Here is a 57,671-nt window from a genome sequence, read left to right as displayed (position 1 = left end):
TCAGAAAAGCGCCCTTGCCGCTGCGGATCAGCGCATAGATGGCCGCCACAAAAACCGGGTGGCCAAGCAAGATTTCTTTCGTGCGCGGCCTTACGCCGAACAGGTGATCCAGCAGCTGCCGAAACCGGGCTTCATACGGCAGCATCGTCCCCTCGTTGCCTGAGCGCGTTATGAAATAAACGGCTCCCACCAGAACGAGCAGAAGGATGACAGCGAGTCCTATGAAGCGCCTTGCTTGCCAGGGCCGGACGAACGTATCCCTGATGGAATACCAGGGAGCTTGCAGATCCCCTTTTAGCCAGAGAAAGAGAAGCACGACAGCGACCGGTCCGGCAAAGAGCAGCTTCACGCCCCGGAACTGCTCGACATAGGCGAGATACGCGATGTCGTTAAACAGCGCGGCCACAAAGATGACGCCGCCAAGGGTGATCGCCGCACCCATGGCATAGGCGAGGCAAGTATGGAGCAGCGGGCGGCGGACTGCGCGCCCGCTGCTATGCAGCCGTCCGGCGACAGAACGGGCGGCGATGACCGCCAGCGACGGAGCGGCGATGCCGCCGATCAAGCCGTAACCGCTCTGGATGAGCGGGAACAGGGACGGCTTGATGTAGCCGGCGGCAATGCCGGCCGCTCCGAGCAGCAGCAGCGCGGCGGAAAGCGCGCGCGAGGCGGTGAACTGCCGCAGCAGCAGCGCGGCCAGCAGGGTAATGCCGATCAGCGGGAAAAGCTTGTACGGCTTGCCGCTAAATACGCTGCCGCCGGTAACGCTGCTGATCGGGGCGGCTTCGCCGATGCTGTAGGCCGGAGCCAGACGCGAAGCGAGCTCTTCTGTCACCTGACCCGCTTTCTTGAGATAAACGGCGGGTTCGGCTGAGCCATTTTTTGGCATCGGGAAATAGATCATGGATATTCCGCGTTCCCGTACGCTCAGTTCGAATAGGTCCGCCGCGTCCTTCACGCTCATCCGGATCAGTCTGGACGGATCGATGAATATGGGACGGATTTCTCGATAACCGGTTTCTTTGGCAAGCTGGAGCGCTCCCGCCTGGCTTCGGATCAGCGTGAAATGAAGGTTATGCTTCTTCAATAGCCTGGCTGTTTGCGATACCAGATCCGGGTATCCCAATGCTTCGCCTGCGCCAAAATAAATCTGCCGGATGCCGAGCGCCGCCAGCTCCCGGAACTGCTTGTCCAGGAAATCACCGTCACGATAAAGCGCGGCATTCGTATAAGCGGGAATAATCTGAGCGCCGTAACGTTGCCGGAGCTGTCCGGCCTGCCTCGTATCCACCCCGAGCACGGCAGCTTCGGCCTTGGCCTTCGGCATATGTATAACCGCAGCCCAGCCCCCATGATCAAGGGAATATGCCGTTATGTTATCTTTAAAAGCCGATTCCAGGAGGTGCAAATAGAAGGCGGCATCTTCCTTGTCCTCACTTAAGGAGAGCACGAGGGTATCCCCGGCATTGTATCGAAAGCCGGAAGGCAGAGCATAATTCCCGGAAGGCAGCTTTCCGGAAAAGCTTTTAACCAATTTCCGGGATTCAAGCTCGCCCAAATTCGTTTCTTTCAGCACCAGCGCGCTTACCCCGAACTGCAGCAGTCCGGCCACTTCCTTGCTGCCGGCGGTTTCTGCAATTTCCGTGTAAGGAACGGCGAGCTCGACGCGGCGCTCTTGCTGCTCCCCTGCGCTTCTGTGCACAAAGCTGGCCACAGAACAGACCAGCATTAGCGCCGTAAGGATCCATATCGTTCTTTCTTTCATTATGTAGCAGTGCCTCCATATCGCATTAATATAGAAATTTGAATCATTTATAAAAAAGTCTAATCTCCTCATTATTACATGAAACGTCTGTCCTAAAAAGGGGAACAGCGGACATTAAGAAGTTTGTAAGGCTTTCTTAACTTTTTGTTTGCATTCGTGTTTGCATTTGCATGCTAGAATAGAAGAAACTATAGAATCAAAAAGGATGATTTCGTTTGGATAAACATATTTTGATCGTTGACGATGACGATAAAATCGCAAGGCTTATTGAAATCTACCTGCTGAATGAAGGCTTCACCGTATCCAAAGCGGAGAATGGCTATCAGGCGCTGGAGATCATGGAGCAGGAAAGCGTTCAGCTGATCATTCTTGATGTGATGATGCCGGGGATTGACGGCATTGCCGTATGCATCAAAATTCGCGAGAGCCATACGACCCCAATTCTGATGCTGAGCGCGAAGGATAGCGATATGGACAAAATCAACGGACTCATGACCGGGGCAGATGATTATATGGTCAAGCCGTTTAATCCGCTTGAGCTGGTTGCCCGCGTCAAATCGCTGCTGCGCCGTTCTTCCTATCAGGTTCCCGCCAGTCCGCAGCCTTCCGAGCATGTCATCAAGATCGGTCCGCTGCAGCTGGATAAAGAAACCCACTCGGTAACGGTATACGGCAATCCGGTAAAGCTGACGCCCATTGAGTTCGGCATTCTCTTTCTGCTCGCCAGTCACCCCGGGCGCGTATTCAGTTCCGAGGAAATTTTTGAGCTGATCTGGAAGGACAAATATTTTGACAGCAACAATTCCGTTACGGTGCACATCAGCCGGCTGCGGGAGAAGCTGGAGAAGGAGATGGACGGAGAGAAGCTGATTCACACCGTGTGGGGGGTCGGCTACAAAATTGAGAACTAGTTTGCGGGTGCTCGCCTGGCTTTTCTGGACTGCCATTACTTCCTTGATCGCTTTTTTGCTGTTCGTGCTGCTCGCCAAATCGATCTTTATGTTTTATCCGTCCATCAATGTTCAGTCGGTTCTGATCTGGGTGAATAACCACATTGGCTATCCCCAGGCTTATTACTATGCGGCTGTTCCCATTGTGTTCCTGTTCTCCGTTTACTTCTTTCGCAGGGAAATGCGGCGCAGACAAAGAACTTATCTGGAACAGCTGATCGAAGAGGTGCATCTGATCGGACACGTCGGTCCGGATCATAAAATTACGGTCCGCCCTATCGGACAGCTTGGCCAGTTGGCCGCAGACATTAACAGCATGCTCGACAGGCTCAAGAAGTCGGTGGAAGAAGAACGACGGGCCGAGCAAACGAAAAATGAGCTGATTACGAACATTTCGCATGATTTGCGGACGCCGCTTACAACGATTACCGGTTATCTGGGCCTGGTGGATCAGGACAGATACCGGGACGAGATCGAACTGCGTTATTATATGAATATGGCTTTTGAAGAATCGATCAGGCTGAAGAAGCTGCTTGAGGATTTATTCGAATATACCCGGCTCAGCAATCGTGGCAACAAGATGCAGTGGGCGAGAATCAATGTTGCGGAGATGCTGAACCAGATCGTTGCCCAGTTTGGCTGGCAGCTTCATGAAAACGGCATGGAAGCAAGGCTTGCCATCGAGGGACAGCTCCTTTTATGGGCGGATGGGGACAAGCTGAGAAGAGTTTACGAGAATTTGATTACAAATGCGATCCGGTACGGACAGGAAGGCGGATATTTGGATATACGCGGCCGGGTGGAGGGCGACGAAGTGATCACGGAGGTAATCAATTATGGAGAACCGATCCCCCAGCGTGACCTGCCGTTTCTGTTTGAGCGTTTTTACAGAGTGGAGAAATCCAGAGCCAAGCATACCGGAGGTTCAGGCATAGGACTTGCCATTGCCAAAAATATTGTCGATCTTCATCACGGCAAAATAACGGCGGAGAGCGACGAGGAACGGACAGTATTTACCGTCCGGCTCCGGCTCACATTTAATCCAAACGCATGAATAATCCGGTAAAAGTTACAGAAAACATGCCGAAAAGACATTTTTTTAAACTCTTTTCCGGAAATCTTAATAAAATCTTTATATTTTCTTAGTCGTACATTAAGCTATACCCTTCATAATCATCATTAGCCTGATTTACTTTCAGGCGTCAAGGTGCCGGCGGCACCTTGGATTGACAGAGGGAGGCCATAAAATGAATTCTGATAGTCTGGATCAGGTATATAGAGAATATCAGATAGATGTGTACCGCTATTTGCTGGGATTATGCAAAGATCATTATACCGCTGAAGATTTGGCGCAAGAAACCTTTTGCCGCGCGTTCATTCATCTGGATAAAACACAAAATGACAAGGTTAAGCCATGGCTGTTCCGTGTAGCTTACCACGCTTTTATAGATAAAACCCGCAAGGATAGCCGTCAGAAGACGTATGATACGGATTATTTCCGCACGCTTCCCGACAAGGATACGCCTGAGACGAGGCTGATGACATCCGAAAATAAGGAAGAGCTGTACGAGTGGCTCAGACGTCTTTCTGCCGAACAGCAGGAAGCGATCCGGCTATTTGACATTCACGGCTATTCTTACCGGGAAGCGGCCGAAATGATGGGAATGAAACTCTCACGGTACAAAATTGTTTTATATCGGGCAAGGCAGCGCTTAAAGCAGAATTACCAGAGCGTAAGTCCGGCTAGCAGCCTGGTTTCGGAGGTTATCTAGTCTGGCGTCCGCATTGCTCCTTCATGTATACTAGTCATAATTGACAGCATACATGGAGCATATAAAGGGCGTGATGAATAATGACCTTGCAGGTTCGAATCGAGTCATTAAATGTGGGGAAGCCGCAGCTGCTCAAAGGGCATCCCAAAGAAGTGATGTCTGGCTTCGGCAAACAGGGAACGGAAGAAACCTTGTTTCTCTCCCAAGTTAATCTGGACGGAGACGGTCAGGCGGATCTGGTGCATCATGGCGGTGTGGACAAAACGGTTTGCGTATACTGCTACAAGCATTATCCGTACTGGGAACAAAGACTGGGCGTGCGCATGTTGCCAGGGGCGTTCGGGGAGAATATCACACTGGATGAACTGACTGAAGAGGATGTTTGCATCGGGGATGTCTTCGGCTGGGGAGAGGCTGTTGTCCAGATCAGCCAGCCGAGGCAGCCGTGCTTCAAGATTGCCGCGTATCACCAAATCCCGGAGCTGACCGCTTATGTGGAGCAGACCGGCTACACCGGTTTTTATTTCAGAGTCTTGCAGAAGGGAAAGGTCAGCAAGGCGGATGGGCTGATCAAATTGCAGGACGATCCGCTAGGCGTTACCGTTTCTTTTGCCAATACGATCATGTATCATCGCAAGGAGGATGTGACCAGCCTCCGAACATTACTTGATGTTCCGGCCTTGTCGGACAGTTGGCGGAATACATTGTCCAAGCGGCTGGCCAAGCTTTGACCTGCAACAAACAGCATCAAAGCTTCTAGCTCTTTCGGGAATTAAAAAAGCCTCACCAGGAAAGGATGTTCATAGTCGCGAGTTGTGGCTGATGGACATCCTTTTCTCATGAGCGTCAAAGGCCGCGCCTGGCATGATTTGATCAAGCCGGCAGATTGAAATATAATGGTGGATGATTTTCGGAATGAAAGATGTTTTAGGAAATTGAGGGGCGAAATAAAAATAATTTTCAAATTAAAAAATATAAGGAGGAGCTAATTTTGGTGAAGATTACGCCAAGGACAGGAAATGGAGTTTCTTCTTGCGAAGAAACAGATGCTCTTTACTGGATAAAAAGGCTGAGAGCCTTAAATGAGGAGATCTACTCCCATTGTATCCGTGTTGCCATATTGGCGGAGAAAATGGGGAAAGAGCTGAACCTGTCCGAAGAACAGCTGCGTAATCTTACAAGAGGTTGTTTTCTGCACGATATCGGCAAAGTCATGGTTCCGGGCGAATTATTGAATAAAGTTCGCAGATTGAATGAAAGAGAAAGGGAAGCCCTTGATCTTCATCCTGTTCTGGGAGAATTTATTGTGTCTGCCATGGACGGGATCAATACGGAAGTGATCCAAACCGTTCGCTCTCATCACGAACAATGGGACGGAAACGGTTATCCCGATCGGCTCGAAGGTGAACAAATTCCGTTATTTTCGCGTATTTGCAGTATTGTGAGCGTATTCGACAACATGCTTTCCGAACGTAAGATGCATAAAAGAAAAGCCATGGAACTGGCAAAATCGAAGCTGCGACGTGCCAGCGGTATCCTTTTTGATGCGGAACTTGTATCGCTGTTCCTGAGTCTTCCTGATGAAATGCTGGATATCTACTCTCCGTAAACCCGTGCTGGGTATATATGCCTCCTGAATTTTCCTGCAGCACGTTTCCCTCGTTATCTTGTTTGCCGCGTATTTTCGTTCCTCCTGCCCACACTTTAGAGTCATATTGCACTTAAAGGTTGACCTAAAAATAAAAAAGGCTGTCCCAAGGCCGTAATGACCTTTGGGATAGCCCGCCGCTTAATACTTGGTTATTGCTGATATCCGCCGCTGCGTTGAGACATGCCCTGGGTACCGCCGGACATAGAGGAGCCTGGATTGCCGATTTGTGCCCCGAAGCCGGGTTGTTGACCGAAACCGGTTTGGCCCCATTGACCTTGGCCGATCCCGAGTTGGCCATAGTTTTGCGTTCCGAATGAAGGCTGGCCAAATCCGGGCTGCACGCCTGCGCCGAAGCCGGTGCTTTGAACGGAGCTTTCAATTTGGTTCACGAGCTGGGAAATTTGTTGATATTGCTGCATGGCCGTATGATGGCCCTGAAGAGCGGTTTGAATGGTTTGGGCTGCTTTGCGTTCACGCTGGGCAAGGTCTTCCAGACGGATTGCATTTTGCTGCTCCTGCTCCAGCATTTGTTGGTACATCGTTGTCGCTTGGCGTGTTTTCTGTTCGAGATCACGAATGGTTTGTTCGATCTGCCGAATTTGCTGAGACACATTTACATAGTTCATTCTGTGGAATAGCCTCCCTGATTAGATGGTGTGTTGAACCAAATTTAGAGTATCCCGTTCTGGGGGAAGTATGCATGTTTGGAAAAAAACACGAGTCGGTTGGAAGGATCATTGACTGCCGGATGGGAAGCCCCGGATCAACAAGAGAGAGTTAACTTGAACAGGAGCTGCATTTATTGTTTATGCTGCCGCCTGACAGTGTTATATTTAGATAAGAACAGCAAGCCTTTGACATAGAATTGAAAGAACTATATATAGGCTTGTGGCGGGCTGGAACTCTCAGTGAGTTCATCCGCGAAAGCAAGGGGGATAAAGGCATAAGCTTATATTTGAACCGAGACGGAGGGCCATCTGCATTTCGACTCCTATTTTGAATTTTTATAAGCCTGAACTAAAAACAGCATCAAAATTTGCAGGAGGAATGACAAGATGGTTCTCATAAAAGCAATGGATATTAACGAAGCCGAAAGGTTGTCTGAGATCGACCGATCCGAATACATCCGCAAGATTTATCGCATACAGGCAGGTGGTATTCAGGAAGTGGAAGCAGGGCATGAATGCGGTAATTGGGATGAGTCCATGCTTGAACACATAAAAGGAAGATTTCAATTTGAATTGGCTCAAGGCGGCAAGGCGTTTGGCGCCTATGACGGAGAAAGGCTGGTCGGATTTGGTGTGCTCGCCCATCGTTTCAGAGGGAGAAACAGGGACCGTCTGCAGGTGGACCTTATGTATGTAACCCGTTCGTATCGGAGGCAAGGCATCGGAAGCCGGCTGATGGCGGAGTTAAAGAAAGAGGCCGTTCAAAGGGGGGCCCGGTATTTATACATTTCGTCCACGGAAACCGAATCGGCTGTCAGCTTTTATCGTTATTCCGGCAGCGAGCTGGCCGAAGAGATCGATAAGGAACTGCTCGCTCTTGAGCCGGAGGATATTCATATGCTGATCAAGCTTTAACAGGCATACTGGGGGGTCATCCATGATCAGCGACAAAGGAGATTGGTATACTTGAGAAGCAATAAAGGATATTTCTATAGTCTGGTCTGGATCGTCATCGCGATCCTTCTCTTGTATTACGGCAATTCATGGCTGGCCCGGATGGAGCACAAAACAAAGGTCACTTTCGATAGGAACTTCGCCATTATCGCTCGTACGGTTTATGCACTGGCGCTCGGCGCCTGCATCAGCTTTTTGATCGGAATCCCGGGTCGGTTTAAACCCCACAAGCCGTTGCTGCTGGTTGTGTTCGCGCCAAGCTTCATTTTGTTTATGTACGGTGTAGCCGCGCTGTATATAAAAATGCCGGAAATCCCTTGGTACGCGGACATTACCCGCTATGAAGGGCGCTTTTTTTTCGGACTGGTCAGCGGCCTTACTTTAGTCCAGGGATTGTTTGAGCGCAGGAGATAACAGCAAAGGAGGCGGTATCCATGCCATTCAAGGATAAAACAGTCATTGTCACCGGGGCGGGGCAGGGAATAGGCAAAGGCGTGGCTGAGGCTTACGCCAATGCGGGACATTTGTGGTTCTGTCGGATATTGAGCCGGAGAAGGGCTCTGCTGCAGCCGCAGCCATCCATCAAAAAGGCGGAAAAGCCGTATTTATCCCATGCGACGTCAAATCGGAATCCGACATTCAGCACCTTATGAAACAGGCTGCGGGCGAAGCAGTTAAACTTGATATTCTGATCAATAATGCCGGTCTTGGCGTATGGAAGTCGCCGTTTGAGCTTCTGGCCGAGGAGTGGGACCATGTGCTGAACACGAATGCCCGCGGCTGCTTCCTGTGCGCTCGCGAAGCTGCGAAATATATGAAGCAAACCGGAGGCGGGTCGATTGTAAATATCGCTTCCACACGCGCCATCATGTCTGAACCGAACAGCGAAGCCTATGCGGCTTCCAAAGGAGCGATCGTAGCTTTGAGCCATGCGCTGGCCGTTTCGCTCGGGAAAGACGGTATTACCGTCAACTGCATCAGCCCGGGTTGGATCGAGAACGGAGATTACGATGCCTTACGGCCTGTGGATCATGAGCAGCATCCCGCTGGCCGGGTCGGCGCCGCCGCTGATATTGCCCGTGCCTGCATGTATTTGACGGACCCTGCGAACACGTTTGTAACCGGCGTGAATTTGATCGTGGATGGCGGAATGACCCGTAAAATGATCTATGAGGAGTAGCATATTCATAATACAGCGGTTTAGCATAGCAGTTCTTCAGCGTCACGCCTAACAAGCAGTTTTATACAGTGTTTCCTATATTGATGGATGGAAAAGGAGTTTACATGAAAAGAATCGGAGTAATCGGACTTGGCGGTATTGCCCGCAAGGCATATCTGCCCGTCATTGCCGCCAGAGGAGATATCGAACTGCTCTTTTGCACAAGAAATGAAGCTGCGAGGAAGGAGCTTGCAGCGCGGTACCGGCCTGCCGGTACCGCCGCTTCGGTCGATGAGTTGCTGGACAAGGGCGTGGATGCCGCCTTTGTCCATGCTGCAACCGAAGCGCACCCGGTAATTGTCCGACAGCTGCTGAGTGCCGGGGTTCATGTCTATCTCGACAAGCCCATAGCCTATACCTATGAAGAGGCGCTGGAACTGACCCAGATGGCGGCCCGGAGCAAAGTGATGCTCATGACCGGGTTCAACCGCCGGTTTGCACCGATGTATGCCGATCTGGCGAAAGCGGATAACCGCCGCATCATCAGCATGCAGAAGAACCGGACCGGGCAGCCCGATTATGCGAGAAGATTTGTATTTGACGACTTCATCCACGTGGTCGATACGATCCGGCATCTAGCCCCGGGGACGGTGACGAAAACCTCGATTTCCGTATTTCAGCAGGAGGGAAAGCTTTATCACGCCATGCTGCAGCTTGAAGGGAAAGGGTTTATCTGCACCGGCATCATGAACCGGGACAGCGGAGGCAATGAAGAGAAGCTGGAGATGATGAGCCCCGGACGGAAGTGGACGGTGAACGGATTAAACGAGACCATCCTTTACCAGGACAAATCGGAAAGCCGGATTACGTTTAACGATTGGGATACGGTTCTGTTTCGCCGGGGTTTTGAACAAATTATCAGCCATTTTATAGACTGCGTTCAGGAAGGACGGGAGCCCGGCATTTCTCTGGAGGATGCTTTGGAAAGCCACAGGCTCTGCGAAGAGATCGTGAAGCAGGCCGAGGCGGAGGGAGCAGCCGTCTGGCCGTTTGACCGCCGGACGTCGGTTTAGCAATGAAAGAATATACCCTCTTACAAAAAGAGCTGTTGATCGTTTGCAGGCCATCTGCCGAACAACGGCTCTTTTCATTTGCATAGTTTGGCCCTTTAAATGTGATTGAGTTAGTGGACTCATGCCGCCCGGGACCAACGCCACCAAACTTCGAAGTGTAAAAAAACTGCATTTAGGTAATCTATGGTTAATTAAATATAGATTGTGAAGAATTGTACTTACACTGACGGGGCAGGTTAGTTGAACAAGAAAAATAAAAGCATTCTATATTGAATGCTTTTTATCTTTATCATAATTTGGTGATGTACTTGAGTGTGTTAATATGCGGTCTAATACTTTTTCAGTAAATGGCATAAAGTAATTAAGTAATAGCCCCCCTAAACAAACGGTTAATAAAGTTCCAACGCCAATGGGTCCATTTTACCTACTCCGTCAATAAACCTTATCCTTCCCGTTCCGACTGGTTGTTCATTGTAATGGACTAATATGTGTTCGTAAAGTCCATTCAATATATCAAATTGATCAAATTCATCTTCTAGGGGCACGCCTTGTTCTTTCACAAATACTTCTTTCCTTATAGCAAATGCTACCCTTAAATCTTCATCAATCGCTGCTCTTTTTGAATTCATTTTTATCAAGTCCTTTTAAATTAAATTATCTATCATCATTTTGTTGCAAATGCAACAAAATAATGATAGATTTAATATATTCCCTTTTTATTGCATTTGCAACAAAAAATGTGGGTTAAGGAGTTAATGATGAAGGAAATTTTACGCGAAATTGGAATGATAGCTAGGGCATTGGATTCTATTAGTAATATAGAATTTAAAGAATATGACCTTACAAAAGGGCAGTATTTGTACCTTGTGCGAATATGTGAAAACCCAGGAATCATTCAAGAAAAGTTAGCTGAGATGATAAAAGTAGATCGAACAACAGCAGCTCGTGCTATTAAGAAACTTGAAATTAATGGATTTATTGAAAAGAAAGATGATACACATAACAAAAAAATTAAAAAACTCTTTCCAACAGAGAAAGGGGAACATGTTTATCCTTTTATAAAAAGAGAAAATGATTATTCCAATATCGTTGCATTAGAGGGGTCTTCCGAAAGCGAAGTAGAGACCATTTTCAATCTTCTTCAAAGAGTAAGAAAAAATATAGAAAAAGACTGGGAATTTGTAAAAAAGGGAAACAAGAGAAATTATTGATTATATAAGGAGCGACATATTTAAATGTCTATAAATATAAAAAAGTGTACCCTTGAAGATTCACGCAAACTTCAAGAAATTAGTTATGAAACATTTAATGAGACATTTAAGCATCAGAATTCACCCGAAAATATGAATGCCTATTTGGAAAGGGCATTTAACTTAAAACAATTAGAAAAAGAATTATCCAATATTTCTTCGCAATTCTTTTTTGTTTATTTTAATAATGAAGTCGCTGGATATTTGAAGGTCAATACCAATGATGCTCAGTCTGAAGAAATGGGTGATGAATCACTTGAAATCGAGAGGATTTATATAAAAAGCAAATTTCAAAAACATGGGCTTGGTAAATATCTGCTAAATAAAGCTATGGAAATTGCGAGGGAACGTAATAAAAAGAAAATCTGGCTAGGCGTATGGGAAAACAATGAAAATGCTATTGCTTTTTATAAGAAAATGGGGTTTGTTCAAACTGGAGCCCACTCTTTTTATATGGGTGATGAAGAACAAATGGACTTTATAATGACCCAAAAACTCATATAACCTTAATATGGTGTTCCAGTTCGGGGCACATGTTTCTGGACGCGAGGTCACCGGGGAGCGGAAATGGGATTATAAGCCATGGAACCTGTTGGAACTGAAAAAACATGAGCAGGTGGCAAACGGTTCTCCATAACTTTATGCAAATGAGCCTGTGTTTGAAATGCCTGATCTGTTTAATAATATAGAGATGAATACGATAGTTAGCCGTTTGCCAAAGATATACAGCAGGTAAAAAAAAGGATACAGGAGAGAGCAAAACATGACGGTTTATGATTGCGTGATCGTAGGGGGAGGCATTGCCGGTCTTCAGGCCGCGATCCAACTTGGCAGGTACAGCGCTCACCGTATCCTGGTCATTGATTCGGGGTATGGGCGTTCAACACTGTGCCGCCAGTATCACAATATTTTGGGATGGCCGGAAGGCGTGTCCGGCGATGAACTGAGAAAGCGGGGCAGAAAGCAGGCTGAGTCTGTTGGCGTCCAGTTTGTGTCAGACCGGATCGTAACTGCGCGACCGACGAACAATTTGTTTACGTTGACCGGGGCAAACGGAGACAGCTATGTTTCCAGAACATTGCTGCTGGCAACGGGATTAATGGACCGTTTCCCTGATATCCCTGGGCTTGTCCGGACGTTTGGCCGCAAGTGTATACGTATGTCCCGACTGCGACGGGTATGAGATTCAGAACCGGAAAACGCTGCTGCTCGGTTCAGGCAATGTCGGCGCGAAGATGGCTTTGCTGTTGTCGGGGAGAACAAGCGATTTAACCTATATCAACCATGAGAAACAGCCTATAGACGAGGAGAAGCACAGGCTGATGCATCGGTCTGGAATCCGTTATATCGAACAGGCGGTACTGGAAATCGTGGAGGAAAATGACGGGTATATCAAGGCGGCGAGACTGGAGGACGGTTCCCTGCTTGCAGCGGAGCGGGGATTTATTGCCTTCGGCAACAACCATGTCCGATCCGAGCTGGCCGCACAGCTCGGCGTCGAGCTTCACCATAATAAGCATGTCCAAGTGGACCCACGATCCAAAATGACCAATGTAGAAAATGTTTGGGCGGCGGGCGACCTGGGGGTTCATGCGGAGCAGGTTACAGCAGCGATGGGGGATGGAGCAATCGCCGCCATCTGGATTCATAAAGCGCTCAGCAGCCAATAAAAAAAGCTGTTCTAGCGTAAAAAATAGCCGACCCGAAAGGTAAAAACCGGGTCGGCTTATTGTTAGGTTCTGCGGTTCTCTTTATCCTTTAACCGGTTTTGCTCGTCAGGCACGTAATCCCGGCTGAACTCTTGCCCGTATGGAGCTTCGCCCTCTTCAGCGGCGCCGCGGGCAAAGTCTGCAAACTGCTGTTTTTGCTCGATCAGCTCTTGCTTATGCTTCAGCAGTTCATTGGAATCCTGGGTTGTCATGTCGAAGCCCTCCTTGGAAGTAAGATGCACCCCCTTAGTATTGCCCGGCTTTCCCGCCGCCAAACTTCCCGGGTTTGAAAGGCGGTTTTATGCTATATTGATCTTAAGCAAGCTACATAGATTTGAGATTACCTAGGGGAGCGCCGTCTCCCCGGAGTGGAGGATGCGACATGCCAGAACTGTCCTATGTGATTCGAGATGCCTTACGGAGCGATTTGGACCGGATCGTGGAGATCTATAATTCCACCATACCGAGCCGTCAGGTGACGGCAGATTTGGAGCCAGTTAGTGTAGAGAGCCGGATTCCATGGTTTGAGGAGCATAGTCCGGAGCATCGTCCGCTATGGGTACTGACCCAGGACGGGCAGGTTGCGGCCTGGATCAGCTTTCAATCTTTTTACGGGCGCCCTGCCTATTTGGGTACAGCCGAGCTTAGCATCTATATTGCGGAAGAGTACCGCGCCAAAGGATATGGCAGCATTCTGGTGGCCCAAGCGATCAAGAAATGCCCGGAGCTTGGCATACATACCCTTTTGGGCTTTATCTTCGGACATAACGAACCCAGCCTGGCGCTATTGCGAAAATTTGGCTTCGCGTCTTGGGGACGTTTGCCGAAAGTAGCCAATATGGACGGCGTGGAACGGGATCTTGTTATCGTCGGACGAAGAGTGGATTAATCAATTACGGCTTGGCGAGATCCTTTTTGAAAGCCGCGACCGAGTCGGCGCTCGGGTACACGTAAGATACGGCAGGCTGAGCTACGCGTTCTATCCGCTCTGCATCGATCCGGAGAACTTCCCGTCCCTTTACTTTTTCTACGTTGATTTTTCCGGTTACTTTGACCCAGCTGTCCTTGCTGAGCGAAACCTGCTGGGCCGAAGCTTTGACCAGCACGCCAAACGGAAGCGCGTCAGCCGTGCAGCAGAGAATGAGGAAACGTCCGACAGCAAAGTCGCCGCCCGATTGCTGGGTAGTTTGATCTTTATAGACGAACCCGGAGAGCGAAATCCGCTTGCCGATGAAATCCTGCTTGAACAGTTCGATGGCTCCGATGGTTTCCGAGTAAATATCCGGCGTGACTTCGATGAGCGGCTCGGCATAAAGCAGCCCGGCTAGCGCTGCAAATTCTTCATTATACTTGTCAGGGGCCACAAAAATCTTCTTCTTAGTCTGTGCATCGGCTTCTGGATCAACTCCTGAACCATTTTCAGAAGCAGCTTCAGAAACAGCGCTCGACGACGCGCTTTTCCGGACATGCTGATCCTGTGTCGGCAAGGTCAGCGAGAAGCCTTTGACCGCGGCGGCGCTGCTGCCAAGCGACCGGTTCGGAAGCAAGACGCCGAAGGCAAGCGGGAGAATAAACAGTCCGTATATCGCCGCCCTCTTGAACAAGGTCTCCGGCACCGTATGCTCGCAATCGCACACCGGATCTTCGGCGGGGGCGATGGCCCGGTACGCGGCGAATACGGCCATCAGGCCGAGCAGTATCGGGCACCACTTTACCCATGGCTCCATGCGCGGCGCGAGATAATAGTGCAGCGAGCCGGATTTGACAAGGTAGCCTATATAAAAAGCAAACCCAATCATAATAAAAGCTTGCATCCAGTAATGCAGACGCATCCCACGGGAATCGTTCATAGACGGCCTCCTTCCTTTCATATATTAGGGAATGAAGAAGCGGTCGGTCAGCACACTGAAGGTGAAGACGATGGGCGGGACAATCAGCATCAGTCCGAGTACGAATTTCGTTTTGAAGGCGGACAGCAGCATCAGCATGTTCTTGAAATCAAGCATCGGTCCAAGCACGAGGAACGAGAGCAAGGAGCCATGGGAGAAAGTGTTCATAAAGGTAGAGGCCACGAATGCGTCCGACGTGGAGCAAAGGGACAGGATGAAGCCCAGTCCCATCATGAATGCATAGGAACTGATCGGACCGTTGCCGAAGGCGGCAAGCGTATTGTGGGCAACAAAGGTTTGCAGGACGGCCGTAATGAGGCAGCCGGCGATCAAATATTTTCCCGCGTCCATAAAGTCGTCAGTGGCATGCTGGAAGAACGCCGAGCTTTTGGCTCTAAAGGAGTGCCCGCCGCCGAACAACTTGACGGACGCATGCTCATGCCCTGCAGTGCTTGCCACCGTATGCCGGAGGGGATTTTTGCCGACCGTAAAATACAGAATCAAACCGACAGCTGAGGAGGTGACTAAGGCAATGCCCAGTCTGGCGTACACCATTTCCGGATGTCCCTGGAAAGCCATTGCTGTGGCGCTGAACACCACCGGGTTCACGATCGGGCCTGACAGCAAAAACACAGCGGCGATATATACGGGCATTCCTTTTTGAACGAGCCGCCTGATCAGCGGAATCATGCCGCACTCGCATACGGGGAAGACAGTGCCCAGCACACAGGCGATAACAATACCTGCCAAAGGGTTTTTCGGCATTTTCTGTCCCAGGAAATCCTCCGGCATGATAAGATGAATAAAAGAAGAAAGCAGAGCTCCCAGCAATACAAAGGGGATCGCCTCAAGCAGGATCCCAAGAAAATGGTTTTTGAAGGTGATCAGGTAATCGCTGGCCAGCATCGCCCGTATGTTTGGAAATAGAACAATTAAACAGGCGATCAGCAAGCAGGAAGGGAGGATCAGGGAAACCCGCTTCAGTCCGATATTGTCATTCATCGTTTACACCCCGAATATCATTAAAAGTTCTTGTCCTCTAAATAATGTATTTTCGCTTTTCGCTGAATATGACCATCCATTCTAGCATAGTCTCTCTTAAACCGACTGCCGATTTACTTAGCTTCCCAATGATTAAAACAAATGTGTGACCGTTTTCTGCAGCTCCGACCAGATGATTCCTTACAGAAGAAAACGCTTCTTTTGTTGATTCGCTAGATTCATAGGCTTTGGATCCCATACTGGAGGAGGCGTGAGGTCTGATGAAAAAAGAAGTTGTCGCCATGCTCTTGGCCGGCGGACAGGGCAAGCGACTGAAAGGATTGACGAAAACCCTTGCCAAGCCCGCGGTTTATTTTGGAGGAACGTACCGGATCATCGACTTCCCGCTCAGCAACTGCACACATTCGGGAATCGATACGGTCGGCGTTCTGACCCAGTATGAGCCCCTTGTTCTGCATTCCTATATCGGAGTAGGCAGCGATTGGGACCTGGACCGCCGCGGCGGGGGCGTTCTTGTTCTGCCGCCTCATGAAAGGGAGAACGGGAGCAGCTGGTATCAGGGTACGGCGGATGCCATTTTCCGCAACATCAATTTCATTGAACAGTTTGATCCCGAGCATGTGCTCGTTCTGTCCGGCGATCATATTTACAAGATGGATTACAATAAAATGCTTCGCTACCATAAAGAAAAAGACGCCGATTGCACCATTTCGGTTATCAACGTAACGCGGGACGAAGCGACTAGGTTCGGCATTCTGAATACTTTCGATGATTATCGTATTTATGAATTTGAGGAGAAGCCGGCCGAGCCGAAGAGCACGCTAGCTTCCATGGGCATTTATTTGTTCAAGTGGCATGTCCTTAAGCGCTATTTGAATGAAGACGAAAAGCAAGGCTCCTCTTCCAACGATTTCGGCAAAGACATCATTCCGCTGATGCTGAAGAGCCGCAAGCAGCTGTATGCCTATCCGTTTGACGGTTACTGGAAAGACGTCGGCACCATTCAGAGCTTGTGGGAATCCAATATGGATCTGCTGTGCGAGGAACCAAAGCTCAATCTGAATGATCCGTCCTGGCGGATCTATACAAGGAGCCCGAACCAGCCTGCCGAATTCATTGCTCCCGAGGCCAAACTGAGGAACTCTATGGTGAATGAGGGCTGTATTGTGCACGGAGAGGTGAACCATTCCATTCTTTTCTACGGTGTTGAGGTTGGGGAAGGGAGTGTCATCACGGATTCCGTCATTCATCCGAAGGTCAAAATCGGGCGAAATGTCCGGATTCATAAAGCGATAGTGAACGAGAACGTGATGATCCGGGACGGTGCCGTAATTGGTTCCGCCGACTCGTCAGACATTGTGCTCGTCAACGGGGAATACTAGCATCCTGCTTCGGGCAGAAGGGAAACGGTGAAAACATGAAGGAACTTGTTGGTGTCATTAATCTCGATGATGAACTGGATCAGCTAAGTGAATTGACCTATTTCCGCTGCGGGGCCGCCGTTCCGTTCGCCGGCAGATACCGGCTGATCGATTTCGTATTGTCCAATATGACGGGTGCGGGCATTGTGGACATTGCGCTGTTTGTCCGCCGCAAATACCGCTCGCTAATGGACCATTTAGGCGAAGGAAAATCCTGGGACCTGGACCGCAATCATGGCGGTCTATTCATTCTTCCCCCCGACTGGAACGATCCCACCGATGTTTCGCTTGGCGATCTGCAGCATGTGCACAACAATCTGGATTTCTTCAACCGCAGCTCCGGCAACAGCATGGTTCACTCCGGCAGCCGCCATATCAGCAAAGTGGATCTCCGTAAAGTATACGAGCAGCACATACGAACCGGGGCGGACATTACGCTTGTCTATAAACCTGTTTCCGAAATGCGTCCCGAATATGAGTCCTGTGTCCGGCTCGATGTGAATGAACGCGGATTCGTGACCAATATTCATAACGAGCAGCATCATCCCAACATCTATATGGAAATATTCGTTATGGACAAATACAAATATCTGGAGCTTGTGAAAGACTGCATTGCCCGCGGGAAAAGCCACTTTTTCCACGATGCGATTCAGGGCGGATTGGACCATTTGAAAATCGGCGCTTATGCCTACACCGGCTACCACGCTGTCATCAATTCCGTTGAAAGCTATTATGCGAGCAGCATGGAACTGCTTAACCGGGAGAAATATGAAGACTTGTTCAGGGATAATCCGATTCGCACCAAAATCAAATACGAGGTTCCAACCAAATATTTGGAGAACTCCAACGTTACGGGCTCCCTTGTGGCCAATGGCTGCACGATTGAAGGCGCCATCGAAAACAGCATCCTGTTCCGCAGCGTGCAGGTGGGCAAAGGGGCGCGAATTTCCAATTCGATCATTATGCAGAAATGCGTCATCGAAGAGGATGCTGTCCTTGAAAATGTCATTATGGATAAAGATGTGCGCCTCTCACGGGGAGTTACGTTAAAAGGGAATTCCATAAAGCCTTTCGTTATTGCCAAGAGCAGCCATATCTAAGGACAACAGGTCAGGAGGAACCGAATCTTGTTCAAAGACAAAGAAAGTTTCAAAAAGGCATTTACCAGGCAGATGCTTGACAAGCTGGGGCTGCCGCTGGAGGAAGCCTCGGAAGCGGACGTCTACAAAATATTGAGTGGAATGATCCGGGAACACGTGGGCCGGGATTGGGCCAAGACAAACACCCTGTACAAAGCGCAGCAGGAGAAGCAGGTGTACTATTTTTCCATGGAGTTTCTGATCGGCCGTTTGCTGGGCAATAACCTGCTGAACTTGGGAATCTTGGACATGGTGCGCGAGGCCCTTAAAGAGCTGGGATATCCTTTTGCCGATGTAGAAGAACAGGAAAGCGACGCTGGCCTCGGCAACGGAGGGCTTGGAAGGCTTGCGGCCTGTTTCCTCGACTCCCTCGCTTCCCTGCAGTATGCGGGAAATGGGACCGGAATCCGCTATAAATACGGGCTGTTCGAGCAGAAAATTATGGATGGCAATCAGGTGGAGCTTCCGGATTACTGGCTGCAAAGAGGGAACGAATGGGAAGTTCGCCGGCCCGACAAACAGGTAGAGGTACGGTTCTGGGGCAATGTGGTGACGCGCGAGTTACACGGCAGGCTCATATTTGAAACGGTGCAGTATGAAGCCGTACGGGCAATTCCCTATGATGTCCCGATTATCGGGTTCGGCCATCCTCACATCAACACGCTCCGCCTCTGGAGCGCGGAGTCGATGATGGATCCGTTCCGCCAGCCTTCCGGACAGGACGGGAGCTATTACCGTTATCTGGATTACAACCGGTCGGTCGAATCCATCTCGGAATTTCTGTACCCGGACGACTCCCATTACGAGGGCAAGCTGCTTCGGCTGAAGCAGCAATATTTCCTTTGTTCGGCCGGTGTGCAAAGCGTTCTCCGTACGTTCGAAAAGCTGAATCTGCCCTTGACGCAGCTGCCGGACAAGGTTGCGATCCAGATCAACGATACGCATCCGACATTGGTGATCCCCGAGCTGATCCGGATTCTTATCGACGATAACGGCTTCGGTTGGGAAGACGCCTGGGATATTACAAACCGGGTTGTTGGGTACACCAACCATACGATTTTAAGCGAAGCGCTTGAAAAATGGCCTGTACAGATGGTGAGGGAACTGCTCCCCAGAATCTATATGATTATCGAGGAGATAGACAGACGTCTCAGAATCGAGCTTATGCAGCGCTATCCGAGCGATCCGGACCGGATCTCTCGAATGGCCATCATGGAGAACAACCAGATCCGGATGGCCCACCTGGCGATTTCCGGCAGCCATTCGACCAACGGGGTGGCAGCGCTTCACACCGAAATATTGAAGAAACGCGAAATGAAGGATTTTTACGAGCTGTACCCGTCAAGGTTCAACAACAAAACGAATGGCATTACTCACCGCAGGTGGCTGATCTATGCCAATCCCGCGCTTGCCAAGCTGGTGAGCGAGTGCATCGGGACGAGATGGATCAAGCATCCGCAGGAGCTGAACGGACTTATCAAATGCTGCCGGAACGCAGGATTTCAGTCTGCATTCGCCAATGTCAAGAGGCACAATAAAGAAAAGCTGGCCAATTACATTTTTGACAAGCAGGGGATCAGGGTCAATCCGGAATCCTTGTTTGATATCCAGGTGAAGCGTCTGCACGCTTATAAACGGCAGCTTCTTAATGTGCTTCATATTGTGCATTTATACAATCAGCTGAAGGAAAATCCGGGCATGGATATCGTGCCAAGGACATTTATTTTCGGCGCGAAGGCAGCGCCGAGCTATTATTTGGCCAAGCGGATCATCAAGCTGATCAACACCGTAGCCGGGCGGATTAACGGAGATGCTTCCGTAAAGGACGTGCTCAAGGTTGTTTTTCTCGAGAACTATTCCGTTTCCCTTGCGGAGAAGATCATTCCGGCGGCGGATGTCAGCGAACAAATCTCTACGGCCAGCAAGGAAGCGTCCGGTACAGGCAATATGAAGTTTATGATGAATGGGGCCATTACAGTGGGCACTATGGATGGGGCCAATGTGGAAATGCACGAGATGCTCGGGGATGACAACATGTTTATTTTCGGGCTGAGCGCCGAGCAGGTGCAGAATTATTACCAGTACGGAGGATATTCGGCCTGGGATATGTACAACAGCGATTCTCGTATCCATGAAGTGATGGACCAGCTCATTGTTCCTGGGCTGATCTGCAGCTTTGACAATGAATTCAGGGACATTTATCAGTCGGTGCTGGATCATAATGACGAATATTTTGTGCTGAAGGATTTTGCCAGCTACAGCGAAGCGCATCTCAACATCGATCTGGCCTTCCGCAACAGACAGGATTGGCAGAAGAAGGCGATTCTGAATGTCGCGCATTCCGGCAAATTTTCCAGCGACTGCACCATTCGGGGATATGCTTCCGAAATATGGAGGCTTATCCCCGTTCAGAAAAAATAATTCATTTCCTGCCCAAGGCCGTCTTCCCGAAGTGGAGGCGGTCTTGATTCATTAAACATGAAACATGATTCGGGGCATAGTGGTAAAGGATATAACTAGAAGATGTATTCAAACCGGACGAAGAGCGGTAATGAGTGAGGGGCTGTAGACAACATGGAAATTTTCTTCGCTGTGCTCGTTTTTTTGGGCCTGATTGGCGTTTCGAATGTTCTGAACCGGTTTGTTCCGGTTATTCCGGTGCCGCTGTTTCAAATTGCTCTGGGCGCCCTGGTCAGCATCGCTCCCACGCATATCCATCTGCCGCTGATCCCGGAATTGTTCTTTGTGCTGTTCGTGGCTCCGCTCTTGTTTAATGACGGAAAAAGAATGCCGCGAGGCGAACTATGGAACCTGAGAGCTCCGATTCTCCTGATGGCGCTTGGGCTTGTATTCGTTACAGTTCTCGCTGCCGGCTACTATATACATTTCCGGATCCCTTCGATCCCGCTGGCGGCTGCTTTTGCGCTGGCCGCCATACTGTCCCCGACGGATGCGGTAGCCGTAAGTGCCCTTGCGGGCCGAATCCGGCTGCCGAAGCGCATCCTGCGGCTTCTGGAGGGAGAAGCGCTCATGAATGATGCTTCGGGGCTCGTAGCCTTCAAGTTTGCGGTGGCAGCGGCGGTTACGGGCGTTTTCTCGCTTACGCAGGCATCACTCAGCTTTGTTCTGATCGCCGCTGGCGGTCTTCTTTGCGGAGCGATTCTGTCCGTGCTGATCATCAGGCTGCGCGTGTTTATACGAGATCTCGGCATGGAAGATGTCACATTCCATATGCTGGTGCAAATTTTAACGCCGTTCTTCATCTATCTGGTATCGGAAGAGCTTGGGGTTTCGGGTATTTTGGCTGTCGTGGCTGCGGGAATTGTCCATGCCGTCGAGCTGGACCGGGTCGAAACACCGCATTACAAGCTGAAAATAACTTCCGACAGCACCTGGTCCGTCATTCTCTTTTTGCTTAACGGTCTCGTATTTGTCATACTGGGACATCAGCTGCCGGATGTGGCCAGTGTCATTTTTCAGGATCCTTCCTTTAGCAATGTGGAAGTCATCGGCTATATTATGGAAATTTCCCTGCTCTTGATCGTGCTGCGCTTTTTATGGGTATACCTGTTTTGGAGAAGGGATGACGGGCTCGGGGAGAATCATCAGGCTTCGCAGCGAACGAGGCTGAAAGCCTCGCTGCTTACGGCCTTATCAGGCGTAAGAGGTGCTGTTACCCTTGCGGGCGCCTTCTCCATTCCTTTCGCGTTAAGTGATGGAACGGCGTTTCCGCAGCGGGATCTGATTGTGTTCATTGCGGCAGGCGTCATACTGGTCACCCTGCTTACGGCCAGCGTTATGCTGCCACTATTGACATGGAAGCCGGAAGCCGCAAACTCGAAGGAACAAGAGGACAAGCGGGAGCAGGCCGCACGCCTCGTTTTGCTGCAGAAAGCCATTTCCGTTACCAAGGAAGAGATGACCGAGGAGAACCGAATAGCCGCGCTGGGACTCATATCCTACTACAATCGGGAGATCCACAGACTGCGAAGCCAGGTTTCCAAGGGGGATTGGGACAAGCTTCGGGAAGCTGAACGGGAGATCCGGCTGATCGGTGTCGCTGCGGAGCGGGCCGAAATTGAAAGGCTGGCAAGGAGCGGCGAAATCAGCGAGGAAGCTGCATCCAAGTGCCTGCAGTTCGTGGATGAAGTCGAATACATGCTCACGCATCGTGCAAAATTGCGGTTCACCCTGCTGAAAATACTGATTCGGCGCTTATTTCTCAAACTTTTCAGCCCGGACAAGCTTAGGCAAATCCATTTCAGGCTCGGCGATTACAAAAACATCAAAATCAGAACCAGCCGGGCGGCCATAGATGTGATCAAGGCGAACCTCAACGAGCATAACCGGGAAGTTTCGAATGCCGTTATTGCGAGATACAAGGGGATCATTTACCGGATGAGTGCAGGCGATCCCGGATTAGCGGACTATAAGCGCCACCCTGATCTTAATGAGCATAAGAAAGATCTGCGCATAAAAGCGATGCAGGCCGAGCGGGATGAGGTGCAGCTGATGTTTGAGCGGGGAGAGATATCCCGTTCGCTCGCAAACAAGCTCAGACAATTTATTAATGTGGTCGAAGCCTCCCTTCTGGATGAGGACACGGATTAATATCCGGGAGGGTGATAGGTTCGCCTGAACAGCATTGCCTGGCGAGAACATGCGCCTTTTCTGGTGTTTCTGTCCAGATGTAACTTTTATTCGGGAAAATACTGCTATATAATGTATTTAATGTGCAAACGGTGTCATTGCCTGTTCAATCAACAGCCTGAAGAAGGGGGAGGAAGCTGAAGTTGTCCGTTCAGAAGGAAAGGGAAATGACGAGCAATTACGGGGATCCTGTCATTACTGGTGGACTCAGCGTTTTTGATCCGGAATTTGATGAAGCCTTCTATTATGATGGAACCGATCTCGGGGCAAATTATTCGGCAGAGCGAACCTGGTTTCGATTGTGGGCCCCTACGGCGAGCGAAGCTTGGGTATGCCTGTATGATGAATGGGATTCGCAGCAAGCGCAGCAGCACAGCATGCGGCGGGATATACAGGGTACCTGGGTTCTCGAGCTTGAAGGGGATCAGAAAAATCGTTACTATACCTACCTGGTACAGATCGGAGATGAACTGAACGAAGCGGCTGATCCTTATGCCAGAGCAGTCGGAGTAAACGGGGACAGGGGCGTCATCATCGACCTTGGCGCGACCAACCCGGAACGCTGGACCAAGGATAAGCCGGAGCTTGCTTCCCATTTGGACGCCATTATCTATGAAGTGCATATCCGGGATGCAACCATTCATCCGGCGAGCGGCGCGACTCATAAAGGCAAATATCTCGGTCTTGGCGAGAGCGGAACCAAAGGTCCCGGAGGGATTCCCACCGGGCTTGACCATATCGCGGGGCTCGGGGTGACCCATGTGCAGCTTCTGCCCTTCTTTGATTACTCTACTGAAAGCGTAGATGAGACCCGTCTGGATGAACCTCAATATAATTGGGGATATGATCCCAAAAATTATAATGTTCCCGAGGGCTCCTATGCGACGGATCCTTACCAGCCGTCCGTCCGGATCCGGGAATTGAAGCAGCTGATCCAATCGCTTCACGACCGTGGCCTGCGCGTAGTCATGGATGTGGTTTACAACCATGTCTATGATGGATATATTGCCAATTTTACAAAACTGGTGCCGGGATATTATCTGCGCTACACACCTAACGGAACATTTTCCAACGGATCGGGCTGCGGCAATGATGTCGCGTCGCAGAGGCGCATGGTATCCAAGTTCATCGTCGATTCCGTCGTCTACTGGGCGGAAGAATATCATCTTGACGGATTTCGGTTCGACCTGATGGGGCTGATCGATGTGGACACGATGAATGAGATCCGGGCCCGGCTGAATCAAATCGATCCGACCATTCTGGTGTATGGGGAAGGCTGGATCATTCCGACCGAACTGCCGAAGGACCGCCTGGCTACCTTTGAAAATGCGGGAAAAATGCCGGGTATCGGCCATTTCAGCGATATTATCCGCGATGCGATCAAGGGGCATGTATTTGATGCGCAAACGGGCGGTTTTGTTACCGGCAGAGGCGGGATGGAGCACGACATACGAAGGGGAATCGCCGGCGGAATCCGCTACAGCGAAGAGATTCGCGGATTTTCGGATGAACCCGTACAGTCTGTGAATTATGCGGAGTGCCATGATAATCATACGTTATGGGACAAAATTGTACGTTCGACCGGCAGTGATTCCAATCTGCTCCGGAGGGATATGCACCGTCTCGCTTCGGCTATCATTCTAACATGCCAAGGCATTCCCTTTCTGCACGCCGGCCAGGAATTTCTCCGTACCAAGAACGGCGTGGAGAACAGCTACAATTCCAGCGATTTGATCAATCGTCTTGATTGGGACCGGTGCCATGTTCATACGGATGATGTTGATTATATGAAAGCGTTGATCGGGCTTCGCAGAGCCCATCCCGCCTTCCGGCTGCGTTCTGCGGAATTGATCCGCAATCATTTGTATTTCGAGCTGTCTCCTTTCCATTCTGTAGCCTTTACACTCCGAAATCATGCAGGCGGCGATCCGGATCTTCATCTTTACGTAATTTACAATGCGATCCGGGAAAAAATGGAGTCTTATCTTCCGCAGCTTGGCCGGTGGGAGGTCCGTTTCGGCGGGGAGATCGTCCAGGAACTGGATGGAAACCGCCTGGCGGTTTCCGGCATCGGAATGGTCGTACTGGCCGTATCGGGACATTAAACCTCGTATTTAAGAAGGGAGAACAGGGATTATGAGTATTCGGCCTTTCCGGCTGGGGGTTCTGGATCTCGTTCCCCAACCGGAAGGAATTACAGCAGAGTCAGCCCTTGCTGAAGCATCCCTGCTCGCCCGATTGGCTGAACAGTGGGGATATGAACGTTACTGGGCTGCAGAGCATCATGATCTTCCCGGTCTGGCCTGCGCGGCTCCCGAGGTGCTGCTGTCCCATATCGGAGCCGTGACCAGCCGGATCCGGCTGGGGACCGGAGCCTTGCTCCTGCCGCATTACAGTCCGCTGAAGGTGGCCGAAACCTTTCATTTGTTATCGGCCTTGTACCCGGGCCGGATCGATCTTGGCATTGGCCGGGCTCCGGGCGGCCCCGCGCATGCTTCGATGGCCCTTAGCGGGAACTTTCTTCAGCGGGTCTACGGCATGGAGGAATCGGTCAGGTCGCTGATTCAGCTTCTTGGCGGGGACTATCGGTATGACGGCCAGCCTGTATCAGCCAGGCCCGTGCCGCAAGCCAGGCCGGAGCTATGGCTGCTCGGAACTGGCCGAAAAAGCGCCGCTTATGCCGCTGCCAACGGATGCGGATATGTATTTGGCGGATTTATGAGCGATGAAGACGGAGAAGCTGTATTATCCGCCTACCGGGAACAATTTGTACCCTCCGAATGCTTGAAGGAGCCGAGGACCATAGTGGCTGTCAATCTCATATGTGCGGAGACCTCGGCCAAAGCCGTTCAACTGACGGAGGAGAGCAGGGGGTTCAGACCCGATGAAGAGGGAGCCTCCCGCAGCAGGCATAGTATAGCAGGCAGTCCGGCCGAAGTCTTCAGCGCTTTGACCAAGTTGCAGAAGCAGTATCAGACTGAGGAGTTTTTGATCGGAACTCCAATTTCGGACTATGAACAAAGACGCGAGTCTTACCGGCTTCTCGCGGCATATATGACAGAACTTAAGCATTAGAAGAGAAAAGCCAAAGACAGGGTGGAAGAATGGTTTCCACCCTGTCTTTGGCTTAATGAGCAATGATGATGCGCAGATTCGAACGTTCCTTGGCTGTAAGAGATTTCATGTACGAGTGCTTGCTGCCTCTAATTTTTCTGCTGCCCCGGCGGGAACGGCGCGGCTTTGCAACCCTGACGCCGAAAGTCTTCAGCGCCCATTGTACCGGGAATGAAATGGACAGCTTTCCGTTATCGGACCCGGCGAAATTCACGGCAGCCGCATAGTTGTCCTTGCTTCTGAGCCAGACGGAGCCCGAATCTCCGGCGAGAGAGACAGGTTTATCTCCGCGGATAATGCTCTGGTTCTTGAACAGGATTTCGCCTAGATTTCCAAAATCTCCATAAGAAACTCGTACATCTGTATTGATCGAATCTACCGTTCCGTAAACGAGCCCGGTCGTCCTTCCCACCTTCTTGAAACGTTCGCCGACCCGATAGGATGCCACGTGTCCGGGAAGGGCGCCGAATTTGGCGTAGCGGGGGGAAAGAATGCTGCGGCGGATGGGCAGGGACAAGGCTGCATCGATATAATTGGTCCCTTTCTTCTTTAATTTCACGAAACGGTAAAGTCTGCCGATTTTATCCCTTTGCACGGTCCCGCCGTCCGCACCGCCCGGCTGAAGAGTTGCTGTATAACCGCTGCGGTTATTTTTGTTCAGCACATGGTTATTGCTGAGCAAATACCGCGAGCCGCCCTTGCCTGAAACGATAAGACCAGCAGTGCCGGACTCGTTATCGGTCCCGACGCTGTAGCCCGCGATCACAGGGCGGATTCTACGTGTGTAGTTCGAGCCATGAGCCGCATGGGCACGAAATTTCTGTGCTTGAACATACCGGATCGGCACGGAAATTTTTTTGCCTTTGAAGCGCATCGACTTTGTGTGTTTGCGTTCAGGTTTTATTTTGCTCAGCCCGGAAGAGGAAAAAGAGCCTGTATAAACGATAACGGCAGCTCCCCGGCGGGGTTTTCCCGGATGACGGTACCCGACACCTACGGCATGGATGCCACGCTGTTTAAGAAGCTGTCTGGACAGACGTTCTTTCATGAGATTCGCTGCCCGAAAGTCAGCCAATTCGCATCACCTTCTTCGTGAGAGTAGTACATTTTATGACCGTCTGTGCAAATGGTGAGGCCAATTCGGATTATTTGAAACCTTGGGCTATCTTTTTCGTAGATAAATAAGTATTTATCTATTAAAGGAGATGTTGTGTTAGTGGATAGTGACAGGCTTGGGTTAAAATTAATTATGGTTGTATTGCTGATCGGATTATCGGCGTTCTTCGTAGCTGTGGAATTTGCCGCAGTACGTATGCGTCAAAGCCGGGTTGATCAACTGATCGCGGAAGGCAACAGGAAGGCTCTGGCGGTCAAAAAGGTACTGGCCCGTCTGGACGGCTACTTGTCGGCCTGCCAGCTGGGAATTACGATTACCTCCCTCGGACTCGGTTTCCTCGGAGAATCCACAGTTGAGAAGCTGCTGCATCCTTTGTTTCATGCCCTGCATGTACCGGATGCGCTGAGCAGCGCCATATCGCTCGTATTGGCTTTTGCAATTATGACGTATTTTCACGTTGTTGTCGGTGAATTGGCGCCCAAGACGATTGCGATCCGCAAGACGGAGACGATTATGCTGATGACTGCAGGCGCGATTATCTGGTTTAACAGACTGATGTATCCTTTTATCTGGTTGCTGAATGGTTCGGCCAACCAGCTGGTGCGACTGTTCGGGATCAAGCCGGCTTCGGAGCACGAAGAGGCGCATTCGGAGGAAGAATTGCAGATTATTTTGAACGAGAGCTTTGAAAGCGGAAAGATCAACCAGTCGGAATACGGGTACATGAGCAGAATCTTTGCCTTTGATGATATGCTGGCTAAAGAAATTATGGTGCCCAGAACTGATATGGTTTGTCTATATACGAATTTATCAAGAGAAGAGAATTTGAAGATTATCAAGGAGCAGCAATATACCCGTTTCCCGGTCGTTCAGGACAGCAAGGACCATGTGATCGGGATTATTAATACAAAGCAGTTTTTTCTGTCTTATGACGATCAGCCGGATTTGGACGTCTCAACGCTCATTCAGCCCGTATTGTCCGTAGCGGAAACGATGCTAGTAAATGACCTTCTGACAAAGATGCAGAAGGAACGGACGCACATTGCCATCCTGATCGATGAGTACGGCGGTACTTCCGGTATGGTGACCATCGAGGATATTCTTGAGGAAATTGTCGGGGAAATCCGGGACGAGTTCGATGACGAGGAACAAGAGACCGTTCAAGTGCTTTCGGGCAATCATTTGATAGTAGACGGCAAGTTGTCCTTGACGCAATTGTCCCGTTATCTGCCGCTCGAAATGGACTCGGAGGAATGGGACACGGTTGGAGGCTGGTTGTATGCGCATCAGGAGATGCTGGATGAAGGCCAGGGGTATGAATATGAAGGATTTCTCTTTACCGTGCTGGAAAGAGAGAAGACAAGGTTCCTGCGGATTGAGATTCAGCCGGCAGGCTGAACCCGAAGTTTGAATGGCGGAGGTATCCAAAGCAGGCTTCCATTGTTTCATTCGGATTGAAAGAGTTACCGGGTTTGTGAACCATTCACAGACCCGGTTTTAGGTTGGGGCTTCCTGATTGGATTAGGATGATGAGGCAAGCTAGTGATTCTTCAGAGCTTTCCATCCCTTATAATCGTGAACCGCTATTCCGGCAAAAGACGAATAACTGCCGGCAAGCTGCTCCAAACGGCCAAGCTCCCGTTCCATCACTGCTGCATCTTTTCCGTAGAAGGAAATAAAGGCGCCTTCGTTCGAACGGTTCGTTTCCACCGCCAAACGGATGGTTTTACCCAAATCCGCAGCTTCCCGCAGTTCGCCAGCAGCTGCGTTATATATCCCGGAGGCGCTGTTTCTGTACGACATAATCGTGACAGAATCAAGCTTGCCGATCATCCAACTGCTGAGCGTTTGCTTGCCGTCCGCTGTCCGGTATTGGTCCAGCCAGAACGGCAGATCGGCTGATAAAGGAAGATTCAGGCTGCGAGCCTGATCGGTTGTGTACTGAACAGTGCTTTGCCAGCTGGCGATTACTTTGCTTTTATTCTTGTTCCATTCGTCCAGACGGTAGGGCTCTATGTCCAGGTGAATTTCACTGAATCGTTCATCCTTGGCGGAAGCTTGCTGATAGCTCCGGAGCCATTCAAACAAGGTGTCCGTTTGGCCGCACCGTTCGGGTTTGATCCACTCCGGGTCTCCGTCCAGGGCCATAATCTTGATATTTTTCGCCGTGGCGAGCTTGATAAATGCCTGGTAGTCGGATATTTCCAGTTTGCGGCTGATTTGCAGGTAGATGACGTCCACATGATGCTCTGAGACAAAGCTTATGATTTCGCGGGGCTCGCTTCGGATCAAGGAGGCATCCCATACCCATGTCGCCCTTGTTCCGGCAGCTGCCGATGCCCTCTCCGGCTTATGGAATCCTCCGGCAACCAGCAAAACAACTGCACCGACCAAACCGATCAGAAAGCGCCGTTCTCTCATAAATTTCGTGTGTAATTTCGCCCCTTTCATCTCTTATAACGTATTCGCAAACAGGCTATGTAATCTATGTCGACATGAATCAGGATCAGAATCATAGGTCAATAGTCGCGATATATCGTATTGAAAGAAAATCTGGGGGTTATGACAGTGGCAGAAGGGGGTAAAAGATTAATATCATATAAGAAAAAGGAATCAGCAGTCTGACCTGCCGCGGCTGATTTTTATGGAAAAATCAGTCCAAAAAGGGCAGTTCCCTTAAGGGAACTGCCCAGCAAATAGACGTATTGAAGTAGAAATAAAAATATGTTATAATGACGGATAGCGATAAAAAACCGTCTGAAAGACTGCTTTATTTTTCATCATCATACCATATTTTATGCGGTTTTGTCAAACGGTGACTTAGGAATCCGCTTGTAATTGTGCTTATTTCAGGAGGAGGGGGAGCCTGCCGATGGCTAACGATCAACATATAGAATCGGAACTGACGCTTGAACAGGTGAAAGAGCAACTGATTGAACAAGGCAAATCGTCCTCTTCATTGACCGCCAAAGAGATCATAAACAAATTGGCTCCGTTTGAGCAGGAACAGGACCAAATTGATGAATTTATGGAGCATCTGTCCGAAATCGGCATCGATGTCGGCGGTGATGTCGAAGAAGAACCGGAGCCGTCGGAATCCGATGTGGATGAATTCCAAATTGACGACTTAAACCTTCCGCCAGGCATTAAGATTAATGATCCTGTCCGGATGTATCTTAAAGAGATCGGCCGTGTGCCGCTGTTGTCCGCACAGGAAGAAATCGAGCTGGCCAAGCGGATTGATCAGGGCGACGAAGAAGCCAAACGCCGCCTGGCTGAGGCCAATCTCCGGCTTGTTGTCAGCATTGCGCGAAGATATGTTGGACGCAGCATGCAGTTTCTTGATCTGATTCAGGAAGGCAACATGGGCCTGATCAAAGCGGTTGAGAAATTTGATTATTCCAAAGGATTCAAATTCAGTACCTACGCTACCTGGTGGATTCGCCAGGCCATTACCCGTGCGATCGCAGACCAGGCACGGACGATTCGGATTCCTGTGCATATGGTCGAGACCATTAACAAGCTGATTCGTGTTTCCCGTCAGCTCTTGCAGGATCTCGGGCGTGAGCCTACGCCGGAAGAAATTGCGAAGGAAATGGACCTTACCCCCGATAAGGTTCGGGAGATCATGAAGGTTGCCCAGGAACCGGTTTCGCTTGAGACGCCGATCGGGGAGGAGAATGATTCGAATTTGGGCGATTTCATCGAGGATTCGGATGCCCCGGCGCCTGCCGATGCCGCAGCCTATGAGCTGCTTAAGGAGCAGCTGGAAGATGTGCTCGATACGCTGACGGAACGTGAAGAAAATGTGCTCCGTCTTCGCTTTGGGCTTGACGACGGGCGTACCCGGACCTTGGAGGAAGTAGGCAAGGAATTCGGTGTAACCCGCGAACGGATTCGTCAGATCGAAGCGAAAGCGCTGCGGAAATTGAGACATCCGAGCCGTAGCAAGCGGCTTAAGGATTTTCTGGAATAAACGCTAAGGTAGCATAGGAAAGACAGGAATAGCGCATCCGCCGATGTATGGCGGGTGCGCTATTTGTGTTAGCGAAGAAACGTTTTTTATGGATGCTCCTTTTGACGGGTGGGTTCCGTGCCCTCTTCCGAAGATGCCTTGACCTCATTCTCAGCCTTACTGATACTGAACGGCGGAACCACGAACTCTTCCTGTGGCAGCGTAATCCATTGCTGCAAATAGCCTTGCTGGATCAGCTCCTTGATCAATATTAGCAGGATCGGGGACAGGATCAGACCCGCCACGCCGAACAGGGACATGGATACGATGGCAAACGAGAGCATCAGGTATGCCGATGATACGCCGATGGAGTTCCCGGTAATTTTAGGTTCAAGCAGCTGCCTAACAATAAGCACAACGGCCAGAACCACAATCAGGCCAATCGCCAGCGAGGTGTTGCCGATGATAAACAGATAAACAATCCAGGGGATCAGAATGGTCGAAACGCCGAGCAGCGGCAAAATATCAAAGACCGCACAAATGAGCGCCATCGTCACTTCATTGCCCGATTGCAAAATCAAAAGACCGATCAGAACAAGTACGAAAGTGATGGACATCAAAATCAGCTGAGCTTTCAAATACGACCCGATGGCCCGAAAAACATGGCTGCGCAAAAAATCATAGGCGATCTTCAGCGTTTTGGGTGTCTTCTCGTAAGCGATCCGGCGCCAGTCCTTGATTTCCATGCTCAGAAAGAAAGCGAGGATGATGGCAATGCCGAAATTCGCCATAAATGAAGAGAAAGAGCCCAGAGTGCCGATCAGATACCCGAGCAGCACTTTAAGCCAGCGGCTCAGCAAATTGGTGGCATCCGCAAAGTACCCGTTCAATTTGTCGGTGACATTCGGCGGCAGAGCGCTTAGCTGATTTTGCAAATAATCAGTCGTGCTTCTGAATTGATGCTGCAGCATGTCTGTATACTGAGGCAGGTTGTTGTATAAATGACCGATCTGAATCGCGATCAGCACTCCGGCCCCAAACAGGATGCCCAGCAGCAGAACGAGAAACAGGATGACCGAAATGGCGGATGCAAAAGGCTTTTTCATCCCCTTCCGGTTCAGGAAGCGGGCGAACGGCTCAATGAGCATAAAAACAAAAAAAGACAAGAATACCGGCGCCGCAAGCTGATAAAGCTTGCTGAACAGAAACATGACCAGATAAACAGTAAGCACGATTAAACCGATGTCAAAAAAAGTACGCCAATATTTTTTATACAGGGGAAGCATGTCCGGACAACGACTCCTTTGCGTTTCGAAGTTATTACTATTTTACATGATACGGATAGGAAAAGCATTTCGCTTCATATATTTTAAGATTGAAATAGGCGTTGACAAACATCGGGAGGGGGAGTATATTAATTTTTGTTAATCGTAATGATTACTATTAAGCCAAAAAAGCAAGGGAACTTTACCCGAAAAAAGGAGCTTAAAGGAATTGAACCAGACGCAAGCAAGAACAAAAGTGCCGGTAACCGTGCTAAGCGGCTATCTCGGATCCGGAAAAACTACGGTGCTTAACCATATTCTCCGTCATCGCCATGGCTTGAAGGTGGCCGTAATTGTCAATGACATGAGCGAAGTGAACGTGGACTCTGCACGGGTCCAAGGCGAAGCCAATCTGTCGCGAACGGAAGAGAAGCTGGTGGAGATGTCCAATGGCTGCATCTGCTGCTCGCTCCGGGAAGATTTGCTTAAAGAAGTGAAGATGCTCGCAGGTGAAGGCCGTTTCGACTATATTCTCATTGAGTCGACGGGAATCGGTGAACCGGTACCCGTTGCCCAGACTTTTACTTATGCCGATGAGGAACTGGGCATAGACCTGACCGATATCGCCCGGTTGGATTGTCTAGTTACCGTTGTGGATGCATGCCGTTTCTGGCATGATTTTGGTTCCGGTGAGAGTTTGCTTGAGCGGGGCCAGGCTGCGGAAGAGGAAGACACTAGAGACGTTGTGGATCTGCTGATCGATCAGATTGAAACCTGTGACGTTCTTCTGCTGAACAAATGTGATCTGGTAGAAGAAGCAGAACTGAACAGGCTGGAAGGAATCATCCGGAAAATTCAGCCTACAGCTAAAATCATCCGCACCGTAAAAGGTCAGGTTGATCCTGCGGAAATTATCAATACCGGTTTATTCGACTTCGAGGCCGCAAGCCTTGGAGCGGGATGGATCAAGGAGCTGGAAAAGGAAGTTCATGTACCGGAAACGGATGAATACGGCATTGGATCTTTCGTATACCGCAGGAGAACCCCGTTCCATCCGGAGCGCCTTGCCGCGTTCTTGAACTGCTGGCCCGAAGAGATTGTAAGAGCGAAAGGAACGGCATGGCTGGCTGCTGAGGACGACTTGGCGGCTTTTATCAGTCAGGCGGGCTTATCTATCCAGTTTGGACCGGCGGGGCGCTGGGTTGCATCACTGCCGGAGCAGGAGCGCAAGGAAATACTGGCGGACGAACCGGAAACGGCTCGAATTTGGGATGAACGGTGGGGAGATCGGCTGACAGAGGTCGTCATGATCGGCATCGGTTATGACCAGGAACAGATAGAAAAGGAACTGGATCAATGCTTGCTCACGCCTGAAGAAATGGAGCTGGACTGGTCCTCCTTCCCGAACCCGCTGCCATGGGCGCCCGATCAAGATATCTAAATCTATGGAAGGCATCGAAAATATTTCGATAAGGAGGTGAGTGAGAATGGCCGAGAAATCCAAAGTGTCTCATAGAGGACAGATTCCTGACGCTACGGCATCCAGCTGGTGACTTTTTTTAATTGCTTGGTTGACAAAATCAATGACGGTTAGATAATATAATGTAATGTTCGTAAAAATTACGATTATAATTTAGAGATTATAGATTTATAGGTTTAAATGCAAGGGGAGGTGACGATAATGCGAGTGATTGTTACTTTGGCTTGCACGGAATGCGGCGACCGCACTTATACGACTACAAAGAACAAGAGAAATCACCCGGAGCGTCTGGAGCTGCGAAAATATTCGCCGCGTTTGAAGAGATATACGATTCACCGGGAAACGCGCTGACTTAGCTAATACATGATTTTAGGAAAAGAGTTGAACGACCTTGATTTTGTCATCCATGCGCAATGTTGTTTTTGGTTACGGCAATGAACCTGTTGTTGAAAATATATCATTGGATATTTATGCCGGGGAGTTCCTGGGGATCACCGGTCCAAACGGGGCTGCCAAGACCACGATTCTGAAGCTCCTGCTTGGTTTGCTGAAGCCGTGGAACGGAACGGTGGAGATTAACCAGAATGCGCTTGACGGGGCTAAGCCCGTTATCGGATACGTTCCTCAACAAGTAGCTTCCTTTAATAGCGGCTTTCCCAGCAAGGTTATTGAGCTCGTCCGTTCCGGCTGCTACTCGCGTCTGGGACTGTTTCGCAGGTTCAGCGCGGAGCAGGAGGCGATCGTGGAGAAAAGCCTGAAGCAGGTCGGGATGTGGGAATACAGAAACTCCCGCATAGGGGAGCTGTCCGGAGGGCAGAAGCAGCGCATCTGCATTGCCAGAGCTTTGGCGCAGCAGCCGAATGTTCTAATCCTGGATGAGCCTACCACGGGAATGGACCATCAAAGCCGGATCGGATTCTATGAATTAATGAAGCACTATGTGGATGTACACCGGATGACGGTGGTTATGGTTACACATGGTCTGGAGGAAACGAATTCTTATTTGGACCGGGTGATATCGCTGGAGCGAAAGGAAAGTGAAGAGTGGAAATGTTTGACTACGAGTTTATGCAGCGTGCGTTTTGGGCCGGAGGTTTCATAGGCATTATTGCGCCGATTCTGGGCGTCTACCTGATGCTTAGAAGACAGGCCCTGATCGCCGATACGTTGTCGCACGTTTCACTTGCCGGGGTGGCTCTGGGCTCGGTGCTTCAATTCAATCCGGTCATCAGCGGTTTTGTCGTGGCTATTGCCGGCGGTTTGATTATCGAGCGTTTACGGCGTACATACCTGACTTACAGTGAGGTCCCTGTTGCCATTATTATGACATCAGGCCTCGCTTTGGCCGTGGTGCTGATGAGTCTGGAAAGCAATCTGAACAAAAGCTTTAGCTCTTATTTGTTCGGATCAATCGTGGCGGTGAGCAAACAGCAGCTATGGATGATCGGCATTGTTGCTCTGCTTGGTCTTCTGTTCTTTATTTTGTTCCGCAGACCGCTGTACAATCTGACATTCGATGAGGAAACGGCGCGAATCGGGGGCGTTCATGTGAAATGGCTGTCGTTCTCCTTTTCCGTTCTGACGGGGATGACGGTTGCTTCTGCCATACCTATTGTCGGGGTGCTTCTGGTCTCGTCGCTTATGGTTCTGCCTGCGGCGCTAGCCTTGAAAATCGCCCGCGGATTTTTGTCCGCCATTATCATTGCGGTCATTACAGGCTTAGTCGGCATTTTCAGCGGACTCACCACCTCTTATTATATGAATACACCCCCGGGGGGAACCATTTCACTAATCTTGCTAGTTTTTTTCATTACAAGCTTTGTCATTCGAAAGCTGCTGCTGCGCAAGCAGCGCCGGAGCCGCATTGCCAGATCGTCTTGAAATCCGGCAATGGGCAAATCCAATTACAGGAGGGTATTTCATTGAATTTGAAAGGTAAAAAAATGACTTTTGCCGCGCTGCTGGTGAGCCTTGCGCTGCTGGCTGCAGGATGCGGCTCAAATAAGAACAACGCTTCTACTAACGCGAGCGCGTCCGCTGACGCTGCAGGACAGACCGGCAAGCTGAACGTTCAGGTCAGCTTCTACCCGATGTACGAATTTACGAAAAATGTAGCCGGCGATCTAGCCGATGTTCATACCTTGATTTCTGCCGGAGTCGAGCCGCATGACTGGGAACCTACTCCAAAAGATATTAAAAATATCGAAGATGCCGATGTGCTGGTGTACAACGGGGCAGGATTCGAAGGCTGGGTAGATCAGGTGATCGGCGGCCTGAGCAACGATAAGCTTGTTAAAATTGAAGCGAGTCAAGGAATCAGCCTTCTGGAAGGCTTAGAAGAGGAAGAAGGAGAAGAAGGCCATGCTGGAGAAGAAGCTCATGATCATGCTCATGAGCATGATCATGGCGAGCATGATCCGCATGTCTGGCTGTCCCCGCTTGGAGCCATTAAAGAAGTTCGCAAAATTCAGGACGGATTGTCCAAAGCCGCGCCGGAACATGCAGACGAGTTCAAGGCCAACGCCGATGCCTATGTTGCCAAGCTGGAGCAGCTCGACAAAGAGTTCAAGGAAGGGCTGAGCAATACGAAACGCAAAGACTTTATTACGCAGCATGCCGCGTTTGCTTATTTGGCGCATGACTACGGCTTGACGCAGGAGCCGATCGCAGGTCTGTCTCCGGAAGAGGAACCTTCGGCAGCTCAAATGGCTGAAATTGTGAAATTTGCGAAGGAGCACAACACGAAGACTATTTTCTTTGAAACGCTCGTATCTTCCAAGGTTGCCGAAACAGTAGCGAACGAAATCGGCGCGAAATCGGCGGTTTTGAATCCGATCGAGGGTTTGACTGAAGAGGATGTGGCAAACAACCTGGATTATCTGGCCATTATGCGTCAGAATCTGGATGCGCTGAAGCAAGCTTTGAATGAATAGATACAGTTATATGTAAAAAGATAGATAAAAAGCCTTCCCGGCAGCAGATGCTGCCTGGGAAGGCTTTTTCCAGCAGAGGCATAAGCTCCAAGCGCCAGAAGTTCCTTGATCTTTGGATCAGGAGTGCTTCAGGCTCTGATGCGCCGTGAGCAGGGTTTGCCATCTTTCGGCGGTCCGGCCTGAGTCTACATCGATCCCGATCAGAACGATATAACCGGCACCGGGATAGCTGGAACGCTGCCAGTTGAAACGGCCCCCGGCATATTGCAGCAAGCAGGCCCCTTCCTCCTCGATGTTCAAATAGCCTTTGGCCCGAAGGATTTGCCCGGGCGTCAGACTTAAAAATTGCTCTACCTGTTCCTTATCCAGGAATGAGTCTGCGCGGCAGGGAAGGGTAAAGGTCTGCACCTTGGAGAAGGAAGCGCCATGATGCTCATGATGCTCATGATGCTCATGACGCTCATGATGCTCATGCGTTTCAGCCGTTTCAGCATCTGCGCCTGACCCTGCGCCCGTTGGCTGCCCGTCTTTGGCAGTGCCTGCTCTATTAATCCGCTCCAGCGGCGCCGCCGTAGGCAACTTTAAGGTGCGCGCCGCTGTCTTGACAGGATCAGCCGGAGCAGCCTGATCCAGCAAGCGACCGGCATCCACGGAAGCGTGCTTGGTGATGAGCAGCGAGGCTGACGGATTACGCTTGCGGACCATTTTTTCCACTTTCATTCGTTCGGAGGACGTCACCAGATCCGCCTTGTTGATCATGACAAGATTCGCGGACTCCAGCTGCTGGTGAAGCGTTTGGACTAGCTGCTTATCCGAAGAGAACCGGCTGCTGTAATCCAGCGCATGCTCGGCATCGATGACTGTGATCATATGTTTGATGCTGATTTTGCCGATAAAGGCCGCCGACGACAGCATGCCTACGATTTCAACGGGGTTGGCTACGCCGGTCAATTCAACAAAAATGACGTCCGGTTTTGTATCCAAAACGGCATGCATGCTTTGAGCCAGTTCATCCTTTTTGCTGCAGCAAACGCAGCCGTCAAGCAGCCTTTCAATCGAAATACCGGTCTCTTCCTGTAAAATAACGCCGTCAACATCGCATTTGCCCAGTTCGTTCATTAAAATGCCGGCTTTGAGGCCGCGCTTTTTGGTTTCCTGCAGCAGCCTGAGCAGCAGCGTTGTTTTGCCGCTGCCAAGAAAGCCGCTCAGCAGAATCAGAGGGGTTTTTCGCATAATCATCGGCTCCTATCCAAATCTATGGCACCCGGAAATGCCAAAACATTATATAATACGAAATCATTACGAATAAAATGCCTCTGAATGACGATGGATTGCTAATTTTCATATAATCCTCATGCAAAAATGCGAAGAAATATCATACAATTAAAATGGTCATATGTTAATAGTTAAATGTGTCAAAAGTGAGTCGATTTCATTGACGGATTTTGGCGAAGGGTGTAAGATAGCTAAGTTGGTTGCAGTAACTATATGTAACTAGATGTATTTTAGGAAGTACATGTAGGTAATGGTGCAGTAGAAGTGGAGGGTATGAAATGGATGCTATGACATTTGTTCTATTTGGTGCAACAGGAGATTTAGCGAAGCGTAAAATTTATCCTGCTTTATATAATTTGTATCTGGATCAGAAGATTGCTTCGTCTTTCACCGTGATCGGTCTGGGCAGAAGAGAAATTGCAGACCCGGATTTTCAGGATAGCGTGAAGGACTCCCTGAAACGTTTTTCCAGAAGACCTATTGACGAAAGTACCCTGGATGCTTTCCTTGGTGCTTTTCATTATAGCGCGTTGAATGTAAACCATCTTGAAGATTTCAAGAAGCTGCTGACCGTTGTGGAAAAATTTGAAAGCGAGCTGCAAATTCCGGAAAACCGGATGTTTTACCTTTCGGTTTCTCCTGAGTTTTTTGAGACGATTGCCCATAACATTAATGCCAGCGGACTTGGGTCTACCCAAGGCTGGAAACGCCTGATCATTGAAAAACCGTTCGGCCACGATCTCGCTTCCGCAAGAGCGCTTCATGAGAACTTAAGCAAATCTTTTAAAGAAGAAGAAATTTACCGTATCGATCACTATTTGGGCAAGCCGATGGTGCAAAATCTGGAGGTGCTCGGGTTTGCCAATCCGGTGCTTCAGGCCCTGTGGAATAACCGCTTCATTGCCAATGTGCAGATTACAGCCAATGAGCTGGTTGGGGTTGAAGAAAGAGCTGCTTACTACGATCATTCCGGCGCAATCCGCGACATGTTCCAGAACCACATGATGCAGCTTTTGATGATGATTACAATGCATCTCCCGAACCGCAGCATGCCTGAAGAGGTCCGCGCGAAGAAAAAATATATTGTTGAATCCCTGCGTCCGATCCGCAAGGAAGATGTGGCAGCCCATGTCGTTCGCGGGCAATACGGCCCCGGCAGCGTCAAGGGTGCATCAGTACCCGGATACAGAGAAGAGAACGGCATCGGGCCGGACTCGCAGAACGATACTTATGTTGCTGCGCGTCTAATGATAGACACTCCGTTCTGGAGCGAAGTACCGTTCTATATTCGTACAGGCAAACGCACCGGCGAGAAGTCGACGCGGATCGTCATCGAATTTAAAGCGCCGCTTCAGGCCGCTACTTTCCCTGACGAAGAAATCAGTCCGAATTTGCTGACCATTGAGATTAATCCGGTGGAGAGCATATCGCTCCAGCTTAATGTGAAAGATAAAAACAACAGCAAACAGCTCGATCCTGTCATCATGAATTTCAGCTCCAGCTCCGAGGAAACGCCTGAAGCATACGAGAATCTGATCCATGATGCTTTGCTTGGGGACTCTACTTTCTTTGCCCATTGGGATGAGGTAGAATTGTCGTGGGCTTGGGTTCAACCGGTGCTGGATGCGTTCGCCGAGAATCGGGTTCCTCTTCAATTTTACCCTGCAGGCAGCGACGGACCCATCGCCGCTCACGAACTGCTGGCCCAAGACGGCTTTAAATGGTGGTAATTTTATTTACGCCTATGCTTTCGAAGTCAGTTTTGTCGTAGTAACTCAACGCAGCTTATGCTATACAAAACTAAGCCAATGCTTTCGAAGTCAGTTTTGTCGTAGTAACTCAACGCAGCTTATGCTATACAAAACTAAGCCTATGCTTTCGATGTCAGTTTTGTCGCAGCAACTCATTCGTAGATTATGCTATACAAAACTAAGCCAATGCTTTCGAAGTCAGTTTTGTCGTAGTAACTCAACGCAGCTTATGCTATACAAAACTTTTAGGAGGACACTCATTCATGAAAGTTGGATTAATCGGTTTAGGTAAAATGGGATTGAATCTGGGAAAAAACCTGCTGGATCACAAACATGAGGTAGTGGCGTTTGATCTGAACAAGAACGCCGTTGCCGAAATGGTGGAATACGGTGCGCAGGGAACGTCCAGCCTGCAGGATCTCGTGTTGGCCATGCCAACGCCCAGAGTGCTCTGGATTATGGTTCCGCACGGCGTTGTGGATTCTGTTCTGAATGAAGTTTCACCGCTCCTCAGCAAGGGAGATATTATTATAGAAGGCGGAAACAGCCATTACAAGGAATCGAAACGCCGGTATGACGAATTGAAGCAATCCGGTATTTACTATATGGACGCCGGAACGTCCGGCGGCATGGAAGGCGCACGGAACGGCGCCTGTTATATGGTTGGCGGCGATCCCGAAGCGTGGGAAGTCGCTCAGCCTATTTTCCGCGATACGGCGGTGGAGAACGGGTATTTGTACGCCGGTCCTTCCGGAAGCGGCCATTTTCTGAAAATGGTCCACAACGGGATTGAATACGGCATGATGGCATCGATCGGCGAAGGCTTTGAGGTGCTGGAAAAAAGCAGCTATGATTTCGATTATGAAAAGGTAGCCCGTGTCTGGAACAACGGTTCCGTCATTCGCTCCTGGCTCATGGAGCTGACGGAGCATGCCTTCTCCAAGGACAGCAAGCTCGAAGAACTGAAAGGGATCATGCATTCGTCGGGAGAAGGCAAATGGACGCTTGAAGAAGCGCTCGATCTGCAGGCGGCGACGCCGGTTATCGCGATGTCGCTTTTGATGCGCTACCGTTCCCTGGAAGCCGATACGTTCAACGGCAAAGTAGTTGCGGCGCTCCGCAACGAATTCGGCGGTCACGCTGTCGAGAAGAAATAAGTCGCGCAAGAAGCAATAAGCCCAAAGTCCGGAAGCGACTTCCCCGATTTTGGGCTTTTTCATATACAGTATGCAGTCGCTTTGGTGTCCGATAGGACGGCAACAGGTGGTTAAGCAAAGGGTTCCGCACGGGCAAGAGGCCGGTTGCGGAACCCTTTTGCTATTAGCTTTGCTGAAGCGGCAGATGAACCTGGAACGTCGTTCCTTCTCCAGCCTTCGTCGCAACGGTTATTTTACCCCCATGCGCTTCCACCATGGATGCGCTGATGGCCAGACCCAGTCCGGCCCCGCCCTGCTTGCGGGCTCTGGCGACATCAATGCGATAGAACCGCTCAAAGATGTGGGGAAGATGTTCTTCCGGGATGCCCGGTCCGTTGTCATTGACCGCGAGAAGGATCTCGTCCTCCGTGGATGTCAGGGAGACACGGATCCTGCCGTGGACCGGGTTGGTATGCTGGACGGCATTTTGAAACAAATTCAGAATGACCTGCTTGAGCTTGTCCTGGTCGAATTCACCCGTTATTCCGGCTGTAAGATCAAAAGCAACGCTTCTGGGCCCAGAAAGCATACGCAATTGCGGCTCCATTTCAAGCACAAGCGCATCAAGCCTGATCCGGCTGAGGTACAGTTCGGGGGCGCGGTCCATCTTGGCAAGCGTCAGCAGGTCTTCGATCAGCTTCTTCATGCGGACCGATTCGCCGTACATGCTGCTGAGCGCCGACTGAAGCTGTTCAGGCTTGACGGAGGCACCCCGCAGCAGCACTTCCAGAAAGCCGTGTATGGATGTGAGCGGCGTGCGAAGCTCATGAGAGGCATCGGCTGTAAAGCGGCGCATCTGCTCTTTGGCTTCCCGCTCGGCTTCAAAGGAAAGCGCAAGGCGCTCCAGCATGCCGTTAAAAGAAGAGGACAGCCGGTCAATTTCCTCCTGGCCGAGCCTCTCGGGAACCCGCTGCTGCAGATTTCCGGCATCGGTACGCATAACAGCCTGAATCATCTGGTTCAGCGGGATCAATGTCCGCCGGATAACGGGCATATATAGAGCCAGACCCGCAGCCATCGCTGCTGCTGATAAAATGATAAAGATGACGAGCTGGCGGAACGCCACCTCGAGCAGCGGACCGGTGCTGATCCCCATTTGCACCAGTCCGTTAATAGGGCTGTCCGCCGGATTTCCTGCCCATTTTCAAATCCGGGGCGTTCCGGGACGGGAGGACTATCCGCCGGACGAAAGACGACCAGTTGGTCTTGTCCGTTTGTGTCTTTGACAATCCGGTACTTTATTTTGCTGTGATGTTGCCATCGCTCCTGAATGATCGCGTATTCTTCGGCGGAAAGAATCGGGTATCCCATATCGGTGGATTGCGTCAGGGTGATATAAGTGCCATCTTCCCGAATGTAACCAAGCGAAGTATCCGGAGGCGTAAAAATGATCGGCCGTTCGAACCTGCCCTGCGGCGTTTTGTTGAGATTGGGCAATAGGTCACCGGACTGCGTACTGCTATTCTCCTCCCGCCGGATCAGCAAATCGACCGGCATGGATCTGAGCTGGTTTTCCATCGCTTCAGCTTTGCTGCTGTATAGAAAATTTTTCATCATAAAATATTGAACTCCGCCAATCAGCAGCAGAAGAACTGCAAGTATGAAAAGCGATCGGGTCAGGAGCTGAACCCGGAGCGATTTTGGGATCAGCCATGTTCTAAGCCGCTTCCACCCAAGACGTCTCATGGCAGGTCGACCCTGTATCCGGCTCCGCGCAGCGTTCGAATCAGTCGGTGTTCTTTGTCCCCCAGCTTGTCCCGCAAAGAACGGATGTAAACTTCCACTATATTTTCTTCTCCTCCGAAATCGTAACCCCATACTTTATCCAGAATCAGGCTTTTGCTGAGAACAATCCCATGATTCAGTACAAGATAGCGCAGCAGTTCGTGTTCGGTCGGAGAGAGCTCAAGCACGGGTATCACCTCTTTTTCAACCAAGCCGCTCAAAATTGCCGGATACGCAGGCGCCGCTCTTTCCGGGGCGGGATTTATCTACCTGCTGTACGTGATCTACTGCGCTCTTTTTACAAGCTCAACGACCAAAGGCTGGGCGTCCATCATTAGTTTGATGCTGCTGTTTAACGGCTTTGTGCTGCTAATGCTCGGCGTGCTTGGCGAATATGTCGGTCGAATCTATGACGAGACCAAAGGAAGGCCTCTCTACATCGTGCGGGAAACCCGCGGGCTAGATCAGATCAACATCAAGGAAGAGGCCGGCCGCTTTTGAACTCCGGAAATAAAAATCACCTGTTTTTTTTAAATAGTGGAGCCGATCCTGGATCGTTAACCCGCGGGTTTGCTGCCAATGAGAACGGCATAGCTGAGTTCGGTCCCGTATTGGCTGATAAAAGATTGATTTTGCTCCATAAAGTCCGTTACTTCGGGGTCCATCAGCCTGCTGACATCCAGGATCTGGTTTGGATCTCCCCATGGAATAGCATCCTGGGTTCCCGGCAGCGGTTGTGCCCTTCCTTCGTCAGCCCATACTTGTGGATGTGTGAGACCCGCAGCTCTCAGGCGTTCTACCCAATCGCCGATCAAGGGGAGGGAATGAATGCCGTACAACTCCCGCATTTTATTTTCCAGCTTCCGGTTCTTCCTCTTGCCAAACAACTCGCGGTCAAACAGCCGTCCGCCAGGCGCAAGCACTCTTGCATATTCGGAGAATGCCGCATCGGGATCAACAAACAGCGTGACGGATTCTGCGAACACATAATCGAAGGTATTGTCCTCAAACGGGAGATAGGCAAGGTCCCCTTCGACAAAACGGACATCGGCCTGTTCGACGCGGGCTCTGGCCCGTGCTTTCGCCAGCATTCTCGGATTATGGTCGAGCGCCGTTACGCTGTAACCCAGTTCGGCCAAATAGCAGGCGGTTCGCCCTGTGCCGCAGCCTACCTCCAGGATGGTTGAGCCTTGCGGAAATGGAAATGCCTTCAGCAGCCTTACGGTTCCTTCAAATCCCCCGGGATGGGCTGCTCCTTCCCCGGTGAGTGCGATCATGTCAGCGTATTTCATTGTAGTAGCCCCTTTCGTTATTGAGCTTTAAAGACTGCGCCCTGTTCTTTAACTAACCTGGAAAGAGCGGAATATACTGTTATGAATCAGACGAAGAGGGAGGAAAGATTCATGCAGTTGATCAATCCGATCGATAAAGATACGTGCAAGCCTTACATTGGCCAGCGCGTCTGCGCCATTCTTCACGATGGTACGCAGGTATTTGGCGTCATCAGCGGTGTGACCGAGAATGGAGTGGAATTCAATGGCGCGGTACAAAGTGCCGAGGTGTTGTCCAAAGACCCGCAAAAAGCGAAAAAGCAGCTTGAGAAGATCCATCAGAAAAATAAGTCCAAGCTTCAAACGAAGGCCCAGACCTCTGCCTATGGGCCGGTGGGACCGTACGGAGGCCCTGGCGGCTATGGCTACGGTAGAGCCTTTGCTTTGGAGTGGGCAGCGATTGCGCTTCTTTTTCTACTGCCGTTCTTCTTTATCTAACTGTACAATAAGCGAAAGGACTCTGAAGGAAGAAGACAAGACCCATTCTTGTCTTTTTCTTTTTTTTAGGTAAAAGATGGTAACTATCGGTCTTTTTGCTTCTATTGCATATATACATAAATTAGTGGCAAATCATGCTTGAGAACATGGTTAGGGAGGAGAAACATGCAGGACAAAATGGCGGTTTCGGCATTTCAGGGAAAGAGCTTCGAGTTTATGTCTGAAGAGCTTAGGGGAGATGTAGCCTTCGTGCTTGGGGTGTCGCGTGTTCCTTTTGTCTTCCGGCTGCTTGAGCCTTTTACGGAGTTTTTGGAGAAAGCATGGGTACAAATTAGACCCAGCCTCCTTTCGGACGAAGCAGAGGAGGCCGCATGGTTGCTGCGCAGTCAAACTCTCGCTTTGGCACCGCCTTTGATCAATTGGCGCAGCTTGTACAGTCCCGGTGCCTTCGAAACGTTAAGAAATATCGTAAACGCCAGTTGCGAATTGAATCCCAAGCTGCTGCTCATGGTGAGCAGTTGGCTCGAAGTTTTGAACGGACGCCCCCTTTTAGGAAACGGCAACGAAGCATCGCATTTCTCGAATGCCGTAAAACCGGGAGGGAAGCTGGCCACCGCAACTTATGATGATTCAAGTTTATATGAAAACGCTTTATCTACCAGGCTGCTGCTGGATGAAATTGCACGCGAACATCGCCATTTAATCGTGCCGGAAGATTACAGAATTTTGGCTGCTTATCCGGAGTTTCTGAGGATTCACTGGGGTTACCTGAAGCCGCACATCAAATCTGAGGAATACACCAGGCTTGAGAGCAAGCTGATTGCCGATGCGACTTCATTGGTCCATCAGTTCCCTGCTTCGATTGAACTTTCAGATTATCTGGATCACGATGTTCAGGCGGAGGAAGGAGAGCCAGGCGGCAAAGATCAGTTGACCGGCCTGCTTCTAGTTATTCAGAAACAGCTTGCCGGTCTCATTTTGGATATGGGCTTTTATCGAAAAAGTCTGGTATAAAGTGAAATAAGAGAGGCTTGATATATGCCTGTTTCCGCTGCCCCAAACACGGCTCTGGCCATCAAATGGCCCGGGCCGTTTTGCTGCCCGCATTGGACTGGACGATGGCCCAAACGGCGGAGCTCGTCGCAGAGCTTTGCAGTCTGTCTGCTTTAGCCAAGGTCCTAAGGCGGGCAGATCAGGCAAGCTGTCACCGTGCTGAAACGGATTGCCTTAAGTCGGATGTGATCGCTAGTTTTAAGCCTTTTACTCCTGCTTGCCTTCAATGGAGCAAAGAAGAATCCCGGCGGCTATTCCCAATCTTGGGTCAAGCATCTGCTGCCCGAAGCCGGAGAAATCGACGTTCACTTTGGTGACAAGGGGGCTAAAGTTTTGCTGGAATGTATGTATTTTCTGTCCGTTCATTTCAACATGATAACGTTGAGGAATGATGCTGATAAATCGCCTTATGACTGCCAGAAAAGGATTGTCCTCTTTAATGCGGCCGATTTCCCGGTCTCCCGGGGCAAGAATAATCCATTCGTCTTTCAGGATGGATTTGAGGCCCCTTCTTCGCAAAGCGCCGACTGGTTCGCCGGTTTCCGAATCCGTAACATCGTAAGTCGCCGAGAAATCGAGAAGGCTGCGGGCTTGAATATGCAGCAGTTCGCGGGCCATCGTTTCGTCGTTGTAAAGCCGGATATCCTCCTTTAATTTAAAGGCTTTCATTTCGGAATACAAAATCAATTGCCGGTTGTCATCATAGATATGATATTTGGTGCCCAATAGAGAAAACACTTTCTTTCTGATCACGTATCTGGTACGACCGAATAAGGGATTCATGTTACGACATTCCTCCTGTTCTCTACTATAAGTACTATCTTCTCACAATTTGGTCCGGGCTTCCATAGGGCGAACAAGAAACTGGACAGAACTGAAGAGTTCAAAGCCAATGTCGGCTATGTTTAAAAGGGTTTTGGAGGGATTTGTAAAAATTGAAAAAAGGAATATAATATATATTATTCCAATAGAGTTGGATGGATTTTAAGAGGCCGTTCATTATTTTATGTTTTGTGCCAAAGGAGCTTATAAAATGCGTATTTACCGGAATACATTGGAATTGATCGGCAATACGCCGACGGTGGAGATTACAAGCTATTCTCTTCCGCGCGGAATCCGGCTGTTCGCGAAGCTGGAATTTATGAATCCCGGCGGCAGCGTAAAGGACCGCGTCGGAAAGGCGCTAGTTGCGGAAGCGCTTGAATCGGGCAAGCTGAAACCGGAAGGGACGCTGGTCGAAGCGACAGCGGGCAATGCGGGGATTGGGCTCGCGATGGCCGCGCTCCATCACGGCATTTCAGTCATATTTGCCGTTCCCGAGAAGTTCAGCCAGGAGAAGCAGGAGCTGATGAAGGCGCTGGGTGCAACCATCGTGCATACTCCAACTGCAAAGGGAATGAAGGGAGCGATTGAAAAAGCGCAGGAGCTGGTGGAGTCGATTCCGGGTGCGTACTGCCCCTCGCAGTTCACCAATCCTGCCAATCCCGAGGCCTATTACAACACTATGGGCCCTGAGATTTGGGCTGATCTGGACGGCAGAGTGGATATTTTCGTAGCCGGAGCCGGTTCCGGGGGAACCTTTATGGGAACGGCGCGCTATTTGAAGGAACAAAATCCCGGCATAAAGACGGCAATTGTTGAGCCTGTAGGTTCGATTCTGAATGGCGGCCCGTCCGGTCCGCACAAAACGGAAGGAATCGGGATGGAAATGATTCCGAAGTTTATGGACACTTCCTATTTCGATGCCATCCATACGATAAGCGATGAGGATGCGTTTAACCGGGTGAAGGAACTGGCCAAGCAGGAAGGGCTGCTTGTCGGCAGCTCTTCGGGCGCTGCGCTGCATGCCGCACTGGTTGAAGCGGAACAGGCTCCGGAGGGAGCCTGTATCGTCACTGTTTTTCCGGACAGCAGTGAAAGATATTTGAGCAAAAAGATATATGAAGGAGGCATTTGAATGCGCCGAAAAACGAAACTGATTCATGGCGGAATTTTAGGGGATGAGCATACAGGAGCGGTCAGTGTTCCGATCTATCAAGTGAGCACATACAAGCAGGAGAAAATTGGGGTACATAAGGGCTACGAGTATTCCCGGACCGGAAACCCTACCCGTTTTGCGCTCGAGGAATTGATCAAGGATCTGGAGGAAGGCGTGAGGGGGTTCGCTTTTGGCTCGGGGATGGCAGCTATCCATGCCGTCTTCTCGCTGTTTAGCCACGGCGATCATGTTCTGCTAACTGACGATGTTTATGGAGGCACCTATCGGATCACAAGCAAAGTGCTGAACCGGGCAGGCATTGAGTCAACGTTCGTTGACACTACGAATCTTGAGGCGGTGGAAAAGGAGATTCGCCCCGAGACCAAGGCGCTTTTTGTGGAAACGCCGACGAACCCGCTGCTGAAAGTGACGGACCTGAAAGCCGCTTCGGAGTTTGCGAAACGGCACGGTCTGCTGCTGATCGTGGATAATACGTTCAGCACGCCTTACTGGCAGACGCCGCTTACGCTGGGGGCCGACATCGTGGTGCATTCGGCAACCAAATATATTGGAGGGCACAGCGACGTTGTGGCGGGGCTCGCGGTAGTGAATAGCGAGAAGCTAGCGGATGAGCTTCATTTCATCCAGAACGCGACGGGGGCGATTTTGGGGCCTCAGGATTCCTGGCTGCTCATCCGGGGGATCAAAACCCTGGGTCTGAGAATGGAGGCTGTCGAGAAAAATGCCCGCGCAATCTCTGCCTTCCTTACAGATCATCCCGCGGTTAAGAAGGTGTACTATCCCGGACTGCCCAGCCATCCGCAGCATGAGCTTGCAGCACGGCAAGCCGGGGGATTCGGCGGTATGATCTCCTTCGACGCGGGCAGCGCCGCCAAAGCGGAAGAAGTGCTGAGCAAGGTGAACTATTTTTCATTGGCGGAAAGCCTTGGGGCGGTGGAAAGCCTGATTTCGGTTCCCGCCCGGATGACGCATGCTTCGATCCCGGCGGAACGCCGCGCAGAGCTGGGAATTACGGACGGCCTTATTCGGATCTCGGTCGGCATCGAGGATCAGGAGGATCTGATCGAAGACTTGAAGAGCGCTTTGGAATAGTTGATAGACAAAGGATGGAACAGGGATGTCCCGAATGGCTAACGCTATAAGGGGCATCTCTTTTGTATAATATGATATTTTCATGAATTATCAGAAAATAAGCTCCAAAATCGCCGCAAACAGATGCTTAGCGGCGATTTTTAGTTGATGCCGTTTTAAACAATCCTATATAATACTCTTCTGAACTGTATTAGGGGTTGATTTTCGAATGAAGTGGGTCATAGGTTTGCGGAATATTAAGACGGGCATCGCTATTTGTGTCTGCCTGATCGTCTCTGCGCTGTTGCATTTGGAATATCCTTTCTACGCGGCCATTGCAACGATTATATCGATGGAGAATTCGATCACCAATTCTTTTACGGCTGGCAAGCATCGGACGATGGGAACTATGGTCGGGGCAATCGTGGGGGCCAGTTTTGCGTTCATTGAGCCAGGAAATGCTGTATATTGCGCTATTGGAGTCATGGTTGTCATCTATCTATGCAATTTGCTGCACTGGAAGAAGTCTGTTTCCATCGGCTGCATTGTGTTTCTGGCCATTATGCTGAATCTGCAGAATGGCGAAAGCCCTATGTCTTACGGCCTGAACCGGATTATTGATACCGTGATCGGGATTGTGGTCGCCGTCATTGTCAATTATGCCGTTTTTCCGCCGAGACACGAGGTCAAGCTGCACAAAGCCCGCAAAGCGCTGGCGAAACGGATGGCTCAAATTTTCGAGGAGATGGCAGAGCTTGGCGAAGAAGCGGACTTGAAAGGACTCAGAGCTGAACTGAACAGCTTGGAAAAGTATTATGAGCTGTGCAGGGATGAGTTTCATCTTAAAAAGGATATCAGCGAAACGATGGACCAGATCGGAGATGAAATTGAGTCCTACCGGCACATTTACGAGCACTTGATCATTTTGCGAAGACTTGTGGACGAACACCACCTGGAGTTGAAAGGGATAAATTTTGAGGACGTAGACGATTCGAATACGGAGCCGCTTGCCGGAAAGGTTCATTCTCAGGATCAAGATCAAGATCATGTAGGGATCGTGTACAATTACCATGTGAACTGGATTTATAAAGAGTTGCAGAAGCTTGGGCTGCCAGTGCCCCTGCATATCCGCCAATTCGGCCATAACGTATCCCGGGCTTAACCGTATATGGCAAACGTGTAATGGGTAATGGCAAGAACAAAGAAGGTGCATTGTGATGAAAATACGTGAAAAGTTTACATGCCCATTGGAACTGACACACGACATGATAAAAGGGAAATGGAAACCTATTATTTTATGGAGACTCAGGCTTGGAAAAACCTCATTGTCTAAATTGGAACGAGATATCGAAGGCATCACCCAAAAAATGCTGCTCGAGCAATTAAAAGAATTGATAGAATTTGGCTTTGTTCGTAAAAAGGTGCATGAAGGATATCCTTTGCGTGTCGAGTATTTCTTAACCAAGCCGCAGGGAGAACGAATTTTAGAAGCCCTTCATATTATGCAGCAAATAGGCATTGATTACTTGCTTGAACATGAAAAATAGCGATTCTCATACCTACTAAAAAGTAAGTAATACACAACTGAAACGATTTACATTACAATCGATTTGTAATCAGGAACTGCGCAGCTCCTTGAATAAACAGGGAGGATACAAATATGATTGTAACAAGTTCGGGAATTAGAAATGGGAAGATTCACGATAAATATGGCAAACGGGGAGCATCCTTTAATGAAAACGGAGTACCCACCTGCTCGATCCCGTTAAAAATTGAAGAGGCCCCTAAAGATACGGTATCTTTTGCTCTAGTCTTAGAAGATAAGGACGCGTATCCGGTGACAGGAGGATTTTCTTGGGTGCATTGGCTCGCCGCTAATATAACAAGAAATGAGCTTTTTGAAAACGAAAGCCAAACCGCCAACGATTTTGTACAGGGTGCAAATAGTTGGATTAGCATTCAAGGCGGACAGCAAAGCAAGGCTCTCTCCAGCTTTTACGGCGGAATGACTCCGCCGGATTGCCCTCATTTGTATGAAATTCATGTCTATGCGCTTGATACGATGCTTGATCTTGAGAACGGCTTTCTAATGAACGAATTGTATCGAAAAATGGATGATCATATTGTGGATCAGTTCACGATGAAAGCAGTTTATGATAATTAGCTGCTAGTTATTTCCAAGACAAGAGCAGCCATTGACAGGATAACGAAGTGACGAAAAGAAACACTAATTGCAATTACTGTAGAACCGTTTTAAACTAAAATAAGTTATACTGAGGTAAGAATAAGTGAGGAGCCGTGCTCGGTACGGCTCCTAAGTACAACAAACTGCATAATGAGCAGTCGGCCGCTAAGTGGTCGAAATAGACCGTTTCCTTAGGCAGGGCGGTCTATTTCTCTTTGAGGTAATTTGATTATCAGATGATCTTAGCTGGAGATAATGGCCTAAATATACATAAAATAGGAGTTAATTTATATGCATGAGTCGATTGCCATTATTTCAGATATACACAGCAATAGTTTGGCACTGGAGGCTGTATTAAAAGATATTTCAAACCGGGGCATTTCCTCAATCGTTAATTTGGGAGACAGTTTGTTCGGTCCCATTGACCCGTTAGGTACGGCCCAGCAACTGATGGCTCACAAAAACATCATTCATATTATGGGGAATTGCGACCAGATTCTGCTGGCTGAAGATATCAATTCTGCTACTTATAAATTTGTAAAGCCCTTGACCAATAACGAGATCGAGAATTGGATTCGAACATTTAAGGACACGTGGGTATTTGAGGACATTTTATTTTGTCATGGAACTCCGTTTTTAAATGACCGGTATTTATTGGAAGAGGTAGATGGATCAGGCGTTCGTTACAAGAAACCGGATCAACTTTCCAAGGAATTGCAAGAAGTTCCGCAGCATTATATATTTTGTGGCCACAGTCATGTGTTTAAAGCCATATTTTTACCAACCGGCAAGTTCATCGTTAATTCGGGCAGCGTAGGTTTGCCTGCTTATTATGACGATCTGCCATTTCCACATGCGATGGAATCGAATTCACCCCATGCGGAATATGTAATTGCTCATAAGGCTTCAGGAATAACATGGAGTATTGAGCATGTAATGGTTCATTACGATTGGGAAAAAGCTAGCTCTATTACTAATAAAAACGGACGGGAAGATTATGCGTATGCTGTAAAGACTGGGAGAGCTTTTTTAGAGTAATTCTTAGTACCCTAGTGAAACGATGAAACACCGGAACTGGGCATGGCTGTTCGATCTGAATTTAGGGGCAAAGGTATTGGAACAGAGTTAATAAAAACCTTGTTACATCAAGCAAAAGCGAAGGGTCAAGGCAATATCGTTAAGCGTTGACCTTCATAATCCCGCAATGAAATTGTATCAACGTTTTGGAAGGAGGTTTATATATCATGATCAGATTGTGTAACACCTCGGATACGGAAATCATCGGTCAGATTATTAATGACGCCGCACCTGCTTATAAAGGAGTAATTCCAGACGACAGGTACCACGAACCATACATGACTATAGAAGAATTGAAGCATGAAGTGAACGATGGCGTAGTATTCTGGGGTTACGCAGAAAATGATGTTCTGTTGGGAGTGATGGGGATTCAGGATAAAGGGGACGTGTCAGGCACGCTTATGTACGAACCAACCAACGCGGCAGTGGAATCGGTACAAAGCTTTTGTCTCATCTGGTGACTCTGACAGATAAACCGATCTTGATAGGAACCTGGGATTCGGCAGAATGGGCCAAAAAATTTTACATTAAGAATGGCTTCAGACTTGTTTCATCCCATGAGAAGAAGCGCTTATTAAATACATATTGGAATGTTCCTGAAAGACAAATTGAGACATCTGTAGTTTTATGCGACAGTCAATGGGAGCCGAAACGGATTTAGGAAGTAAGGGAGCAATTAACGCATCCCAATCACATGACCAGGAGATGATTCCATGAAACAAATCATTGCAATGGGCGGGGGCGGGTTCTCTATGGAACCTGAAAATCCGCTATTAGATCAATATATACTTAAACAAGCTTCGTCAAGAAAACCAAAAGTTTGTTTTGTGCCTACAGCGAGCGGAGATTCAGAAGGATATATTAATGGGTTTTATAAAGCGTTTGATCAGCTTGAATGTATACCTTCACATCTTTCCTTGTTAAAGCCACCAACGGGCGATTTGGAAGACTTTGTTCTGGATAAGGATATTATTTATGTAGGTGGAGGAAATACAAGAAATTTGCTTATCTTATGGAAAGAATGGAAGCTGGATACATACTTGCGACGAGCATGGGAGAATCAAACCGTTTTGGCAGGCATCAGCGCCGGCTCCATTTGCTGGTTTGAGCAGGGGGTAACGGATTCGATCCCAGGTCAACTTACAAAGCTCGATTGCTTAGGCTTTCTCAGCGGCAGCAATTGTCCTCACTATGACGGAGAAGCAGACAGAAGAGCGAGCTATCATCAATTGATGAAGTCAAACGAGGTCATAAGCGGCAAAGCAGCAGACGATGGGGTGGCGTTTCATTTTGCAGATCAAGAGGTTTACCGAGTGGTTAGTTCACGTCCGTCTGCAAGAGCCTATCAGGTGGAGAAAATGATTGATGGCGAAATCCAAGAAACTGAGATTGTACCCGTTTATTTAGGGACAAATGAAGCGTTGTAAGAAGTGAGCGGGACAATATTTCGCCCATCATATTCCCAACTGGGTCAACAGCAAACAGTAATTTTTCACAATAGTCCAAGCTTTTGTCCATTTTACTTCAGCCGTAACAGGAGGAGAAAAAAATGATTATTGACCTCTCCCATATCATTCAAGACGGAATGCCGGTGTATCCGGGAGATTCTGAGACCGTATTGGTACAATCCAAACAAATCCGGAAGGATTATTACAATAATCACCAGTTGAGTGTAAATATGCATGCAGGTACGCATATCGATGGTCCCATGCATCTGCTCGATATCCAAGAGTGTCTCAGCGAGTTTCCGATCGAGACATTTATAGGTGAAGGATGTTTGCTGGATGTTACCGGAGAAAGCATCATTGATTACAAAGAAGAGTATGAGCAACTCATTAAGCCGAATCAAATTGTGATTGTGCATACGGGCCACAGCCAGTTCTATGGGGAGTCGAAGTATTTTGAGGATTACCCGGTGCTGACGCCGCAATTTGCGGAGCTGTTAGTTCGAAAACGCGTCAAAATGGTAGGTCTGGATACACCTTCACCAGATAAGTATCCGTTTGAAGTACATAAAACTCTTTTTCAAAACAGAATTCTGATTATCGAGAACCTCACCCGTTTGGAACCATTGAAGAGCGCCAAATCGTTCGAAGTGACGGCACTGCCTCTCCCTATTCAAGCTGATTCTTCCATAGCCCGTGTGATTGCTCGGATTATGGATTAATTGAGGAGAATTTGTATGCCTGAAAATAAATACGTCAGGCTTGCATCTGTTCATGATGCAGCAGCCCTTGTCCGGCTTAATCGGGAGTTTAACGGAGTGGAAATGAGTATGGCTGAGGTTGAGCAAAGCTTGATGCAGGCTAACGAATTGGTCGCGGTGGCTATTTTGAATGAAGAATTGGTTGGGTTTGCTTGCGCGCAGTCTTTTTCATCGTTTTGTTACCATGAGCTGCAAGGGGAAATAACCGAAATGTATGTGGAAGAGGGAGCCAGAAGGAGAGGACTGGCTTCACAAATCCTTGTTTTCCTGGAGAAAGAGCTCACCGGACGCGGGGTTACAACCATAAAGATTGTAACGGGAAGCTCCAACCAAACGGCCATTCAAACCTATGAGAAATCAGCATTCATTCAGAAAGATCGCGTTATTTTGGAAAAGAAAGCAGCCCTTCACAAACTGGAATAGAATTAGAGAGGATGGAGGCTTTGAGGGCCTCCATTTTGTTTTGTGCTAGGGTAATCATGATCACTCAGACTCATTGTATGAGCCCGGCAGGTGGATTCCTCACTGCACAATAGCGAACAGATTATCCCGGGAAAAGCTCATGCAAGCCTTTGATTATTGCAGATCTACAGTAAAAATGATGAATACAACTGTAACCGAAATCTCGTTGATAAAAACGGAGTATAGGAACAACATTTGCATAAATGCTCCGATCATTGCAACTACAATGCTAAAAGAGTAATGGTTGGGAGAGCTATCCAATCCAAGCAAAAAAAAATTTTCGAATTTGTCAATGGACATTTAACCAATAAGGGCATTCGCACATATGGTGTGGGGAAAAGAATATTCCAAGGAGGCAAAACTTATGGAACAACCGTTTTTTCCGGGTCGTGCTTTCGGCCCTGGGCCATTCTTTAGCCCGTTTTTTCATCCTTTCTTTTTCCCGAGACGTCGATTTTTTCCGTTTTTTTTCATTTCCCCTTTCTTTTTCCCGTTCTTCCGAGGAGAAGAGACCCGAGACGGCATGTATTACAAGCAGCACCAATGCAAAGATGGAGATACCTTTGGGAGTCTGGCACAAATGTACAATTGTCCCCAGCCGATTCTTGAGGCCATGAATCCGCATATTCAAGATCCGAGCGCGTTGATGCCGGGGAACATTGTCAACATTCCGCGTTTGGATAAAATGTATTGCCACAAAATGTACTTAGAACAAGAAGCCTCCCAGACTGATGCATATCCGGGATCCACAGCACCCATGACATCTCCATATGGTGGTATGCCGGCTTATCCTATGGAATATGCACAGCCTAATAAATCTTATATGGAAAATTATCCGAAATACTAAAGGTAAAGTTGTTGGATAACCAATACTATTCGCCCGATCCTTGCCCCATGAGCAAAGAATATTATTTGAAGCTGCTTAAGGATGATGGCTCTGAAGTGATTGTTGCGGAGGACAAGGGGTTACTCTTTTTCGATGGGGTTGTCAATAATTAGAAGGAAATTAAACATGATGCGACGAAATGATATACTAATGAACTGATAACTTGCCCCGAAAGCATCGTGAGGTTGGTTGTTCTCATTGACGAGAGCGGCTAACCTCTTTTTATTTGGTTTCCAAAAACTTCAAATGCATATATACTCAAGGAAGGGAATGGTTAAAATGGAGCTGTCCATCGAGAAGTATGATGATCAGTATGTATCGGTCCGTATATTTCGTTTCGCTCAGGAAGACCTTGACAACATCAGGCGAATCCCAGGTAGACGTTGGCTTCCAAAGCTCGGCATCTGGCTGATCCCTAAAACAGTATCCGTATTGGATGGACTTGTTGAAAGTTTTGCTTACTGCCAAAGTGTTCAAATTTCTCCCGATCTGCTTGAGGGAAATGCCAAGCTTTGGCAATGGTCACAGCAGCTAAAACCTGAGTATTCCATAAATGCAGGTTTAAAAACGGGTTCAAGTAAACGGCAATGGAATGATTCGGAAAGTGCCAAGCTGAAGCGGCAGCTGAACTTGCGCGGATATAGTTCAAAGACGGTTAAAGCTTACTTGGGGCAAGTCAGAAGGTTTTATGAGTTTGCGGAGTCCCTGTCGGTTGCTGTAAACCCGCGTCTTTTGGAGGAGTACGCTCTGCATTTACTAAAGCAGCACTGCTCGCATGCTTACGTGAATCAGGCGATAAGTGCTGTAAAGTTTTATTTTCAGCAGGTGGCAGGCATCCCTGATTCAGTTGTAGCTTATTACCGCCCGAAACCTGAAAAAAAGCTGCCCAACGTTTTATCCAAACAGGAAGTTCTGGCGCTCTTCAGTGCAGTACATAATCTGAAGCACAAAGCCATTCTTATCTTGACCTATTCTGCAGGGCTGCGTGTAGGCGAAGTGGTTAGAATCAGGCTGAGAGATATCGACCGCGATCGGAAAACCCTTTTAATCAGGCAGGGCAAAGGCCGAAAAGATCGTTATACTCTTCTTTCCCAAGCTGCTATTCTTACGCTGGATCAATACATACAAAGTTATAAACCCCAGGAGTGGCTGTTTCCGGGGCAAAATGGAGCTCAGCACCTGACAGAAAGAACTGTGCAAAAAGTATTTAATGAAGCCTTAACCGCGGCGTCTATCGGTAAAACGGTTAGCGTCCATTCGCTCCGGCATTCCTTCGCGACCCATCTGCTTGAGGATGGAATCGACCTTAGGTATATCCAGGAGCTTCTTGGCCACCAAAGCAGCAAAACGACTGAGCGTTACACGCATGTCAGCGTGAAGGATGTCCGAAAAATCCAGAGCCCTTTGGATCGGATGATGTTGGAAGGAGAGGAGAAGGTGGGGCGGGATGACGGATGAACACTTCGTAAACATGAAGTTGAATGGGATGTTCCCGAAAGATATTTGCGAAGTTCGGGAAAAAGACGTTAGGCAACATTAAGTCTGAAGTGCAATCACTCAACGACTTTTGTTTTAGCGAAGATCCTGCCTAAAAAATGATAACACCCTCAAAAAACAAAAAGAGCTTTTTCAAAAGAAAGACAAAGCATCACTTTACTATTAGGGTCGTGAGGAGGAAAACCGCGTTTTTTGGATCACGACCCTAATAGTAAAGTAATTCAAAACGGATCATGATGTCAAAGTCTATTTTGAAAGAATAGGAACTTATGTTCTTGTTTTTTTAAAAGATATCTTTATGTATCTTCAATTCTTTTAGGCAGGATCAATATTTCATAGGGAAAGAAAACAAATATGAAATTGGCATGAAACAAACCGAACGGCACGTGATTGCAGGAAATTTCAGGATGTGTATGGAATTATATAGGGATAAGGAACAGACTTAACGTCGCCTAACATCGCATTTCCGCTGCGGGTCGTCGCTTTGCGCCGTCCCTTGGTCCGCCAGATGTATTTTCGAGGAAGATATTTCTGCGGACACATCCATTCCCCTAAGATAAGAGTTATCTAAGGGGAATGGACGTCGGAAATACTGAGACGTTA

At 49.1% G+C, this 57,671-nt stretch carries 53 protein-coding genes and 7 pseudogenes (1 of these 60 running past the window's edge); 45 read left to right on the top strand and 15 right to left on the bottom strand.

Annotated elements, in window-relative coordinates; translation table 11 throughout:
- On the bottom strand, positions 1–1,765 hold the 5' portion of the coding sequence (locus K7397_RS07960; protein WP_223067417.1) for a DUF5693 family protein. Its footprint begins 173 nt before the window's first position; only the first 1,765 of its 1,938 coding nucleotides appear in the window; the start codon lies at positions 1,763–1,765; its stop codon lies off the left edge, out of view.
- Positions 1,766–1,980: 215 nt separating this feature from the next.
- Here K7397_RS07960 and K7397_RS07955 point away from each other — a divergent pair, with 215 nt between their 5' ends.
- The 5 genes from K7397_RS07955 to K7397_RS07935 all read left to right on the top strand — a co-directional run bounded on the left by K7397_RS07955 (position 1,981) and on the right by K7397_RS07935 (position 6,096).
- The gene (locus K7397_RS07955; RefSeq protein WP_223067416.1) at positions 1,981–2,676 is read left to right on the top strand and encodes a response regulator transcription factor; all 696 of its coding nucleotides are present in this window, start codon (positions 1,981–1,983) and stop codon (positions 2,674–2,676) included.
- Positions 2,666–3,769 (top strand): sensor histidine kinase, encoded by a 1,104-nt coding sequence (locus K7397_RS07950; RefSeq protein ID WP_223067415.1) that lies wholly within the window; start codon positions 2,666–2,668, stop codon positions 3,767–3,769. The genes K7397_RS07955 and K7397_RS07950 overlap by 11 nt, the downstream gene beginning before the upstream one ends.
- A gap of 193 nt (positions 3,770–3,962) precedes the next feature.
- The gene (locus K7397_RS07945; RefSeq protein ID WP_223067414.1) at positions 3,963–4,487 is read left to right on the top strand and encodes a sigma-70 family RNA polymerase sigma factor; all 525 of its coding nucleotides are present in this window, start codon (positions 3,963–3,965) and stop codon (positions 4,485–4,487) included.
- 80 nt (positions 4,488–4,567) lie between these two features.
- Positions 4,568–5,218 (top strand): MOSC domain-containing protein, encoded by a 651-nt coding sequence (locus K7397_RS07940; RefSeq protein WP_223067413.1) that lies wholly within the window; start codon positions 4,568–4,570, stop codon positions 5,216–5,218.
- A 263-nt stretch (positions 5,219–5,481) separates the two neighbouring features.
- On the top strand, positions 5,482–6,096 hold the full coding sequence (locus K7397_RS07935) for an HD-GYP domain-containing protein (RefSeq protein ID WP_337926697.1): 615 nt from the start codon (positions 5,482–5,484) through the stop codon (positions 6,094–6,096).
- A 191-nt stretch (positions 6,097–6,287) separates the two neighbouring features.
- On the opposite strand, the gene K7397_RS07930 is transcribed toward K7397_RS07935, so the two are convergent.
- Complete coding sequence (locus K7397_RS07930) at positions 6,288–6,764, bottom strand: AMP-dependent synthetase and ligase (protein WP_223067411.1); 477 nt, start codon at positions 6,762–6,764, stop codon at positions 6,288–6,290.
- 429 nt (positions 6,765–7,193) lie between these two features.
- On the opposite strand from K7397_RS07930, the gene K7397_RS07925 reads away from it, so the two are divergent.
- From K7397_RS07925 to K7397_RS07910, 4 genes and pseudogenes are all read left to right on the top strand, one after another.
- The gene (locus tag K7397_RS07925) at positions 7,194–7,721 is read left to right on the top strand and encodes a GNAT family N-acetyltransferase (RefSeq protein WP_223067410.1); all 528 of its coding nucleotides are present in this window, start codon (positions 7,194–7,196) and stop codon (positions 7,719–7,721) included.
- A gap of 51 nt (positions 7,722–7,772) precedes the next feature.
- On the top strand, positions 7,773–8,174 hold the full coding sequence (locus K7397_RS07920) for a hypothetical protein (RefSeq protein WP_223067409.1): 402 nt from the start codon (positions 7,773–7,775) through the stop codon (positions 8,172–8,174).
- 20 nt (positions 8,175–8,194) lie between these two features.
- Positions 8,195–8,940 (top strand): annotated as a pseudogene (locus K7397_RS07915) (SDR family NAD(P)-dependent oxidoreductase).
- Between the two features lie 104 nt (positions 8,941–9,044).
- Complete coding sequence (locus tag K7397_RS07910) at positions 9,045–9,992, top strand: Gfo/Idh/MocA family protein (protein WP_223067408.1); 948 nt, start codon at positions 9,045–9,047, stop codon at positions 9,990–9,992.
- Positions 9,993–10,256: 264 nt separating this feature from the next.
- On the opposite strand, the pseudogene K7397_RS21385 reads toward K7397_RS07910, so the two are convergent.
- Both K7397_RS21385 and K7397_RS07905 read right to left on the bottom strand, forming a co-directional pair.
- Positions 10,257–10,412, bottom strand: a pseudogene (locus tag K7397_RS21385) (YitT family protein); the annotation flags it as partial.
- Positions 10,394–10,621: pseudogene (locus K7397_RS07905) on the bottom strand (GNAT family N-acetyltransferase); the annotation flags it as partial. The pseudogenes K7397_RS07905 and K7397_RS21385, both read right to left, overlap by 19 nt.
- 129 nt (positions 10,622–10,750) lie before the next feature.
- On the opposite strand from K7397_RS07905, the gene K7397_RS07900 reads away from it, so the two are divergent.
- From K7397_RS07900 to K7397_RS07890, 3 genes and pseudogenes are all read left to right on the top strand, one after another.
- Positions 10,751–11,203 (top strand): MarR family winged helix-turn-helix transcriptional regulator, encoded by a 453-nt coding sequence (locus tag K7397_RS07900; RefSeq protein ID WP_223067474.1) that lies wholly within the window; start codon positions 10,751–10,753, stop codon positions 11,201–11,203.
- A gap of 24 nt (positions 11,204–11,227) precedes the next feature.
- Positions 11,228–11,746: a spermidine/spermine N(1)-acetyltransferase gene (gene paiA / locus K7397_RS07895; RefSeq protein ID WP_223067407.1), complete on the top strand. Its 519-nt coding sequence runs from the start codon at positions 11,228–11,230 to the stop codon at positions 11,744–11,746.
- Positions 11,747–12,005: 259 nt separating this feature from the next.
- Positions 12,006–12,912: pseudogene (locus K7397_RS07890) on the top strand (NAD(P)/FAD-dependent oxidoreductase).
- A 62-nt stretch (positions 12,913–12,974) separates the two neighbouring features.
- Here the strand turns inward: K7397_RS07890 and K7397_RS07885 are convergent.
- Positions 12,975–13,163, bottom strand: a complete 189-nt coding sequence (locus K7397_RS07885) for a hypothetical protein (protein WP_223067406.1) — start codon at positions 13,161–13,163, stop codon at positions 12,975–12,977.
- Positions 13,164–13,333: 170 nt separating this feature from the next.
- On the opposite strand from K7397_RS07885, the gene K7397_RS07880 reads away from it, so the two are divergent.
- The gene (locus K7397_RS07880; RefSeq protein ID WP_223067405.1) at positions 13,334–13,840 is read left to right on the top strand and encodes a GNAT family N-acetyltransferase; all 507 of its coding nucleotides are present in this window, start codon (positions 13,334–13,336) and stop codon (positions 13,838–13,840) included.
- Positions 13,841–13,844: 4 nt separating this feature from the next.
- Here the strand turns inward: K7397_RS07880 and K7397_RS07875 are convergent, their stop codons facing one another.
- Together K7397_RS07875 and K7397_RS07870 are read right to left on the bottom strand one after the other, a co-directional pair.
- Positions 13,845–14,801 carry a TIGR03943 family putative permease subunit gene (locus K7397_RS07875; protein WP_223067404.1) on the bottom strand — a complete coding sequence of 319 codons (957 nt, stop codon included), beginning with the start codon at positions 14,799–14,801 and terminating at the stop codon, positions 13,845–13,847.
- A 24-nt stretch (positions 14,802–14,825) separates the two neighbouring features.
- Positions 14,826–15,842, bottom strand: a complete 1,017-nt coding sequence (locus K7397_RS07870; RefSeq protein WP_223067403.1) for a permease — start codon at positions 15,840–15,842, stop codon at positions 14,826–14,828.
- Positions 15,843–16,099: 257 nt separating this feature from the next.
- On the opposite strand from K7397_RS07870, the gene K7397_RS07865 reads away from it, so the two are divergent.
- The 6 genes from K7397_RS07865 (at position 16,100) to K7397_RS07840 (ending at position 26,127) form a co-directional block, all read left to right on the top strand.
- Positions 16,100–17,224, top strand: a complete 1,125-nt coding sequence (locus tag K7397_RS07865; protein ID WP_273545588.1) for a glucose-1-phosphate adenylyltransferase — start codon at positions 16,100–16,102, stop codon at positions 17,222–17,224.
- Positions 17,225–17,259: 35 nt separating this feature from the next.
- Positions 17,260–18,363, top strand: coding sequence for a glucose-1-phosphate adenylyltransferase subunit GlgD (gene glgD / locus K7397_RS07860; protein ID WP_223067401.1), 1,104 nt, complete (start codon positions 17,260–17,262; stop codon positions 18,361–18,363).
- Between the two features lie 27 nt (positions 18,364–18,390).
- Complete coding sequence (locus K7397_RS07855; protein ID WP_223067400.1) at positions 18,391–20,823, top strand: glycogen/starch/alpha-glucan phosphorylase; 2,433 nt, start codon at positions 18,391–18,393, stop codon at positions 20,821–20,823.
- 153 nt (positions 20,824–20,976) lie between these two features.
- A complete protein-coding gene (locus tag K7397_RS07850) occupies positions 20,977–23,013 on the top strand; it encodes a Na+/H+ antiporter (RefSeq protein WP_223067399.1) in 2,037 nt (678 codons plus the stop codon).
- Positions 23,014–23,195: 182 nt separating this feature from the next.
- Complete coding sequence (pulA, locus tag K7397_RS07845; RefSeq protein WP_223067398.1) at positions 23,196–25,157, top strand: type I pullulanase; 1,962 nt, start codon at positions 23,196–23,198, stop codon at positions 25,155–25,157.
- Positions 25,158–25,188: 31 nt separating this feature from the next.
- Positions 25,189–26,127 carry an MsnO8 family LLM class oxidoreductase gene (locus tag K7397_RS07840; protein WP_223067397.1) on the top strand — a complete coding sequence of 313 codons (939 nt, stop codon included), beginning with the start codon at positions 25,189–25,191 and terminating at the stop codon, positions 26,125–26,127.
- Between the two features lie 52 nt (positions 26,128–26,179).
- Here the strand turns inward: K7397_RS07840 and K7397_RS07835 are convergent, their stop codons facing one another.
- Positions 26,180–27,241: a S1 family peptidase gene (locus tag K7397_RS07835; RefSeq protein WP_237690759.1), complete on the bottom strand. Its 1,062-nt coding sequence runs from the start codon at positions 27,239–27,241 to the stop codon at positions 26,180–26,182.
- Between the two features lie 141 nt (positions 27,242–27,382).
- Between K7397_RS07835 and K7397_RS07830 the strand changes: the two genes are divergently transcribed.
- On the top strand, positions 27,383–28,681 hold the full coding sequence (locus K7397_RS07830; RefSeq protein ID WP_337926694.1) for a hemolysin family protein: 1,299 nt from the start codon (positions 27,383–27,385) through the stop codon (positions 28,679–28,681).
- 141 nt (positions 28,682–28,822) lie between these two features.
- Here the strand turns inward: K7397_RS07830 and K7397_RS07825 are convergent, their stop codons facing one another.
- A complete protein-coding gene (locus K7397_RS07825; RefSeq protein WP_223067396.1) occupies positions 28,823–29,704 on the bottom strand; it encodes a hypothetical protein in 882 nt (293 codons plus the stop codon).
- Between the two features lie 451 nt (positions 29,705–30,155).
- Between K7397_RS07825 and rpoD the strand changes: the two genes are divergently transcribed.
- Complete coding sequence (gene rpoD, locus K7397_RS07820) at positions 30,156–31,259, top strand: RNA polymerase sigma factor RpoD (RefSeq protein ID WP_223067395.1); 1,104 nt, start codon at positions 30,156–30,158, stop codon at positions 31,257–31,259.
- Between the two features lie 86 nt (positions 31,260–31,345).
- Here rpoD and ytvI read toward each other — a convergent pair whose 3' ends face one another.
- Complete coding sequence (ytvI, locus tag K7397_RS07815) at positions 31,346–32,524, bottom strand: sporulation integral membrane protein YtvI (protein ID WP_223067394.1); 1,179 nt, start codon at positions 32,522–32,524, stop codon at positions 31,346–31,348.
- Between the two features lie 208 nt (positions 32,525–32,732).
- Between ytvI and K7397_RS07810 the strand changes: the two genes are divergently transcribed.
- The 5 genes from K7397_RS07810 to K7397_RS07790 all read left to right on the top strand — a co-directional run bounded on the left by K7397_RS07810 (position 32,733) and on the right by K7397_RS07790 (position 36,916).
- A complete protein-coding gene (locus tag K7397_RS07810; protein ID WP_223067393.1) occupies positions 32,733–33,944 on the top strand; it encodes a GTP-binding protein in 1,212 nt (403 codons plus the stop codon).
- 240 nt (positions 33,945–34,184) lie between these two features.
- Entirely contained in the window at positions 34,185–34,334 is a 150-nt protein-coding gene (gene rpmG / locus K7397_RS07805; protein WP_223067392.1) for a 50S ribosomal protein L33, read from the top strand.
- A gap of 40 nt (positions 34,335–34,374) precedes the next feature.
- The gene (locus K7397_RS07800; protein WP_223067391.1) at positions 34,375–35,085 is read left to right on the top strand and encodes a metal ABC transporter ATP-binding protein; all 711 of its coding nucleotides are present in this window, start codon (positions 34,375–34,377) and stop codon (positions 35,083–35,085) included.
- A complete protein-coding gene (locus K7397_RS07795) occupies positions 35,028–35,864 on the top strand; it encodes a metal ABC transporter permease (RefSeq protein ID WP_223067390.1) in 837 nt (278 codons plus the stop codon). The genes K7397_RS07800 and K7397_RS07795 overlap by 58 nt, the downstream gene beginning before the upstream one ends.
- 62 nt (positions 35,865–35,926) lie before the next feature.
- Positions 35,927–36,916 (top strand): metal ABC transporter substrate-binding protein, encoded by a 990-nt coding sequence (locus tag K7397_RS07790; protein ID WP_223067471.1) that lies wholly within the window; start codon positions 35,927–35,929, stop codon positions 36,914–36,916.
- Positions 36,917–37,033: 117 nt separating this feature from the next.
- On the opposite strand, the gene K7397_RS07785 is transcribed toward K7397_RS07790, so the two are convergent.
- Positions 37,034–38,149, bottom strand: a complete 1,116-nt coding sequence (locus K7397_RS07785) for a CobW family GTP-binding protein (RefSeq protein ID WP_223067389.1) — start codon at positions 38,147–38,149, stop codon at positions 37,034–37,036.
- A 320-nt stretch (positions 38,150–38,469) separates the two neighbouring features.
- Between K7397_RS07785 and zwf the strand changes: the two genes are divergently transcribed.
- Positions 38,470–39,921, top strand: a complete 1,452-nt coding sequence (gene zwf / locus K7397_RS07780; protein ID WP_223067388.1) for a glucose-6-phosphate dehydrogenase — start codon at positions 38,470–38,472, stop codon at positions 39,919–39,921.
- A 284-nt stretch (positions 39,922–40,205) separates the two neighbouring features.
- Positions 40,206–41,099, top strand: coding sequence for a phosphogluconate dehydrogenase (NAD(+)-dependent, decarboxylating) (gene gnd / locus K7397_RS07775; RefSeq protein ID WP_223067387.1), 894 nt, complete (start codon positions 40,206–40,208; stop codon positions 41,097–41,099).
- Positions 41,100–41,262: 163 nt separating this feature from the next.
- On the opposite strand, the pseudogene K7397_RS22290 reads toward gnd, so the two are convergent.
- Both K7397_RS22290 and K7397_RS07765 read right to left on the bottom strand, forming a co-directional pair.
- Positions 41,263–42,824, bottom strand: a pseudogene (locus tag K7397_RS22290) (sensor histidine kinase).
- A pseudogene (locus K7397_RS07765) lies at positions 42,821–43,051 on the bottom strand (winged helix-turn-helix domain-containing protein); the annotation flags it as partial. The pseudogenes K7397_RS22290 and K7397_RS07765, both read right to left, overlap by 4 nt.
- On the opposite strand from K7397_RS07765, the pseudogene K7397_RS07760 reads away from it, so the two are divergent.
- Positions 43,044–43,364 (top strand): annotated as a pseudogene (locus K7397_RS07760) (glycosyltransferase); the annotation flags it as partial. The pseudogenes K7397_RS07765 and K7397_RS07760 overlap by 8 nt on opposite strands.
- Before the next feature lie 56 nt (positions 43,365–43,420).
- Here K7397_RS07760 and K7397_RS07755 read toward each other — a convergent pair.
- Positions 43,421–44,155, bottom strand: a complete 735-nt coding sequence (locus K7397_RS07755) for a class I SAM-dependent methyltransferase (protein ID WP_223067386.1) — start codon at positions 44,153–44,155, stop codon at positions 43,421–43,423.
- Between the two features lie 111 nt (positions 44,156–44,266).
- Between K7397_RS07755 and K7397_RS07750 the strand changes: the two genes are divergently transcribed.
- Positions 44,267–44,632, top strand: coding sequence for a hypothetical protein (locus K7397_RS07750; protein WP_223067385.1), 366 nt, complete (start codon positions 44,267–44,269; stop codon positions 44,630–44,632).
- Positions 44,633–44,797: 165 nt separating this feature from the next.
- Complete coding sequence (locus K7397_RS07745) at positions 44,798–45,646, top strand: halocarboxylic acid dehydrogenase DehI family protein (RefSeq protein WP_223067384.1); 849 nt, start codon at positions 44,798–44,800, stop codon at positions 45,644–45,646.
- Positions 45,647–45,892: 246 nt separating this feature from the next.
- Here the strand turns inward: K7397_RS07745 and K7397_RS07740 are convergent, their stop codons facing one another.
- The gene (locus K7397_RS07740) at positions 45,893–46,468 is read right to left on the bottom strand and encodes an LURP-one-related family protein (protein WP_223067383.1); all 576 of its coding nucleotides are present in this window, start codon (positions 46,466–46,468) and stop codon (positions 45,893–45,895) included.
- A 250-nt stretch (positions 46,469–46,718) separates the two neighbouring features.
- On the opposite strand from K7397_RS07740, the gene K7397_RS07735 reads away from it, so the two are divergent.
- From K7397_RS07735 to K7397_RS07675, 14 genes are all read left to right on the top strand, one after another.
- Positions 46,719–47,642, top strand: a complete 924-nt coding sequence (locus K7397_RS07735) for a PLP-dependent cysteine synthase family protein (protein ID WP_223067382.1) — start codon at positions 46,719–46,721, stop codon at positions 47,640–47,642.
- A complete protein-coding gene (locus K7397_RS07730) occupies positions 47,643–48,776 on the top strand; it encodes a bifunctional cystathionine gamma-lyase/homocysteine desulfhydrase (protein ID WP_223067381.1) in 1,134 nt (377 codons plus the stop codon).
- A gap of 208 nt (positions 48,777–48,984) precedes the next feature.
- Positions 48,985–49,917, top strand: coding sequence for an FUSC family protein (locus K7397_RS07725; RefSeq protein WP_223067380.1), 933 nt, complete (start codon positions 48,985–48,987; stop codon positions 49,915–49,917).
- 55 nt (positions 49,918–49,972) lie between these two features.
- Positions 49,973–50,302, top strand: a complete 330-nt coding sequence (locus tag K7397_RS07720; protein WP_223067379.1) for a winged helix-turn-helix transcriptional regulator — start codon at positions 49,973–49,975, stop codon at positions 50,300–50,302.
- Positions 50,303–50,415: 113 nt separating this feature from the next.
- The gene (locus K7397_RS07715) at positions 50,416–50,919 is read left to right on the top strand and encodes a YbhB/YbcL family Raf kinase inhibitor-like protein (protein WP_223067378.1); all 504 of its coding nucleotides are present in this window, start codon (positions 50,416–50,418) and stop codon (positions 50,917–50,919) included.
- A gap of 312 nt (positions 50,920–51,231) precedes the next feature.
- Complete coding sequence (locus tag K7397_RS07710; RefSeq protein WP_223067377.1) at positions 51,232–51,978, top strand: metallophosphoesterase family protein; 747 nt, start codon at positions 51,232–51,234, stop codon at positions 51,976–51,978.
- 42 nt (positions 51,979–52,020) lie between these two features.
- On the top strand, positions 52,021–52,128 hold the full coding sequence (locus K7397_RS22165; RefSeq protein WP_223067376.1) for a GNAT family N-acetyltransferase: 108 nt from the start codon (positions 52,021–52,023) through the stop codon (positions 52,126–52,128).
- A gap of 56 nt (positions 52,129–52,184) precedes the next feature.
- Positions 52,185–52,478, top strand: coding sequence for a hypothetical protein (locus K7397_RS21380; RefSeq protein WP_237690758.1), 294 nt, complete (start codon positions 52,185–52,187; stop codon positions 52,476–52,478).
- Positions 52,463–52,678, top strand: coding sequence for a hypothetical protein (locus K7397_RS21375; protein WP_237690757.1), 216 nt, complete (start codon positions 52,463–52,465; stop codon positions 52,676–52,678). The genes K7397_RS21380 and K7397_RS21375 overlap by 16 nt, the downstream gene beginning before the upstream one ends.
- Before the next feature lie 52 nt (positions 52,679–52,730).
- A complete protein-coding gene (locus tag K7397_RS07695) occupies positions 52,731–53,444 on the top strand; it encodes a Type 1 glutamine amidotransferase-like domain-containing protein (RefSeq protein WP_223067375.1) in 714 nt (237 codons plus the stop codon).
- A gap of 122 nt (positions 53,445–53,566) precedes the next feature.
- On the top strand, positions 53,567–54,184 hold the full coding sequence (locus K7397_RS07690) for a cyclase family protein (protein ID WP_223067374.1): 618 nt from the start codon (positions 53,567–53,569) through the stop codon (positions 54,182–54,184).
- A 15-nt stretch (positions 54,185–54,199) separates the two neighbouring features.
- Positions 54,200–54,646, top strand: coding sequence for a GNAT family N-acetyltransferase (locus K7397_RS07685; RefSeq protein WP_223067373.1), 447 nt, complete (start codon positions 54,200–54,202; stop codon positions 54,644–54,646).
- Between the two features lie 403 nt (positions 54,647–55,049).
- A complete protein-coding gene (locus tag K7397_RS07680; RefSeq protein WP_223067372.1) occupies positions 55,050–55,532 on the top strand; it encodes a LysM peptidoglycan-binding domain-containing protein in 483 nt (160 codons plus the stop codon).
- A 318-nt stretch (positions 55,533–55,850) separates the two neighbouring features.
- Positions 55,851–57,029, top strand: coding sequence for a tyrosine-type recombinase/integrase (locus K7397_RS07675; protein WP_223067371.1), 1,179 nt, complete (start codon positions 55,851–55,853; stop codon positions 57,027–57,029).
- The last annotated feature ends 642 nt before the right edge of the window (positions 57,030–57,671 follow it).

Source organism: Paenibacillus caui, from assembly GCF_019904135.1.
Classification (GTDB): Bacteria; Bacillota; Bacilli; order Paenibacillales; family Paenibacillaceae; genus Fontibacillus; species Fontibacillus caui.
The sequence above is the reverse complement of the archived record's forward strand: the minus strand, read 5'-3'. Positions and strand labels throughout refer to the sequence as shown.

Bases quoted from the DNA above. Each gene is read 5' to 3' on its own strand.
- K7397_RS07945 (WP_223067414.1), top strand. From the start codon at position 3,963: ATGAATTCTGATAGTCTGGATCAGGTATATAGAGAATATCAGATAGAT.
- K7397_RS07940 (WP_223067413.1), top strand. From the start codon at position 4,568: ATGACCTTGCAGGTTCGAATCGAGTCATTAAATGTGGGGAAGCCGCAG.
- K7397_RS07930 (WP_223067411.1), bottom strand. From the start codon at position 6,764: ATGAACTATGTAAATGTGTCTCAGCAAATTCGGCAGATCGAACAAACC.
- K7397_RS07925 (WP_223067410.1), top strand. From the start codon at position 7,194: ATGGTTCTCATAAAAGCAATGGATATTAACGAAGCCGAAAGGTTGTCT.
- K7397_RS07910 (WP_223067408.1), top strand. From the start codon at position 9,045: ATGAAAAGAATCGGAGTAATCGGACTTGGCGGTATTGCCCGCAAGGCA.
- K7397_RS07900 (WP_223067474.1), top strand. From the start codon at position 10,751: ATGAAGGAAATTTTACGCGAAATTGGAATGATAGCTAGGGCATTGGAT.
- paiA (WP_223067407.1), top strand. From the start codon at position 11,228: ATGTCTATAAATATAAAAAAGTGTACCCTTGAAGATTCACGCAAACTT.
- K7397_RS07885 (WP_223067406.1), bottom strand. From the start codon at position 13,163: ATGACAACCCAGGATTCCAATGAACTGCTGAAGCATAAGCAAGAGCTG.
- K7397_RS07880 (WP_223067405.1), top strand. From the start codon at position 13,334: ATGCCAGAACTGTCCTATGTGATTCGAGATGCCTTACGGAGCGATTTG.
- K7397_RS07875 (WP_223067404.1), bottom strand. From the start codon at position 14,801: ATGAACGATTCCCGTGGGATGCGTCTGCATTACTGGATGCAAGCTTTT.
- K7397_RS07870 (WP_223067403.1), bottom strand. From the start codon at position 15,842: ATGAATGACAATATCGGACTGAAGCGGGTTTCCCTGATCCTCCCTTCC.
- glgD (WP_223067401.1), top strand. From the start codon at position 17,260: ATGAAGGAACTTGTTGGTGTCATTAATCTCGATGATGAACTGGATCAG.
- K7397_RS07850 (WP_223067399.1), top strand. From the start codon at position 20,977: ATGGAAATTTTCTTCGCTGTGCTCGTTTTTTTGGGCCTGATTGGCGTT.
- K7397_RS07840 (WP_223067397.1), top strand. From the start codon at position 25,189: ATGAGTATTCGGCCTTTCCGGCTGGGGGTTCTGGATCTCGTTCCCCAA.
- K7397_RS07825 (WP_223067396.1), bottom strand. From the start codon at position 29,704: ATGAGAGAACGGCGCTTTCTGATCGGTTTGGTCGGTGCAGTTGTTTTG.
- rpoD (WP_223067395.1), top strand. From the start codon at position 30,156: ATGGCTAACGATCAACATATAGAATCGGAACTGACGCTTGAACAGGTG.
- ytvI (WP_223067394.1), bottom strand. From the start codon at position 32,524: ATGCTTCCCCTGTATAAAAAATATTGGCGTACTTTTTTTGACATCGGT.
- rpmG (WP_223067392.1), top strand. From the start codon at position 34,185: ATGCGAGTGATTGTTACTTTGGCTTGCACGGAATGCGGCGACCGCACT.
- K7397_RS07790 (WP_223067471.1), top strand. From the start codon at position 35,927: ATGACTTTTGCCGCGCTGCTGGTGAGCCTTGCGCTGCTGGCTGCAGGA.
- K7397_RS07785 (WP_223067389.1), bottom strand. From the start codon at position 38,149: ATGCGAAAAACCCCTCTGATTCTGCTGAGCGGCTTTCTTGGCAGCGGC.
- zwf (WP_223067388.1), top strand. From the start codon at position 38,470: ATGGATGCTATGACATTTGTTCTATTTGGTGCAACAGGAGATTTAGCG.
- gnd (WP_223067387.1), top strand. From the start codon at position 40,206: ATGAAAGTTGGATTAATCGGTTTAGGTAAAATGGGATTGAATCTGGGA.
- K7397_RS07755 (WP_223067386.1), bottom strand. From the start codon at position 44,155: ATGAAATACGCTGACATGATCGCACTCACCGGGGAAGGAGCAGCCCAT.
- K7397_RS07750 (WP_223067385.1), top strand. From the start codon at position 44,267: ATGCAGTTGATCAATCCGATCGATAAAGATACGTGCAAGCCTTACATT.
- K7397_RS07745 (WP_223067384.1), top strand. From the start codon at position 44,798: ATGCAGGACAAAATGGCGGTTTCGGCATTTCAGGGAAAGAGCTTCGAG.
- K7397_RS07740 (WP_223067383.1), bottom strand. From the start codon at position 46,468: ATGAATCCCTTATTCGGTCGTACCAGATACGTGATCAGAAAGAAAGTG.
- K7397_RS07735 (WP_223067382.1), top strand. From the start codon at position 46,719: ATGCGTATTTACCGGAATACATTGGAATTGATCGGCAATACGCCGACG.
- K7397_RS07730 (WP_223067381.1), top strand. From the start codon at position 47,643: ATGCGCCGAAAAACGAAACTGATTCATGGCGGAATTTTAGGGGATGAG.
- K7397_RS07725 (WP_223067380.1), top strand. From the start codon at position 48,985: ATGAAGTGGGTCATAGGTTTGCGGAATATTAAGACGGGCATCGCTATT.
- K7397_RS07720 (WP_223067379.1), top strand. From the start codon at position 49,973: ATGAAAATACGTGAAAAGTTTACATGCCCATTGGAACTGACACACGAC.
- K7397_RS07715 (WP_223067378.1), top strand. From the start codon at position 50,416: ATGATTGTAACAAGTTCGGGAATTAGAAATGGGAAGATTCACGATAAA.
- K7397_RS07710 (WP_223067377.1), top strand. From the start codon at position 51,232: ATGCATGAGTCGATTGCCATTATTTCAGATATACACAGCAATAGTTTG.
- K7397_RS22165 (WP_223067376.1), top strand. From the start codon at position 52,021: ATGGCTGTTCGATCTGAATTTAGGGGCAAAGGTATTGGAACAGAGTTA.
- K7397_RS21380 (WP_237690758.1), top strand. From the start codon at position 52,185: ATGATCAGATTGTGTAACACCTCGGATACGGAAATCATCGGTCAGATT.
- K7397_RS07695 (WP_223067375.1), top strand. From the start codon at position 52,731: ATGAAACAAATCATTGCAATGGGCGGGGGCGGGTTCTCTATGGAACCT.
- K7397_RS07690 (WP_223067374.1), top strand. From the start codon at position 53,567: ATGATTATTGACCTCTCCCATATCATTCAAGACGGAATGCCGGTGTAT.
- K7397_RS07685 (WP_223067373.1), top strand. From the start codon at position 54,200: ATGCCTGAAAATAAATACGTCAGGCTTGCATCTGTTCATGATGCAGCA.
- K7397_RS07680 (WP_223067372.1), top strand. From the start codon at position 55,050: ATGGAACAACCGTTTTTTCCGGGTCGTGCTTTCGGCCCTGGGCCATTC.
- K7397_RS07675 (WP_223067371.1), top strand. From the start codon at position 55,851: ATGGAGCTGTCCATCGAGAAGTATGATGATCAGTATGTATCGGTCCGT.